Annotated in this window: 48 protein-coding genes and 1 tRNA gene (2 of these 49 running past the window's edge); 40 read left to right on the forward strand and 9 right to left on the reverse strand. The window is 48.0% G+C overall.

Annotation, left to right across the window (positions count from 1 at the left end):
- Window positions 1–521: the 3' end of an FAD-binding and (Fe-S)-binding domain-containing protein gene (locus tag ACYVFD_RS13060; RefSeq protein ID WP_461090540.1), read on the forward strand. The gene continues 2,458 nt to the left of window position 1, outside the view; 521 of the gene's 2,979 nt are visible here — the last part of the coding sequence; its start codon lies off the left edge, out of view; its stop codon occupies window positions 519–521.
- A 122-nt stretch (window positions 522–643) separates the two neighbouring features.
- Here ACYVFD_RS13060 and ACYVFD_RS13065 read toward each other — a convergent pair whose 3' ends face one another.
- Window positions 644–2,020: an APC family permease gene (locus ACYVFD_RS13065; protein WP_461090541.1), complete on the reverse strand. Its 1,377-nt coding sequence runs from the start codon at window positions 2,018–2,020 to the stop codon at window positions 644–646.
- A gap of 227 nt (window positions 2,021–2,247) precedes the next feature.
- On the reverse strand, window positions 2,248–5,268 hold the full coding sequence (locus ACYVFD_RS13070) for a TonB-dependent receptor (protein ID WP_461090543.1): 3,021 nt from the start codon (window positions 5,266–5,268) through the stop codon (window positions 2,248–2,250).
- 211 nt (window positions 5,269–5,479) lie between these two features.
- Here ACYVFD_RS13070 and ACYVFD_RS13075 point away from each other — a divergent pair, with 211 nt between their 5' ends.
- Window positions 5,480–6,847 (forward strand): Gfo/Idh/MocA family protein, encoded by a 1,368-nt coding sequence (locus tag ACYVFD_RS13075; RefSeq protein ID WP_461090544.1) that lies wholly within the window; start codon window positions 5,480–5,482, stop codon window positions 6,845–6,847.
- Window positions 6,848–6,851: 4 nt separating this feature from the next.
- Here ACYVFD_RS13075 and ACYVFD_RS13080 read toward each other — a convergent pair whose 3' ends face one another.
- From ACYVFD_RS13080 to ACYVFD_RS13090, 3 genes are read right to left on the reverse strand one after another with little or no spacing between them, the layout of a single operon-like run.
- A complete protein-coding gene (locus tag ACYVFD_RS13080) occupies window positions 6,852–7,922 on the reverse strand; it encodes an FAD:protein FMN transferase (RefSeq protein WP_461090545.1) in 1,071 nt (356 codons plus the stop codon).
- 29 nt (window positions 7,923–7,951) lie between these two features.
- Entirely contained in the window at window positions 7,952–9,031 is a 1,080-nt protein-coding gene (gene aroC / locus ACYVFD_RS13085; protein ID WP_461090546.1) for a chorismate synthase, read from the reverse strand.
- Window positions 9,032–9,071: 40 nt separating this feature from the next.
- Window positions 9,072–10,475, reverse strand: coding sequence for a BatD family protein (locus ACYVFD_RS13090; protein WP_461090547.1), 1,404 nt, complete (start codon window positions 10,473–10,475; stop codon window positions 9,072–9,074).
- Between the two features lie 184 nt (window positions 10,476–10,659).
- Between ACYVFD_RS13090 and ACYVFD_RS13095 the strand changes: the two genes are divergently transcribed.
- The gene (locus ACYVFD_RS13095) at window positions 10,660–10,872 is read left to right on the forward strand and encodes a hypothetical protein (RefSeq protein ID WP_461090548.1); all 213 of its coding nucleotides are present in this window, start codon (window positions 10,660–10,662) and stop codon (window positions 10,870–10,872) included.
- A gap of 75 nt (window positions 10,873–10,947) precedes the next feature.
- Here the strand turns inward: ACYVFD_RS13095 and ACYVFD_RS13100 are convergent, their stop codons facing one another.
- Complete coding sequence (locus tag ACYVFD_RS13100; protein WP_461090549.1) at window positions 10,948–12,342, reverse strand: MBL fold metallo-hydrolase RNA specificity domain-containing protein; 1,395 nt, start codon at window positions 12,340–12,342, stop codon at window positions 10,948–10,950.
- Window positions 12,343–12,436: 94 nt separating this feature from the next.
- Between ACYVFD_RS13100 and pbpC the strand changes: the two genes are divergently transcribed.
- From pbpC to ACYVFD_RS13165, 13 genes are all read left to right on the forward strand, one after another.
- Complete coding sequence (pbpC, locus tag ACYVFD_RS13105; RefSeq protein WP_461090550.1) at window positions 12,437–14,866, forward strand: penicillin-binding protein 1C; 2,430 nt, start codon at window positions 12,437–12,439, stop codon at window positions 14,864–14,866.
- 67 nt (window positions 14,867–14,933) lie between these two features.
- Window positions 14,934–15,371 carry a nuclear transport factor 2 family protein gene (locus ACYVFD_RS13110; RefSeq protein ID WP_461090551.1) on the forward strand — a complete coding sequence of 146 codons (438 nt, stop codon included), beginning with the start codon at window positions 14,934–14,936 and terminating at the stop codon, window positions 15,369–15,371.
- 99 nt (window positions 15,372–15,470) lie between these two features.
- Window positions 15,471–20,957 (forward strand): alpha-2-macroglobulin family protein, encoded by a 5,487-nt coding sequence (locus ACYVFD_RS13115; RefSeq protein ID WP_461090552.1) that lies wholly within the window; start codon window positions 15,471–15,473, stop codon window positions 20,955–20,957.
- A 171-nt stretch (window positions 20,958–21,128) separates the two neighbouring features.
- Complete coding sequence (locus ACYVFD_RS13120) at window positions 21,129–22,265, forward strand: NAD(P)/FAD-dependent oxidoreductase (RefSeq protein WP_461090554.1); 1,137 nt, start codon at window positions 21,129–21,131, stop codon at window positions 22,263–22,265.
- Between the two features lie 186 nt (window positions 22,266–22,451).
- Window positions 22,452–23,171: a methyltransferase domain-containing protein gene (locus ACYVFD_RS13125; RefSeq protein WP_461090555.1), complete on the forward strand. Its 720-nt coding sequence runs from the start codon at window positions 22,452–22,454 to the stop codon at window positions 23,169–23,171.
- Window positions 23,162–24,214 (forward strand): type III polyketide synthase, encoded by a 1,053-nt coding sequence (locus ACYVFD_RS13130; RefSeq protein WP_461090556.1) that lies wholly within the window; start codon window positions 23,162–23,164, stop codon window positions 24,212–24,214. Before ACYVFD_RS13125 ends, ACYVFD_RS13130 begins: the two co-directional genes overlap by 10 nt.
- Window positions 24,208–25,002: an SDR family oxidoreductase gene (locus ACYVFD_RS13135; protein ID WP_461090557.1), complete on the forward strand. Its 795-nt coding sequence runs from the start codon at window positions 24,208–24,210 to the stop codon at window positions 25,000–25,002. The genes ACYVFD_RS13130 and ACYVFD_RS13135 overlap by 7 nt, the downstream gene beginning before the upstream one ends.
- Complete coding sequence (locus tag ACYVFD_RS13140) at window positions 24,999–25,457, forward strand: 3-hydroxyacyl-ACP dehydratase FabZ family protein (RefSeq protein WP_461090558.1); 459 nt, start codon at window positions 24,999–25,001, stop codon at window positions 25,455–25,457. Before ACYVFD_RS13135 ends, ACYVFD_RS13140 begins: the two co-directional genes overlap by 4 nt.
- A complete protein-coding gene (locus ACYVFD_RS13145; protein WP_461090559.1) occupies window positions 25,450–26,724 on the forward strand; it encodes a beta-ketoacyl-[acyl-carrier-protein] synthase family protein in 1,275 nt (424 codons plus the stop codon). The genes ACYVFD_RS13140 and ACYVFD_RS13145 overlap by 8 nt, the downstream gene beginning before the upstream one ends.
- 107 nt (window positions 26,725–26,831) lie before the next feature.
- Window positions 26,832–27,089 carry an acyl carrier protein gene (locus ACYVFD_RS13150; protein ID WP_461090560.1) on the forward strand — a complete coding sequence of 86 codons (258 nt, stop codon included), beginning with the start codon at window positions 26,832–26,834 and terminating at the stop codon, window positions 27,087–27,089.
- Window positions 27,086–27,706, forward strand: a complete 621-nt coding sequence (locus tag ACYVFD_RS13155) for a 4'-phosphopantetheinyl transferase family protein (RefSeq protein WP_461090561.1) — start codon at window positions 27,086–27,088, stop codon at window positions 27,704–27,706. The genes ACYVFD_RS13150 and ACYVFD_RS13155 overlap by 4 nt, the downstream gene beginning before the upstream one ends.
- 29 nt (window positions 27,707–27,735) lie before the next feature.
- The gene (locus ACYVFD_RS13160) at window positions 27,736–28,251 is read left to right on the forward strand and encodes a gamma carbonic anhydrase family protein (protein WP_461090562.1); all 516 of its coding nucleotides are present in this window, start codon (window positions 27,736–27,738) and stop codon (window positions 28,249–28,251) included.
- Between the two features lie 29 nt (window positions 28,252–28,280).
- Entirely contained in the window at window positions 28,281–28,904 is a 624-nt protein-coding gene (locus tag ACYVFD_RS13165) for a HupE/UreJ family protein (RefSeq protein ID WP_461090563.1), read from the forward strand.
- Between the two features lie 6 nt (window positions 28,905–28,910).
- Here the strand turns inward: ACYVFD_RS13165 and ACYVFD_RS13170 are convergent, their stop codons facing one another.
- Together ACYVFD_RS13170 and ACYVFD_RS13175 are read right to left on the reverse strand one after the other, a co-directional pair.
- The gene (locus ACYVFD_RS13170) at window positions 28,911–29,783 is read right to left on the reverse strand and encodes a hypothetical protein (protein WP_461090564.1); all 873 of its coding nucleotides are present in this window, start codon (window positions 29,781–29,783) and stop codon (window positions 28,911–28,913) included.
- Window positions 29,783–31,192 (reverse strand): MBOAT family O-acyltransferase, encoded by a 1,410-nt coding sequence (locus ACYVFD_RS13175; RefSeq protein ID WP_461090565.1) that lies wholly within the window; start codon window positions 31,190–31,192, stop codon window positions 29,783–29,785. Before ACYVFD_RS13175 ends, ACYVFD_RS13170 begins: the two co-directional genes overlap by 1 nt.
- A gap of 221 nt (window positions 31,193–31,413) precedes the next feature.
- Between ACYVFD_RS13175 and ACYVFD_RS13180 the strand changes: the two genes are divergently transcribed.
- The 4 genes from ACYVFD_RS13180 (at window position 31,414) to ACYVFD_RS13195 (ending at window position 37,134) form a co-directional block, all read left to right on the forward strand.
- A complete protein-coding gene (locus tag ACYVFD_RS13180; protein ID WP_461090566.1) occupies window positions 31,414–33,804 on the forward strand; it encodes a M1 family metallopeptidase in 2,391 nt (796 codons plus the stop codon).
- 25 nt (window positions 33,805–33,829) lie between these two features.
- Window positions 33,830–36,232, forward strand: coding sequence for a M1 family metallopeptidase (locus tag ACYVFD_RS13185; protein ID WP_461090567.1), 2,403 nt, complete (start codon window positions 33,830–33,832; stop codon window positions 36,230–36,232).
- Between the two features lie 103 nt (window positions 36,233–36,335).
- A tRNA-Pro gene (locus tag ACYVFD_RS13190) sits at window positions 36,336–36,409 on the forward strand.
- A gap of 101 nt (window positions 36,410–36,510) precedes the next feature.
- Window positions 36,511–37,134, forward strand: coding sequence for a rhodanese-like domain-containing protein (locus ACYVFD_RS13195; RefSeq protein ID WP_461090568.1), 624 nt, complete (start codon window positions 36,511–36,513; stop codon window positions 37,132–37,134).
- A 28-nt stretch (window positions 37,135–37,162) separates the two neighbouring features.
- On the opposite strand, the gene ACYVFD_RS13200 is transcribed toward ACYVFD_RS13195, so the two are convergent.
- Window positions 37,163–37,633 (reverse strand): cupin domain-containing protein, encoded by a 471-nt coding sequence (locus ACYVFD_RS13200; RefSeq protein WP_461090570.1) that lies wholly within the window; start codon window positions 37,631–37,633, stop codon window positions 37,163–37,165.
- A 262-nt stretch (window positions 37,634–37,895) separates the two neighbouring features.
- On the opposite strand from ACYVFD_RS13200, the gene ACYVFD_RS13205 reads away from it, so the two are divergent.
- The 20 genes from ACYVFD_RS13205 to ACYVFD_RS13300 form a co-directional block, all read left to right on the forward strand.
- Window positions 37,896–38,345, forward strand: a complete 450-nt coding sequence (locus ACYVFD_RS13205) for a hypothetical protein (RefSeq protein WP_461090572.1) — start codon at window positions 37,896–37,898, stop codon at window positions 38,343–38,345.
- A 543-nt stretch (window positions 38,346–38,888) separates the two neighbouring features.
- Window positions 38,889–39,725 carry a MotA/TolQ/ExbB proton channel family protein gene (locus tag ACYVFD_RS13210; protein ID WP_461090573.1) on the forward strand — a complete coding sequence of 279 codons (837 nt, stop codon included), beginning with the start codon at window positions 38,889–38,891 and terminating at the stop codon, window positions 39,723–39,725.
- A 72-nt stretch (window positions 39,726–39,797) separates the two neighbouring features.
- On the forward strand, window positions 39,798–40,427 hold the full coding sequence (locus ACYVFD_RS13215) for a biopolymer transporter ExbD (RefSeq protein WP_461090575.1): 630 nt from the start codon (window positions 39,798–39,800) through the stop codon (window positions 40,425–40,427).
- Window positions 40,428–40,482: 55 nt separating this feature from the next.
- Complete coding sequence (locus ACYVFD_RS13220) at window positions 40,483–41,019, forward strand: ExbD/TolR family protein (RefSeq protein ID WP_461090577.1); 537 nt, start codon at window positions 40,483–40,485, stop codon at window positions 41,017–41,019.
- Window positions 41,020–41,023: 4 nt separating this feature from the next.
- Window positions 41,024–41,848, forward strand: coding sequence for an energy transducer TonB (locus tag ACYVFD_RS13225; RefSeq protein WP_461090579.1), 825 nt, complete (start codon window positions 41,024–41,026; stop codon window positions 41,846–41,848).
- A 6-nt stretch (window positions 41,849–41,854) separates the two neighbouring features.
- On the forward strand, window positions 41,855–42,076 hold the full coding sequence (locus ACYVFD_RS13230) for a hypothetical protein (RefSeq protein WP_461090581.1): 222 nt from the start codon (window positions 41,855–41,857) through the stop codon (window positions 42,074–42,076).
- Window positions 42,069–42,998: a PstS family phosphate ABC transporter substrate-binding protein gene (locus ACYVFD_RS13235; RefSeq protein WP_461090583.1), complete on the forward strand. Its 930-nt coding sequence runs from the start codon at window positions 42,069–42,071 to the stop codon at window positions 42,996–42,998. Before ACYVFD_RS13230 ends, ACYVFD_RS13235 begins: the two co-directional genes overlap by 8 nt.
- 86 nt (window positions 42,999–43,084) lie before the next feature.
- Window positions 43,085–44,857 (forward strand): tetratricopeptide repeat protein, encoded by a 1,773-nt coding sequence (locus ACYVFD_RS13240; protein WP_461090585.1) that lies wholly within the window; start codon window positions 43,085–43,087, stop codon window positions 44,855–44,857.
- A gap of 171 nt (window positions 44,858–45,028) precedes the next feature.
- Complete coding sequence (locus tag ACYVFD_RS13245; RefSeq protein WP_461090587.1) at window positions 45,029–45,610, forward strand: adenylate kinase; 582 nt, start codon at window positions 45,029–45,031, stop codon at window positions 45,608–45,610.
- Window positions 45,611–45,618: 8 nt separating this feature from the next.
- Entirely contained in the window at window positions 45,619–46,626 is a 1,008-nt protein-coding gene (gene obgE, locus ACYVFD_RS13250) for a GTPase ObgE (protein ID WP_461090589.1), read from the forward strand.
- 50 nt (window positions 46,627–46,676) lie between these two features.
- On the forward strand, window positions 46,677–49,655 hold the full coding sequence (locus ACYVFD_RS13255; RefSeq protein WP_461090591.1) for a T9SS type A sorting domain-containing protein: 2,979 nt from the start codon (window positions 46,677–46,679) through the stop codon (window positions 49,653–49,655).
- Between the two features lie 178 nt (window positions 49,656–49,833).
- Window positions 49,834–52,032, forward strand: coding sequence for a T9SS type A sorting domain-containing protein (locus tag ACYVFD_RS13260; RefSeq protein ID WP_461090593.1), 2,199 nt, complete (start codon window positions 49,834–49,836; stop codon window positions 52,030–52,032).
- Between the two features lie 208 nt (window positions 52,033–52,240).
- The gene (locus tag ACYVFD_RS13265; protein ID WP_461090595.1) at window positions 52,241–52,612 is read left to right on the forward strand and encodes an NADH-quinone oxidoreductase subunit A; all 372 of its coding nucleotides are present in this window, start codon (window positions 52,241–52,243) and stop codon (window positions 52,610–52,612) included.
- A gap of 79 nt (window positions 52,613–52,691) precedes the next feature.
- The gene (locus ACYVFD_RS13270; RefSeq protein WP_020596472.1) at window positions 52,692–53,237 is read left to right on the forward strand and encodes an NADH-quinone oxidoreductase subunit B; all 546 of its coding nucleotides are present in this window, start codon (window positions 52,692–52,694) and stop codon (window positions 53,235–53,237) included.
- A 91-nt stretch (window positions 53,238–53,328) separates the two neighbouring features.
- Window positions 53,329–53,829, forward strand: coding sequence for an NADH-quinone oxidoreductase subunit C (locus ACYVFD_RS13275; protein ID WP_461090597.1), 501 nt, complete (start codon window positions 53,329–53,331; stop codon window positions 53,827–53,829).
- A 98-nt stretch (window positions 53,830–53,927) separates the two neighbouring features.
- Window positions 53,928–55,160, forward strand: coding sequence for an NADH dehydrogenase (quinone) subunit D (gene nuoD, locus ACYVFD_RS13280; protein WP_461090599.1), 1,233 nt, complete (start codon window positions 53,928–53,930; stop codon window positions 55,158–55,160).
- Window positions 55,161–55,177: 17 nt separating this feature from the next.
- A complete protein-coding gene (locus ACYVFD_RS13285; RefSeq protein WP_461090601.1) occupies window positions 55,178–55,618 on the forward strand; it encodes a DUF29 domain-containing protein in 441 nt (146 codons plus the stop codon).
- A gap of 3 nt (window positions 55,619–55,621) precedes the next feature.
- Entirely contained in the window at window positions 55,622–56,125 is a 504-nt protein-coding gene (nuoE, locus tag ACYVFD_RS13290) for an NADH-quinone oxidoreductase subunit NuoE (RefSeq protein WP_461090603.1), read from the forward strand.
- A gap of 7 nt (window positions 56,126–56,132) precedes the next feature.
- The gene (gene nuoF, locus ACYVFD_RS13295; protein WP_461090605.1) at window positions 56,133–57,473 is read left to right on the forward strand and encodes an NADH-quinone oxidoreductase subunit NuoF; all 1,341 of its coding nucleotides are present in this window, start codon (window positions 56,133–56,135) and stop codon (window positions 57,471–57,473) included.
- A 24-nt stretch (window positions 57,474–57,497) separates the two neighbouring features.
- Window positions 57,498–57,671, forward strand: partial view of a hypothetical protein gene (locus ACYVFD_RS13300; RefSeq protein ID WP_461090607.1) — the 5' portion only. Its footprint extends 1,350 nt past the window's final position; 174 of the gene's 1,524 nt are visible here — the first part of the coding sequence; the start codon lies at window positions 57,498–57,500; its stop codon lies beyond the right edge, outside the window.

Here is a 57,671-nt window from a genome sequence, read left to right on the forward strand (position 1 = left end):
CACCCGAAACGCCACTGGTGGGTCTGGAGCCGTCAGCGATTTTGACATTCCGTGATGAGTATCCTGAATTGGTCGATGAATCGCTAGTAGCCGATGCGAAAAAACTAGCCGAGAATACATTAACCTTTGAAGAATTTATTGCCCGAGAAATGGAAGCGGGTCGTATTAAGGCTGATCAGTTTACGGACGAAACCCGAGTAATCAAACTACATGGTCACTGTCAGCAGAAAGCCGTATCATCGCTGGTACCGGGTAAAAAAGCGTTGTCCTTACCCAAAAATTACTCGGTTCAACTGATTCCGTCCGGCTGCTGCGGCATGGCAGGTTCCTTTGGGTATGAAGCCGAACACTATGATGTATCGATGAAAGTGGGCGAACTGGTCCTTTTCCCGACCGTCCGTCAGCAACCTGAGGAGGTTATTATTGCCGCGCCTGGTACATCGTGTCGACATCAAATCAAAGATGGTACGTCCCGGAAAGCCAAACACCCTGCTGAGATTTTACTGGAAGCCTTGCGGTAGGAAGTAGCCATATTTGGCCAAGTATCGTCATTGCTCGTCCGCGATTGTATCGCGGACGGACTGAGGTTCGCATCTTAGACGCAATGCTCGGGCATCCGCGATATAATCGCGGACGAGCACACTTATGCTTTCTCAAATGGCCATTGCTTTCTGACTCCTGCTGTAATCAGAAAGGCTATAATTCCAAGACCAATGACCGTCAGGCCGGAAAGCATGAATGTCAGGCCAGTTGAAAAGAAAATAAATAGCCAGACGCCAATAGCCAATAAAACCGGCAGTGGATACAAAGGCATCCGAAAGGGAAAAGCTTCCGGTTTCCGGCGACGATGCAAGAGAATAAGCCCAATCGCCTGGCCAACAAACTGAATAACGATCCGCATGGCCAAAATCGCGGTGATCACATCGCCAAGTCGAAACAATAGACTGAACAAAAAGCCCAGGCCACCCAGGAAAAGCAGCGAAACATAGGGGAATTGGCGCGTGGGATGCAATCGGGCGAAAATCCGAAAGAACTGTCCATCGGCAGCCGCTGCATACGGAACCCGCGAGTAACCTAACAACACAGCAAACAATGATGAAAAAGCCACCATCAGCACCAGAACGGTTGCCAGCTGGGCCGCTCGGCCGCCATAGAGTGTTTCAATAAATGTGCTGACAATAAAGCTACTTTCCTGCGCCGTTTGCCAGGGTACTACACTCACCACACTGACATTCATCAGCAGATAGAGCACAGCAATACCGGCAATCGATATAAACATGCTGGTGGGTATATTCCGGGTGGGATTTTTTATCTCACTGCCCAGGTGGCATACATTGTAATAGCCCAGATAACAATAAATCGTCTTGACGGACGCATGACCCAATCCGGCCGCCAGCAGGCCACTACTCCCCGAACTCATCGCCTGTAGCGTATCAGACAGCGGAATGCGAATGTTGCTCAATCCACCAATGATAATAGCCCCTAGCGTAAGCAGCACAGCTCCCCACATCACCAGACCGATCTTACCGATTGAATCAATCTTTCGATAGAGGAGCGCAATGATAACCAGGACAACCGCACCCGAAACCGCCTTTTGCTGCCATACTTCCAACGGCATCAGGTAGGAGGTATATTGAGCAAAGCCAATGGCTCCCGAAGCCACTACGAGCGGGGCCTGAATAAGTGTTTGCCAAACGTAGAGGAATGAAAGAAGCCTTCCCCAGCGCTGCTCACCGTACGAAATTTTCAGAAAATTATAACTACCCCCTGCCTGCGGAAAAGCGGCCCCCAGCTCACTCCAGACGAAAGCATCAATTAACGACACGACTGCCCCCAACACCCAGGCCCATAGAAACTGACCGCCCCCCATGGTTTTGATAATAAGCGGCAGCACGACAAATGGCCCAATACCGACCATGTCGATCATATTCAACGCAGTGCCTTGTAGCAGTGTCAGGCGACGGGGTAAGGCGGTTGGGGCTGAATCAGAAGCGTGCGGAGTAGATGTATCGTTGCTCAATCGTGTAATGGGTAGCCAGATTAAGTTAAGAAGAGGTGCTAGTCCAAAAAGGCAGGAAACGCCTTAAAAGTTCGCCAGAATTCGCTGTAGCTATAACAACACAAATCCCTGCACTACAATTGAGCACAGGGATTTGTGTTATCTGGACCAAGCTACAGCTTGGCTCGTTACTCTATCAGACTTAACCAGCAGGTCAGCGTATGACCCGGCGCCCGAATGAAACTATTCTATCTGTTCATCAACTCATCGAATGTAAGGCTGATGTAGTACATAGAACCTACACTTGGGTTACCCCACGATTGCGTATAGAGCTTGCCAGTCAGGTTTGTGCCACCCACTTTCAGAATCGACTTGATGCTTGGGATTTTCTTGCTGATCTGTGCATCAAGCGTGCTGTAAGCTGGAATGATGGTCTGCTGACGACCGGTAGCTTCCGTGTTGGCAAAGCTCGACTCCCACAGGAACGACTCCTGAGCCCGGAAGACAACGTTGAACCCAATGCCCGTACCGGCCAAGTTCCGATTACCGAACGAGAGGTTATACCGGTATTTAGGCGTATTGAAGAAGGTTACGAAACCAGTCGGAATCTGATCTTTATCGACCAGATAGTTCGAGCTCACGTTACCACCGATCATATAATTGCCCGGCAGCAGATAATCAACGCCAATTGCCCAACCGGCATTTTTCACCGTTGTTGTTGAATTGACCGGATAGGAGTACACATTGCGTGTGGAGCTACTAACCAATTGCAGCGTCGAAACCGGATCGGTCAGCGTAACCGGCGATTTACCCTGAACGACCACCTGACTACCCAGGAAATTCAGGAAGCGGTTGTAATAATAATAAGCGTCGATAAAGAGCTTATTACCGATCAACCCTTTATAGCCGACTTCATAGGTCTCAACCCGTTCAGGATCGTAACCCGGATCGGTGGCGGTTTTCAGCAGACCAAGTGCCTGTGGCAATGCAGAAGCCCCATTTTGCTGTAAGAGAGCCCCGAAAGCCTGAACTGACTGAAGCGTGTAAACCGGGCTTCCGCTGAAATTGTAACGCTGTTTGAAAAGAGGCAAACCGCCAATCAGCCGGGCACTTGGCGTATTCAGGTCAATATACTGGTCCTGGGTAGTCGGGATACGGAAACCACGCTGAAACGACGCCCGGAAATTATGCACCTTGCTTACTGTCAATACCGCCGACAGACGAGGGCTTACCTGCGCTTTAAAGTTCTGGTTTTTATCGTACCGCAACGAGCCTGTCAGTTTCAATACATCGGCTATTGTCTTCGAAGCCTGTGCATACGCGCCGTATTCGTCGATGTTAAATTCTTTGCCGTTTTCGTCACGAGCAAACAGTGTACCTTCAGAATTCAGCGCATACCGCCGGAAGTTTGCCCCAACAATCAGCTCGACAAGTTTGGGGTCAATGGCCTTATTGAAGTTGTACATAAATTCGGCATGGTAGAGGTTGGTTTTATCCAGGAACCGAGCCCCAACGCCAGTCGCATCACCAGGAATCGGTTTGCCAGCCACTGCATTCATGGCCTGTTCAAAGCCCGCCGAACCCGGCAGCAGACGCCCCTTGTCGGCCGCATCTCTTGAATTGGTTAACAGTGTCCCCTGCTGGCTAGCTGCATATGCCTGAGCAGCCGACAATGCCGCTGACTGTGTTTGCCCAGAACCCAAAGCGGTTAAATAGGCTCCAGCATAACCAAGCAGCGCATTTTGAGCGTAAGCGCCGAAGAAGGTTGGGAACCAGGTTGACGCGCTACCACTCCAGGCTTCGTTAATGCCCTGACCCAGAATCGAGGTCGCATAGGCATCGCCCGAGCGCTCCTGAGTTGTATAAGCCCGTACGAAGAAATTAGAGCCACGCAGTTCGAGTTTATACTGGCCTAGTTTGAAGCCTTTAATGTAATACCGGTCGGCGCCTGTATATACCGTAGTACCCGTTCCCCAGTTTGCCTGGAAAATAGCCTCTACATTGTCGTTCAGCCGATAATGCAAAGCACCGTTCAGCTTCAGGTTGGTAGCATCGTATTTGACCAGATCACTTTCCAGATAACCTGTCCGTGAGATGTTCAAATTTGGAATCAGGATGTTAAAAATCTGCTGTGGTGAGAGTCCGGTTAGCTGGGGCAGGGTTTTATTGCCAGCCTGTGCCAGTTGGGTCGTTGCAATCAGCCCTAATACTTGCGAAGTACCATTAGCGCCTGTTCCCGGCTGGCCGTTGCCAAACAGGCTCGAATACATATTGGCACTGGCATCGCCATAAATATTGACGCCATCATAACCGGGGTTATTAGCCCGTGTACCATTATCGAGCGTATAGCCGTTCGAATAACTTTGATCACGATAGTCAGTCGCCTGCCAGTCTTTAGCCGCCAGATACGACACGCCTACTTTAAAGGCAAATTTGTTATTGAACGCTTTGGCGTAGCGGAAGGCTGCATCGTAGAACGGTGTCGTCGCTGTTGAGCGGTTGCTGGCATTCATCACACCACCCTTTACATACGCACTCAGGCCCTGGTATTGAAATGGACTTTTCGAGTTCATCAGCAGCAAGCCATTGATCGCGTTAGGGCCGTACAAAGCCGAAGCTGCGCCAGGCAGTAATTCAACACTTTCCAGATCCAGTTCGGAGACGCCCGCAATGTTGCCTACCGAAAAGTTAAGCCCTGGAGCCTGGTTATCCATTCCATCCAGGAGTTGTACCACCCGCGTGTTCCCATTGGAACCAAACCCGCGTACGTTAACCGATTTAAACGTCAAACTCTGCGTACTCATGTCTACGCCTTTGATATTTTGAAGCGCATCATAGAAGGTAGCACTGGGCGTCGACTGAAAGGTCCGAATATCTAATCGCTCTACCGATACAGGTGATTTGAGTACGCTTTCTTCGACCCGAGAAGCCGATACGACCACTTCCTGCCCGAGCATGACCTGCTCCTTGAGCTGAACATTCAGATCTGTTCGATTACCATTAATGGTAAATTCCTGCGTTTGGAAACCAACCCCCGTCACAGCGATGACAAACGGCGTTGGTGTGTTTGTTGTGAGTGAAAAATTGCCATTCTGATCAGTAATCGTTCCGATTACTTTTCCCTTTACAGCAATGTTGATACCCGCCAGAGCACTCTTCTGGGCATCATCGGTCACTTTTCCAGCAATACGTGTTTGAGCTAACGCAGTGAAGCTTAACAGGCTAAATAGGCTTGAAAAGAGAACCGAATAAGTAATTATTCTTCTCATATGTGTACAATAAAAGGTGGATGAAATTAACCTCTAATCCTTTGACGCTAAACTAAGCGATAAGTCTGCTTTTAGTACAAAATTTTCCTCAAATTGATAAATAATTTTTGTCATATGCCCACAATTCGGCTCTATTTTACCCACCTAATAGTAAATCTTGCGTATAGCTGTCTTTTTTAATCCGACTTTCTCAACCGAAATTTCTGTACACATGGCAAATGAATCCAATCAGGATCGCCGGGAGTTTTTAAAAGCTTCGGGCCTGCTTACAGGAGGAGCTATACTGGGTAGCCTTCCCTTCAGTGCAAAAGCAAGTGGGCACCCAGGGTACCACTTCTCTGCAAACGATACCATCAAAGTAGCCCTTATTGGATGTGGTGGTCGGGGCACCGGGGCAGCTCAGCAGGCGCTGAGTACCAAGCAAAATGTGCAGATCGTAGCCATGGCCGATGCATTCCGCGACCGTCTGGACGAATCCTACCAGAACATCACCAACTTCCTGACGGCTAAAAATATTAAATCGCCCGACGGTTCCCCGAAATTGAATGTTCCCGAAGATCATAAATTTGTCGGCTTTGATGCTTACAAGCAGGCAATGGCCTTAGCTGATGTAGTCATTCTGGCGACTCCACCGGGCTTCCGCCCCAGTCATTTTGAGGAAGCAGTTCGGCAAAGCAAACAAATCTTCATGGAGAAACCGGTAGCCACTGATGCGCCGGGTGTACGGAAGGTACTGGCTGCTGCCGAAGAAGCCAAAAAGAAAAAGCTAAACGTGGTAGTTGGCTTACAACGCCACTACCAGCCCAGTTACCGCGAAATGATCAAGCGCATTCATGACGGAGCACTAGGCGATATTATTGGTGGGCAGGTGTACTGGGTAAGTGGTGGCGTCTGGCATAAACCCCGCAAGCCAAATCAGAGCGAAATGGATTACCAGATGCGCAACTGGTATTACTTCAACTGGCTCTGTGGCGATCATATCAATGAGCAGCACATTCACAACATCGACGTAGCCAACTGGGTAAAAAAGGGTTACCCGGTTTCCTGCCAGGGTACGGGTGGTCGTCAGGTGCGGAATGGCAAGGACGACGGTGAGATTTTCGATCACCACATCATCGACTTTACCTATGCCGACGGAACGACCATCAACAGTCAATGCCGCCACTATGAAGGCACCTATAGCCGGGTCGATGAGCTGTTCCTGGGCACAAAAGGTAAGATTGAAGGCATGGAGAAAAAAACCAGCAGTTTGGTTGGTTATAATGGACAGCCCATCTATACCTACAATGCCAAAACGGATATAAGCCCGTACCAGATCGAGCACGACGAACTCTTCGATGCTATTGCCAAAGGCCAATACAAGTTTGCTGATGCCGAAAATGGAGCGAAAAGTACCATGACCGCTATTATGGGCCGTATGGCGTCGTACTCGGGCAAAACCATCAAATGGGACGAAGCCCTCAACTCGCAGATCGACCTGTTCCCAACGACACTGGCCTGGGATGCTATGCCCAAAAGCCTGCCCGATAAAGACGGTTATTACCAGATCGCAGTACCCGGCAAAACAATAGCCGTTTAATATATTAGCGTTTTCTTAACCTGTCAAATTCCAGTTGCTGGAACCCGGCCGATTGCCACATGTGCAGTCGGCCATTTTTATTTTCCAGCATGAGCAACTCTACATCTGGAAAACGCTTTAGTAACGTTTGGCACTTCCGTAGCCCGGCAACACTAAAGACTTTGGTCAACGCATCGGCCTGATAACCCATTGGTGCCAGTACCGTTGTACGAACAAAATGGCGCAATCCAAGTCCGGATTTTGGGTTCATAATGTGTGAATACCGACGACCGTTGTGTTCCAAAAATCGGTATGTATCCCCTGATGTTGTAATGGCTGCGTTGCGCAATAGAATCGTCGTTGTATCGGGATCATTCGCATTGCCTGAACCAATACTTACCCGCCACCCTGCCGATTCAGGAGGAGCCTCACCCACCAGTATATCCCCACCGATGTCAATCAGTACAGTCCGAATCCCGTATTGCTGGAACACCTGCCGGGCTTCGTCAATGGCAAACCCTTGTCCAATACCACCTATATCCAGCCGCATCCCTGTCCTTCTCAATTGAACGGACTGCGTGGCACTATCCAGTTCCATAAATCGGTAACCAACAGCGCGTCGGGCCCGACGGCGTTCCTTAGCAGTTGGAAATTCATTCCGTCGAACTGCTCTCCGCCACAGCAACGATAACGGCCCGACAGTAGGGTCGAAACGACCGTTCGATAGCCGGGCAATCGTCTGGGATTTTTGTAACACATGAAATAGATCTGCTGATACAGGCACCCACTTCCCCGACCCCGCCGTTGCCGATAATCGGTTGATTTCGGAGCCATCAAGGTAATCGCTCATTACCTGGTTGAGCGAATCCATCCGTGCCGATACGGCAGCGTTCGCCTGTTTAGCAATTACACTATCGGGCGCGTAAAAAATGAGGTTGAACTGAGTACCCATCAGTCCACGATGAAAACTAAAACGGGTTTGTGCCGATGCTCCACTAGTCAACAATAGGCCCATTAACCCGAAAAAAAGCCGTTTGTGAATCCACAAACGGCCTAAAATTCGTTTTGCATCAGGCAAACCAGGCATTAAAATCATTAAACAAATCAGTTGTCTCGTCTTTATTTTTATACCTGAGAAGCTTTATTACGCAGGTACATATCTACCAGTACGAGCGCGGCCATAGCTTCAACAATAGGAACAGCACGAGGCACTACGCAGGGATCATGGCGGCCTTTGCCCGAAACGGTCACCGATTGCCCGTGCACATCGACACTTTCCTGATCCTGCATGATGGTAGCGACTGGCTTAAACGCTGTTCGGAAATAAATATCCTCTCCATTGCTGATGCCCCCCTGAATACCGCCGGAATAATTGGTACGGGTACGAACGTTACCGCTAGCATCCATGTAAAATTCGTCGTTGTGCTCTGATCCGTACCGCTCAACCCCTGCAAAGCCACTTCCGTATTCAAAGCCTTTCACAGCGTTGATACTCAGCATGGCTTTGCCCAGTTCAGCATGAAGTTTGTCGAAAACGGGCTCGCCCCAGCCAGCCGGAACGCCTGTGACCACACAATCGACAATTCCCCCAATCGAATCGCCTTGCTTGCGGGTTTCATCAATGTATTGAAACATTTGCTCTGCCGTTTCGGGGTCGGGACAACGAACGGCATTTTCTTCGGCCAGATCCAGATTAAGTTCCTGATAGGCTTTCTGGAGTTTCAACGTCCCCACCTGCGATACATACGCCTTCACCTGAACGCCCTGCTGAGCTAGTAACAACTTGGCAACGGCGCCAGCGGCCACACGGGCAGCCGTTTCGCGGGCCGACGAGCGCCCGCCCCCCCGATAATCGCGGGAGCCGTATTTGGTTTGGTACGTATAGTCGGCATGAGAAGGGCGAAACTGATCGGCAATATGGCCATAGTCCTTACTACGCTGATCGGTATTGCGGATGAGCAACGCAATGGGCGTTCCCTGTGTTTTTCCGTCAAAAATGCCTGATAATACCTCAAATTCATCAGCTTCGCGTCGTTGCGTTGTAATTCGGGACTGACCCGGTTTTCGCCGATCCAGCTCATGTTGAATAAAATCCGTATCGAAGGATAAACCGGCCGGACAACCATCAATCACGACACCAATACCGGGCCCGTGTGATTCACCAAATGTAGAAATTCGAAATAAGCTTCCGTATGTGCTGCTCATGCGTGTTGGGTAATCGATACTGAACCAGAAACGTCATTTGTTACGATCGGCCAGTATGCTGTTTTTTAAAAAAGACGAAAACCATTCCTAATAACATAATGACAATCAGGACGTTGGCAATGGCTCGAATCAATACCGAAATGCTGATTGGCTGACGAGTACTATCCATAGCCGTAATGCCAGCATATAATGAACGATCGGTTGATACAGCCTGAGCCGTTTCACTGCTTACGTTTGCACCCTCTGCCAGGATTGCTGGTTGATTACCATCCTGAGCACTTTTGCTACCTACCTGTAGTCGTACTTTCGGACGAAGGGTGTCATAACGAGCGGTTTTCGGGTCGAAATAAATCCATTGAAAGTGATTTGCCAACGAAATCTGTCCATTTTGCTGAGGTACGATAAAATAAGAGAACGTTTTATGCCCTGTAATCTGATTACCAAAATGGCTAATGGCGTGCTTTTCTTCGGGTGGAAATATGTCTAATTCGCTGGTTTGGCTGATGAGCGTAGGCGCGGGGATTGTAGCAATATTACCCTCGCCGGTAATCGTAAACACGTACCGAACACTCTGCCCAGTACGGATTCCCTGACGCTCTAATTCTTCTTCCAGTCGGAACGACCCAACCGACACCCGGCCACGCAATAAATGCGGTGGTAAGGCTTTGACCTTTATTGTCAATGGCTTACTGGTAAATAGAACCCGCTCGACCTGAGCCGAGGGAGGGCCAATGACCGGTCGCGTACGGGTCAACTGAATGGCAACGGACGGTATCTGCACCGACTGATTCGACAAGGGAAAAAAGATAGACTGGTAGAGCTGAATTTCTCGGTATTTCTTTCCTTTGATCAGCACCGGAATGGGTTTCAGCTCGCTTATTGGCTGGCTTTCTTCCCATGAATTGGCAGGACGAATTTTTTTCGTGATCGTCTGCAATTGTTTATCAAGCCCTTTGAAATCGAGCACATACGGGTAGTTGTCAGCTACGAAGAACGATAATGTCAGCGCCAGACCTTCGCCCGTATAGACGGTAGCCTTTGAGGTCCGAACATCCAGAAAAGCGGCATCACTTGAGGTGGTTGTGATAGAAGTAAGACTTGTGCTTAGCGGAGCCGATGATTTTTCAGATGGCTGTACCACTAAAACCGTGCCGACTGAATGGACCGTTTCTCCGTTAATCTCAATACTAAACGGCGGCACCCGAAACCGACCAGGCGCCAGCGCCTTATATGTTTGCGTAATGATTTGATTTGTAATGGTTTTCCCATTAACTTCACTTGGCGACATACTTGTGGTGACGCCCGTTTTGACAAATCCCGGAATGTCGGGAAACGGGACCGTTATCCGATTTTCGCTGTTGGGAATTATAATAGAAATCGTAAAAGGCCGCTCGATAGGAAAACCAGAAGCGCTTAATTCAACAGAAGCAACATTATCAGGCACTTGGCTATAAACAGCCAGTATGTTAAGAAAAAATAATACAAAAAATTTGCGGAATATTGCAAGTAACATTGTTATTTTGAAACAACATTTTTTCACTGTAAGCCGTTACGAAGAAAAGAACGAACCTGACCACCACTTTCGTTCTTTTCTTCAATAAGCTTCCTAACCAAAAAACTGATACCCTATGCTCTCTATGCTCGAATATATCAAAACCATCCTTCAGAAGGTGAGTTTTGATAAATCTATCTTTGAAAAAGAATTGGCCAAAGCCATAAAATTGCTCATTCCAAAGGAAGTTAAGCAACTCAGACGCTGGTGTTATGTTCAATTCGGCAAAGTGTATCGAGCGGTATTAAATCGTTGTTTTGCGCGGGCAACCCGCGTACGGTTTACCTGACGACAGCAACTGTATAAAAAAACTCCCCCGACCTCAACAATCGGGGGAGTTTTTTTATGGGTACCCGGTATATCGTTAGACCGTTACTTTTTGCTTCATCTCCGGTATTTCAATGTGTTTGAAACCGGCTTCCTCTAAATGTTCTTTCCAAACAAGTTGCTTATCGTATTCGCCGTGAACCAAAAATATGGTTTTCACTTTAGCAGGGTCCTGGCAACTCAAAAACTGAAGCATCTCTTTATAATCGCCATGTGCTGAAAATGAATCCATAATGGCTACACGGGCCACAACCGGATATCGTTCACCAAAAATAGTCACCTCTTTATCCCCTCGCTTTAGCGCTCCACCCAAACTACTGGGCGAGGCATACCCTACCAGCAAAATGGTTGTATTGGGTTTGGTAATATTATTCTTGATATGGTGTTTAACTCGCCCCGCTTCAGCCATACCCGATGGTGAGATAATAATGCATGGCTCTTTGCTATCGTTAATGGCTTTCGAGTCCATCACGTCGGTGATATAATGCAGGTTCGGGAAGTCGAACGCATCACCATCTTTATTAATGTACGCCAGAATGTCGGGGTTGAAGTCTTCCTCATGATCCTGCATCACCCGTGTTGCCTGTACCGCCATTGGGCTATCGATATAAACGGGCAGCTTTGGCAATCGTCCTTCGCTGGCAAGCTGGTCAAGCGCATAAATCAGCTCCTGTGTACGGTCGACCGCGAAGGCTGGTATGATGAGCTTTCCCCGGTTCTGCACACACGTTTGTTGAACAATAGCCAGCAAATGCGCTTTCATATCCGGTTCTGCTTCATGCAGTCGATCCCCATAAGTCGACTCACAAATGATATAGTCAGCTTGCGGAAAGGGCGCAGGTGACCGTAAGATTTTATCGTCGGGGCGACCAATATCACCACTGAAGAACAGATGTTTTTCAGCACCATTTTCTTTAATGGTTAGGCTAACCGATGCGCTACCCAACAAGTGTCCGGCATCGGTCAATAAACCAGTCACTTCGTCGCAGATTACGAACGGGCTATTGTAATGGACAGGTCGCATAAGTTCAAGTGCTTTTTGCACATCGTCCTCATCGTAGAGTGATTCCAGTTCAGGTTCTCCACGCTTTTTCCGTCGTTCGTTGACCCGCTCCAGATCACGTACCTGTATTCGGGCGCTATCCATGAGCATAATATTGCACAGGTCAATCGTAGACGACGTAGTGTAAATGGGCCCGCTAAATCCCTGACGTACCAGCCGGGGAATCAATCCTGTATGGTCGATATGGGCGTGTGATAGCACCATATAGTCGACCAGCTTCGGGTCAAAGCCAAATTCCTGATTCAGCTCATCGGTATTGATGCCCTGAAACAGACCGCAGTCAAGTAAGATTTGTTTGCCACTAGCTGTAGTGAGAAGGTGTTTACTGCCGGTGACGGTCCGGGCCGCACCGAAAAATTGAATGGTCATGATTTAGGTATATTCGCAGTGAGTTGTAGGTTTACGGTACATCGTAAACTCTTCCTAAGACGTACAAATAAACAGAGAGTTTCAGGCAATTGTCATGGTATTGGGCCAAAAGAGTAAAATCATAGCACAGAGACTATGGCAATCGCATTTGGTTAAAACCATTGTAGCCCTGGTATTGATTTTTTTTACTCTTGATTTTTTATTCCCTATCTCCTCCAATGTCCCTTATTCGACTATCGTTACGGCTCAGGATGGGACCATCTTACATGCTTTTCTGAGTCGCGATGATAAATGGCGTATGTATGCCGAACTGGACGAAATTACGCCCACCCTTCGCGATGCCATTCTGTTCAAGGAAGACAAATATTTCAGATACCATCCGGGATTTAATCCAATTGCGCTGGTCCGAGCTGCGTTCCGCAATATCCTGAGGGACCGCCGTACATCGGGGGCATCGACCATCACGATGCAGACCGTCCGGCTACTCGAACCCCGCGAACGGACCTATGGAGCTAAGTTAATCGAGTTATTCCGGGCATTACAGTTAGAACTTCATTATTCAAAAGATGAGATTCTACAGCTCTATCTGAACCTGATTCCGTATGGCAGCAACATTGAAGGATTGAAATCGGCTTCGCTACTGTATTTCGCCAAACCACCTGCTCTACTGAGTTTAGCCGAAATCACCACACTAACCATTATCCCGAACCGGCCATCCAGTCTTCGTCTGGGCGTTCGAAACTCGCTCGTCAGGCAGGAGCGAAATCGGTGGCTCAGCCGCTTCCAGAACGCCGGGCTTTTTGACGAAACCACTATTCGGGATGCTCAGAATGAACCCCTGCAGGTTTATCGACATGAGGCCCCTCAGCAAGCTCCTCACCTATCGCGCCGACTTCGGGCTGAGTATCCGAATACACCGATTATTCATTCGACGCTGAATCCAGCCACCCAAACCACCGTTGAGCGGCTGGTGCAGCAGTACGCCAACCGCATTCGAAACTATAATATCCACAATTCGGCCGTACTGGTTGTGGATAACTATACTAGGGAAGTCGTCGCGTATGTAGGATCGTCAGACTTTATGAATAGATTCGACGGTGGGCAGGTTGATGGTGTACGGGCCGTACGATCACCGGGAAGCGCATTAAAACCGTTGCTATACGGACTAGCCTTCGATGCGGGTATTATTACGCCTAAAACCAAACTGGCCGATGTACCTACCAATTTTGGCGGCTACCAACCCGACAACTTCGACCGTCGGTTCAACGGCCCTGTCACGGCGGAGTTTGCCTTAGCCAATTCTCTGAATATTCCGGCGGTGGCACTTTTGAAAGAAGTGGGCACACCAACACTTGTAGCGACCCTCCAGAAAGCTGGCTTTTCGGCCATTAAAAAGCAGAAAAATGAATTGGGGCTTTCCATGATCCTTGGTGGTTGTGGAGTTACCCTCGAAGAAATGACCCGATTGTATACAGGATTGGCAAATGGGGGAAAATGGGAACCGTTGCGGTTTACCTCTTTCACCTCACCCCCGACCCCTCTCCTGAAATCAGGAGAGGGGAGAAAGGTACGCAATCTCCCCCCCCCCTCTCCTCTTTTTAAGGAGAGGGGGCCGGGGGGTGAGGTTAATCTCCTCTCGCCCGAAGCTACCTATCTGGTAACGCATACGCTCACGCAAATCACTCGGCCCGATCTGCCCAATAATTTTGACAATAGCTATCATCTGCCCCGAATCGCCTGGAAAACCGGAACATCGTATGGTCGACGGGATGCCTGGAGCATTGGGTATAATCAACGTTATACGGTCGGTGTCTGGGTGGGTAATTTCTCGGGAATGGGCGTGGCCGAACTCAGTGGAGCCAACACCGCTACACCCTTGTTATTTCAACTGTTCAACGTGCTCGATTATAACTCTCCAGCGGGTTGGTTTCAGGCCCCCAAGGGCGAAACTCGCTTATCCATGCGACTCATTTGTCCTGAAACGGGCGACATTCCAGGTGAGTTTTGCCAGAATCCTGTAACCGACTATTGCATTATGGGCGTATCGCGGTATCGACGTTGCCAGCATCGGAAAGCCGTTCTTACCAACCTGACGGGCACACTTTCTTACTGCACCCACTGTCTGCCTGATAGTGGATTTATCCGAAAATCGTATCCAAATCTAACACCAGAGGTGGTGGCATTTTATCAAAGTCGGCATATTCCCATCGAGTCAGTACCTCCGCACAATCCGGCCTGCGAGCGTGTATTTGGCAATACCGATCAGGCAGCCCCCCAAATTACCAGCCTGAATGCGGGAAGTGAGTATTTCATCAATCCGGCACAGCCCGCCGAAATGGAGTTAAGCTGCCAAGCCGCCAACGACGTACAAACGGTATTCTGGTATTTGAACAACAAACTGTACCAGCGAGCCCGACCAACTGAGGCAATTTTCTTCAAACCGCGACCTGGAGCGTTGAAAATTTCCTGCGCTGATGATAAAGGCAGAAGCAGTGATATTCGCATACTGATAAAATATGAGTAGCCATTTACGTCGTTCGCTTTTATAGCTTAGCAACAAGATTTTACCCTTACATCGAACCCGTTTATCTATGAAATGCATCCTTACAGTGTTCGCTAGTTTCTGTCTACTTACCCATTCCTTCGCCCAACAAGCTACTGACCCAACCCAGGACCCAGCCACCGCCAGTAATGCTTTTTTCAAAGCCATGCTGGATGAAGATGGGACCACACTTGGCAAGTTGCTCACCAGCGACTGCGTGCTCATCTCATTCGATGGGAGTAGTGTCGACGGGAGCCAGCTTGTACAGGCAGTGGGCGGGGGCTATGTCGTCGTCGAAACGGGCGCCGTTTCGAATGCAGCGACGCGCCAGTATAACAGTGATGCGGCTGTCGTTACCGGAAGCTGGAAAACCAAAGGGGCTGTACAGGGAAATGGCTTCGATGCAACCGTTATCTTCTCTGTAATGTGCGTAAAACAGGGAAGCGGCTGGAAAATATCCAACATTCAGTTTACGCCAACCCGCTAGTACCGCTTACTAAGTCGCCGACTGAAAATCAACCCACTCCGCAATTTTGGAGTGGGTTTTTTCGTCTATATTCGGCCATTCATTCCTACCCTTATACACATGCGACTATTCCTCCGTACGCTACTGTCGGCTATCATTTTATCGGTATTTCTGGTTCAATGTTCGCGGTTGTCATTCAATGAAGTAGCGGTTGTTGGGCGTAACTTCGATGATGAAATTCAGCAGACCCAGAACCTGACGTTTACATTCAATAAAAACGTTGGCCCAACCAATCAATTCGATGAGTGGGACTCAACCCAGTATGTTCGGTTCATTCCGGCCGTTCGGGGGAAATTCAAATGGGTAGCTCCTAATGAACTGATTTTCTCCCCAGCCGTCGCCTTCGATCCGGCAACCGACTACCGCGCCGAACTGACCGACGATTTGCTTAAGCGTTCAGAAGCCAAAGCTCTGAAGGTATCTGGCGAAGACATTGTCTTTCATACGCCTTACCTGCAACTTACCAGCACCGAAAACTGGTGGACCAAGTCCCGCGAAACCGGACAGCCTCTTGCCAAAACTCGGCTAAACTTCAATTACCCCGTTTCGTCGGCAGAGGTGACGGGTAAAGTTTCAGCAACCTCGGAAGGGAAAGCTCTTACCATTCAGAGTACGCCCAGCGAAGGGCAAAACGCCGTTGCCCTTAACCTGACCAATGCACCAGACGAGAAAAATGAGCAGCCACTGACGATAAAAATTGATAAGGGTCTGAAAGTACCTAATACGGCTTACGTCAGTAAAGAACCGATTGAGGAAACCAGCACCTTACCCTCGCGTTTTAAAGTCGATGTGGCCGATGTGCTGACTTCTTTTGAGAACAATCGGGGTGTAGTGCGGGTCGTTACCACCCAGGAATTGCAACCGGGCAATCTGAGTCAGTATTACACCATTCAACCTCAGGTCGAAACCACCGCTGAACTGACTGAGAATGGCTTCATCATCCGGGGAGATTTCAACGAAACGGATACCTACGTACTCACACTTACCGATCAGATTCGAGGTGTTTTAGGTACGAAGCTGGCCGAACCCGTGACAAAGGATCTATTTTTTGGAAAAATGCCAGCCAGCATTCAGTTCGCCAATAAAAAAGCGCTTTATCTATCGTCGAAAGGGTCGCGGAATGTGGGATTGAACATCGTAAACGTGCCGAAAGTACAGGTCAAGGTTTCGAAAGTTTACGAAAACAACCTACTTAACTATTTCCGAAACAATCGCTATGAAGAATACAAGGAGAAACCGAACGGAGAATGGGGACCGTCGGGCGCCTTCAACTACAGCGACGATGAGCAGGGTGATTTAAGTGATGTCCTCGTCAATAAAACCATTGAAACAGCCGACCTGCCCAAGGTGCGGGGAGCCTCAGCATTGAATCTATCACTGCCAGATCAGAACAACACATTTCGGGGAGTTTATCTGGTATCGGTCAATTCAAAAGACGAAGCATATTTGCAGGCCAGTCAGTTGGTTTCTGTTTCCGACATTGGCTTAGTAGCGCATCAGACCAAAAACGAGATTCTGATCTGGGCCAATTCCATTCGTACAGCCGAGCCCATACAGGGGGTTGACGTCACGCTGGTGAGTAGCAATAATCAATCAGTTTATACCCTAAAAACCGACGGCAGTGGCTTTATCAAGTTCGATAAAATCACCGAAAAAGCGCCGGGTTTTAAGATTGCACTCATTACAGCCCGTACGACGGATGATTTTAACTTCCTGTTTTTGCCCGATACCGAAGTCGAAACCTCCCGCTTCGATGTGGAAGGCAAATACGATAACGAATCGGGTTTCGATGCGTTCGTATATGGCGACCGTGATATTTACCGACCTGGCGAAACGATTCATTTCAATACGGTTATCCGGTCTCAAAGCTGGCAAAGTGTGGGCGAAATTCCGGTCCTGGTTCGGGTATTAGCCCCCAACGGTCGCGAACTGAGTGCGTTCCGAAAAACTACGAATGCGCAGGGAGCCGTTACGACCGATGTGCCACTCAATCCGGCCGCTGTTACGGGCACCTATACGATTGAGGTGCTCAACGCCAACAATGTGCTGCTTACCTCGCAGCCAGTGAATGTCGAAGAATTTATTCCCGACCGGATCAAGGTAGATGTGTTGACTGATAAGTCCAGCTACAAATCCGGACAAACGATTACACTTTCGGCAACGGCCATGAACCTGTTTGGCCCACCAGCTTCCGACCGGGCTTACGAAATGGAATTGCAGCTCAAACGAAAAGCATTTGCTCCTAAAGATTACAGTGATTATGATTTTAGCATTCCGTCGGGAGAAGAAGTGGCTACTGCCAATGGCAAACCTGATCCATTCCCCAAAGAGCTTCGTCAGGGACGCACCAATGCCAACGGGCAGGCTACGGAGAAATTCCCCATTTCAGCCATGTATCAGGATATTGGCCTACTGGAAGCTAAACTATTTGTGACGGTTTTTGACGAGAATGGGCGGCCTGTAAATCGGCTTCGTCGGCTGGACGTTCTGACGCAGGATACGTTTTACGGTGTCCGCTTACCGGACAGCTATATAGCGACCAATGCTCCTGTAGCCGCCGAACTTGTAGCTCTTGATCCGACAGGAACGCTTAGAGCATCGGCATCAGCCAATGTAGAAGTAGTTCGCTATGATTACCAGACGGTGATCGAAAAAGAAGGCGAAGGCGATCAGGCCCGAATCAAATACAGCACCAAACGACGGGAAAAATCAGTTTACACCAACACGCTTCTGTTTAAAGGTGGCAAAGCCGGTTTCCGATACGTACCAACTGTTTCAGGTGAGTATGAAATCCGGGTACGGCGGCCGGGTGGGACCAACTATGCCGCAACGGGCTTTTATGCATATGGCTACGGAAGCACGTCGGCATCGTCGTTTGAAGTCAGTCAGGAAGGGCAGGTGCTCATGACGCTCGATAAGCCGATCTACCAAACTGGTGACAAAGCAAAAGTCATTTTCAAAGCCCCATTCGATGGTAAACTCCTGGTGACGGTTGAACGCAACAACGTTCTGGAGCAACAATGGCTCACAACAAACAACAAGTCGGTCGAGTGGAGCTTTTCGGTAGGGAGCCAGCACTTGCCGAACGTGTACATAACAGCCACGCTGATCCGGGCTATGGACAACACCAACCTCCCATTGACAGTTGCCCACGGATTTGCTCCGGTACTGGTTCAGGATAAGGATACACAACTGCCGGTCACGATTACGGCAGCTACCCAATCGCGCTCGAAAACGAAGCAAACTATCAAGATTAAAACCGCCCGGAATGCCCAGGTGACCGTAGCAGTTGTGGATGAGGGGATTCTTCAGATAAAAAACTTCAAAACGCCTGATCCACACGGCTTTTTCTATCAAAAACGCGCCCTAGAAGTCAGCAGCCACGATTTATATGCCCTGCTCTACCCGGAACTCTCGCTCAAATCGTCGTCCAGCGTTGGTGGGGATGGCTATGATCTGGAAAAACGAGTGAACCCACTGAGCAACGGTCGGGTTCGGCTGGTAGCCTTATGGAGCGGCATTCTGGACACTGGCTTCGATGGCGAAGCAGAATTTTCCGTTGATATTCCTCAGTTTTCGGGCGATCTGCGCATTATGGCCGTTGCCTATAAAGACAACGCATTCGGCTCGGCCAACACCAACATGAAAGTAGCTGACCCCATTGTGATCAGCACAGGCGTTCCCCGTTTTCTAGCCCCCGGCGACAATCTGGAATTACCGGTTAATTTAAGCAACACGACAAAAAACCCGGCGACCATTACAGCGCGTTTAAGCCTGACAGGCCCGCTAACTGTTGATAGCATCAGTACCCAGAAATTGACCATTCCAGCCGGTCGTGAAGGACGGACAACCTTCCGAATCTCAGCCAAACAGGTTATTGGTACAGGCAGCATTACGATTACGGCTACTGGCCTGGGCGAAACCTTTACCGAAAAAACTGACATCACCGTTCGGCCAGCCGCATCCTTGCAGAAAACCACACTCTCGGGTGCAGTAGCCAGTGGCAAATCGCAATCGTTGCAATTGGCGGGCAATTTCCTGCCGGGTACAGCTAAAGCCAGCATAACGCTAAGTCGGTCGCCGGTAGCGCAGTATGGCCGGGAATTGTCGTATCTGCTGGGTTATCCGCACGGTTGTATCGAACAAACGATTTCGAAAGCATTTCCACAATTGTACTTTGCCGACCTGGCCAAACAACTCTCATCGAATGTGTATTTCGTGCGGGCGGGTGAGAGCGATCTGAATCCGGCCAACAACGTCCGGCAAGCCATTCAGAAGGTCGAAAGTCAGCAGGTGCCGGGGGGAGGTTTCACGATGTGGCCCGGAACGCCTTCAATACAGGGACGCTCAACGGTCGATAGCTGGGCCTCTGCCTACGCCGTTCATTTTCTGGCCGAAGCGCAGGAAGCGGGTTACGAAGTGCGTCCATCGGTACTGAGTTCGGCGATGGATTACCTCACTACCCTGACCAATGCTCCGGCAATTGAGGATGTCGTTGTGTATGACGAAGCCGGTGGGCGAACAACTCGTAAATTAGCTAGCCGCACCAGTATTTATGCGTTATATGCCCTGGCGGTGGCGGGTAAGCCGAATCGTTCGGCCATGAATTATTACAAACAAAATGCAGGCTTATTGACGACCGATAGCCGTTATCTGCTTGCATCGACGTTCTTCCACGTCGGAGATACTCGCAGTTTTTCGGTGCTCCTGCCCAAACGGTTTACAGACAACACCATAGGCCGTCAAACGGGCGATAGTTATGCATCGCCTATCCGAAACCTCGCCCTGACGCTGGATGCACTGGTTGAAACCGATCGGAACAACCTACAGATTCCGACCTTAGCCCGGCAACTTTCGGGGGCTTTAAAACAAACCATGTATCTGAACACGCAGGAAGCGGCTTTTGCCTTCCTGTCACTCGGCAAACTGGCTCGTCAAACGGCCAACAGCACGGCTACAGCGACCGTAACATCCGCAGGAAAATCGCTGGGGACAATGAATGATGCGCTGTTGAATCTCAAGCGTGTACCTACCAACGCACCTTTGCAGATCAATGCCAGCGGTTCGGGCAATGTGTATTACTTCGCGCAAAGTGAGGGAATACCAACCAGCGGAAAAGTCCCGGAAGAAGACAATGGGTTACGCGTTCGCCGGGAATACCTCAGCCGCGATGGTCAAGCTATGGGCGAAATCCGGCAAAATGATCTGGTGGTTATCAAAATCACCCTGACCAGTACCAACGGCCTGTCGATCGATAATGTGGTGGTAACGGATCTGCTTCCGGCGGGTCTTGAAGTCGAAAATCCGCGCCTGACCGAGCCCCGCGATATGGACTGGATTCAGAAACCTTCCGTTCCCGACTATTTCGATCTCCGCGACGACCGCATCAATTTCTACACATCGGCTACGGGCAGCGAGCAAACGTTTTATTACCTGGCCCGTGCCGTATCGAAAGGCCGTTTTGTAGTCGGTCCCGTCTCTGCTGACGCCATGTACAACAGCGAATACCGCAGCTATAATGGTGCTGGAACATTGACGGTGAGATGATTTATCTCAGTAATGGCCGACCGTCCTAAGCTCAGCGTAGTGCTAACAACTAAAATTCCCACATGAGTCTCCCCTCTCCTGAAATCAGGAGAGGGGCTGGGGGTGAGGTAAACAGCCCAACAAACATCTTCCCTAAGCAACTAGTTAACCCGTCAACCAACCACCTCGCCCATGCTACCCGATGCCGACATAGTGATTATTGGTGGTGGCCTGGCGGGATTAACAGCTGGTATTCATCTTGCCCGGCATAATCTGCGGGTGGTTCTGTTTGAGAAACAGGCATACCCGCATCATAAGGTCTGTGGTGAATACGTATCTAATGAAGTGTTGCCGTATCTTCAGCAATTGGGGGTTTGGGTAGATACGTTAAATCCCGCCCAAATCCAGCATTTCTCGCTCAGTACCGTTTCGGGTGCTACGATTGAAAGTGATTTGCCACTAGGAGGATTTTCTGTAAGCCGGTACGCGCTGGATAATTATCTAGCGCAAAAGGCAGTTCTGTCGGGGGTAACGATAATCCAGGACGAAGTAAAGCGCGTTTTCTTCGAAGAAACTACCAACGCATTTACCATCGAAACTGCATCCGACACAACCTTCCGGTCCACAATAGCCATTGGCGCTTATGGGAAGCGGTCATTGCTGGATAAACAATTGAACAGGCCCTTTATCCGAAAAGAATCGCCCTGGCTGGGGGTGAAAGCCCATTACAAAGCCGACTTTACGGAAGGCCTGGTATCGTTGCATAACTTTCATGGGGGCTACTGTGGGCTGTGTCAGGTAGAAAATGGTATCGTTAATGCCTGTTATCTGGCTACCTACGAGAGTTTTAAAGCGTACAAAAATATCGATGCGTTCCAACGGCAGGTCCTTTCACAGAATCCACACTTAGCCCACTTCTTTTTAAATGCCGAACTATTATTTGACAAGCCGCTGGTTATCAGCCAAATTTCGTTTGCGCCCAAACAGCCAGTCGAAAATCACGTACTGATGTGTGGCGATACCGCCGGACTAATTCATCCTTTGTGCGGTAACGGCATGGCTATGGCTATTCACAGTGCCAAGTTAGTATCAGAAAGGCTCATAACGTATTTTGATGGAAAACGTAAAGACAGACTTGCCCTGGAAAAGAGCTATGCACTTGCCTGGAGAAATGAATTTACCGGTCGATTAACCGCCGGACGGCTTTTGCAATCCGTTTTACAACATCCATTGGCTACGTCAGTTATGCTTAAAGGCCTTCAACTGACACCCAGCGTTTTGCCACTGATTATCAAACAAACCCACGGTAGATTAATGGATAGTGTATAATGGACAATGGATAATGCTACTGCGGTGCCGCTGTGGTGTCGGTTTCTTAAAACCGACACATTGAGGTTTCTCAAAACCTCTTCAAGCTTCTTTAACGAGGTTTTAAGAAACCTCATTCCGTCAGATATAAGCATATGACATCACGAAATTCATTTTACATTTTTCATTGGCCATTATTCATTACAAATGCCCTTAGACACCTCACAACGTACGACTCAGGAAGAAGCGCTGGATGATTTCGAACTGGCGGGCAGTGATTTACGCGACGCATTAGACAAAATTGCGGTAATTAATCGGTGGCTGGGGGGCAACAAAATTACCATCGATGGCATTCAATCACTAATTCGGGACGCTCCCCGAACTACTCCGATTACCATTATTGACATTGGTTGTGGCAATGGCGATATGTGCCGGGCCATTGCTGATTTTGCCAGACGACATAACCTGACGGTCAACATCTTAGGTATTGATGCAAATCCTGACACGATTACCCACGCCCAACTCTGTTCCGATAAGTACCCAACTATTTCGTATGCCGTTCAGAATGTATTCGAGGAAAGTTTTGCGTCGCTACAGTATGACATTGCCGTATGTACCCTGACGTTGCATCATTTTTCGGATACTGACATTCTCTCACTAATGACGTTATTGGCAAACAAAGCCCGACTGGGTATCGTTATTAATGATTTGCACCGCAGTGCACTAGCCTATCGACTATTCCAATTGATTTGCTTCATTTTCCGGCTCAATGATCTGTCGCGGGAGGATGGACTCATCTCCATTTTGAGGGGTTTCAAAAAAAGAGATTTAGAACGATATTCCAGGCAACTTCATCTGGCCAATTCTCGTATTCGCTGGAAATGGGCTTTTCGCTATCAATGGATTATTAAAAACCTATGTCAGTAAAAATTACGTCAGTAGCAAAAGCATTACCATCGAATTGGCGGGATACAACCGATATTTTACCCTTTCTGGACCAATGGCTGGCGGGTCAGGATTCGCGTTTCCAGCGAAAAGTCAAAAAGATTTTTGAAAATGCGGCTGTCGATCGGCGCTACTCGATCATGGGACCTACAGAGGTGTTTACCAAAACATCCTTTGAAGAGAAAAACGCGCTTTATGCTCAGGAATCCATTAAACTGGGCGAAACGGCTCTGACAAACGCCCTGGCCAAAACGGATTGGTCAATTACCGATATTGATTTTCTGATAACGGTCAGTTGCACAGGCATTATGATCCCTTCGCTCGATGCGTACTTGATCAACCGTATGCAGATGCGTCAGGATATTGTGCGGCTCCCCGTCACCGAAATGGGCTGCGTGGCTGGCATTTCGGGCATTATTTACGCGAAGAACTTTTTGAAAGCCAATCCGGGCAAACGAGCGGCTTTGCTGGCCGTTGAATCCCCAACGTCTACCTTTCAGCTGGACGATTATTCGATGGCCAACATCGTTAGCGCAGCTATTTTTGGCGATGGCGCGGCCTGTGTACTGCTTTCTTCGAACGATAACGATACGGGTCCAGAAATTCTGGCCGAAGAGATGTACCATTTTTACGACGCTACGCATCTGATGGGCTTCGACCTAACCAATACGGGTCTACAGATGGTTCTCGACAAGTCGGTGACGGAAACCATTGCCGCTCACTTTTCGGATATTATTTTTCCTTTTCTTGCAAAAAACAACCTGACAATCGAGCAAATCTCACACCTGATTTTCCATCCGGGAGGGCGCAAAATTGTGGAGGTTGTGCAGGAGCTTTTTGGTAAACTGGGCAAGAACATTGATGACACCAAAGAAGTCCTGCGCCTATACGGGAACATGTCTAGTGCCACCGTACTGTATGTGCTGGAGCGATTTATGGAGCGCCAGCCCGAAAACGGTTCGTACGGATTGATGCTCAGTTTTGGTCCGGGTTTTTCAGCGCAACGGGTTCTACTGCAATGGTAAAGGAATTTGATGGGTTGAATTATTGGGCTGTTATTCTGGGCGGCAGTTCGGGACTTGGGCTTGCTACGGCCCATAAACTGGCACAGCACGGCATGAATCTTTGCATTGTGCATCGTACCCGAAAAGCCGATCAGGCCGGAGCTGAAGCCGAGTTTAGCCAGATACAGGCCAATGGTATTCTAGTCAGGCAGTATAATCTGGATGCTACAAATGCCGAAAAGCGGAGTATGATTATTGCTGAATTAATCGAACAAGGGTATCAGGGAAAGGTCAGAGCCTTAATCCATAGCATTGCCAAAGGAAATCTGAAACCAATGCAGGCAGAAGGTCAGCCGGTACTTCAGCACGACGACTTTCAACTGACCATTGATGCTATGGCCATTAGTCTGTACGACTGGACAAACGCCTTACTATCAGCTAACCTGTTTGCAGCCGATGCGCGCGTGATTAGTTTTACAAGTGAGGGCAGCAACAGGGCCTGGAAAAACTACGCGGCTGTTTCAGCGGCCAAAGCAGCGTTGGAAGCCATTTCCCGAAGTATTGCCCTGGAATTGGCACCTTCGGGCATCCGGGCCAACTGTATTATGGCAGGTGTTACGGATACAGCCTCGTTGCGGATGATTCCTGGCTCTGATACGCTACTCAGCCATAGTCAGCAACGAAATCCGTTTGCCCGAACAACTCAGGCAACCGACATCGCTAATGTAGCGTATCTATTGTGTAAAGATGAAGCCGCCTGGATCAACGGAGCCGTCATTCCGGTGACGGGTGGTGAACACCTTCAATGATCAACAACTTGCAGCAGTTCGACCAGATTATCGCCCGATTACCGTACAGCAAACCTTTTTTGTTTGTCGACAAACTGCATTCTGTTGACGAAAATGGCGCGGAAGGCAGCTACACCTTCCCCGAAGATTCAACGTTTTACAAAGGTCATTTTGCCGATAAACCCGTTACGCCCGGTGTCATTCTGACCGAAGTAATGGCGCAGATCGGCGTCGTTTGCCTGGGCATATTTTTAGTAAACGATGCACTTAGTAATGATGTAGAAATTGCCCTCACCTCCACACAAATCGACTTTTTTCGTCCCGTTTTTCCAACCGAAACCGTTACGGTCAGATCTACAAAAGACTATTTCCGATTTCATAAGTTAAAGTGTAAGGTCGAAATGCTGAACAGTAAGGGTGAGTTGGTTTGCCGCGGAACTATTGCCGGAATGATGAAATCCAAAAGTCATGCGTAATCGAGTCGTTATCACAGGCTTGGGCGTTGTAGCCCCGAATGGTATAGGTGTTCCTGACTTTCGGGAAGCTATCAAGGCTGGGCGTAGTGGCATCGCGTTTCATCAGGACTTGGCCGATCTGAAATTTTCCTGTCAGATTGGTGGCGTTCCGCCGGTAACCGAAGCGCAAAAACACCAGTATTTTAGCGAACTGCAGCTTCATCAACTAAACAGTAGTGGCATTATTTATGGCGTTATTGCGGGTATGGAAGCCTGGCAAAACGCGGGTCTTCCAGTAGCAGAAGACGAACCAGATTGGGACAGTGGCATTGTATTCGGTACGGGCATTTTAGGGATTGATAAAATTCGGGAAGCCATCTACAAAGTCGATCAGGGGCAGGTCAGGCGGTTGGGCAGTACGGCCGTTGTACAAACCATGACCAGCGGAGTAAGCGCTTACCTGGCTGGCATGTTGGGCTGCGGCAATCAGATCAGTGCCAACTCATCGGCCTGTGCCACGGGTACCGAAGCACTCCTGATTGCGTACGAGCGTATTGCATCAGGTCAGGCGAAACGAACGCTGGCGGGAAGTTGTAACGATCATGGGCCATACATCTGGGGTGGGTTCGATGCCATGCGGGTACTCCCTTATCAGTATAACCAGACTCCTGAAAATGGCTCCCGTCCAATGAGTGCAACCGCCAGTGGCTTCGTACCGGCTAGTGGGGCAGGCGCTTTGGTGCTGGAATCGTTGGATAGTGCGCTGGACCGAAACGCTACTATCTATGCTGAGGTGCTGGGCGGCCATATCAATTCGGGTGGACAGCGCGGTGGTGGTACCATGACAGCCCCTAACCCTGTGGCCGTAAGTCGGTGCATTCAGAAAGCGCTGGAACAGGCTCAGCTTCCACCCTCGGCTGTCGATGTCATCGATGGACATTTAACGGCTACCACTAAAGACCCGGCCGAAGTAATTGCCTGGTGTGACGCGCTTGGACGACATGGTGATGATTTTCCGTATATTAATTCGTTGAAATCAATGGTGGGGCATTGCCTGAGTGCGGCTGGTAGTATTGAGTGTGTGGCTTCAGTGTTAGAGTTACATCATGGCTTTATCTACCCTTCCATCAACTGCCAAAACCCTCATCCAGACATTGCAACACGTATTGCCCCCGACAAAATACCCCAGCAACTTATTCACAAGGACATTCAGGTAATTGCGAAGGCTAATTTTGGCTTTGGCGATGTGAATGCCTGTGCCATTTTGAAAAAATTCAATCACGAATAGAACACAGATTATTATGATTTTTATGATCTATAAAGATCTGTGTACATCATAACCGAAGCGTCGGCCCGGCATCATAACAATCCGTGTTCTATTAACCTTTATCAATCATGGAAACCAAAGACGAACTGATTGCTACCCTCAAAAAAATTGTAAAGCCCTACGTTCAGGACGAACAGGCATTCGCCAATCTGACAGAGGATACTGATTTCATTAAAGACCTGAAAATAAATTCAGCAAACCTGGTTGATATTGCGCTGGATGTGGAAGAAGCCTACGACATCGAGATCGATAATGAGTCGATGGAGCGGATGTTGACGGTTGGCGCGTCCATTGACATTATCATGCAGAAGCTGGAAGCCAAATGATTGGCAACGACATTGTTGATCTGACCCAGGCTCGAAAGGAAAGCAACTGGCGACGTAAAGGCTTTCTGGAAAAAATCTTCACAGCCGATGAGCAACACCTTATCAACACCTCAGCCGATCCCGAGCACATGGTCTGGCTACTCTGGAGTATGAAAGAGAGCGCCTATAAAGCTAGCTTCCGCCAAACCCGATTACGGCGTTTTGCACCGCGAAAAATAAGCTGTCAACTCCTATTCGCAACGGATACAACAGCCACTGGTAGAGTTTTTTACGAAAACGTTTACCAAACTAAAACCATCATTACTCCGAATTACATTTCCAGTTTAGCCTTCCTTCAGAATAATCTCCCCCATCATCAGACTGTTATCCAGCTCAAAAACGCTGATTATTCCCATCAGTCCGCACAGATTCGACAAAAACTACTCGTACACACAGCCAGGGCGTTTGCCACTACTGAGTCGGATGTTCATTTTAGACAAAGTGCTGATGGCATCCCGGACCTTCTTGTCGACCAGCCATCAAACGAACCGATCGTTATTCCTGTCAGCATTAGCCATCATGGGTATTACGGAGCCTATGTAATCGGCTGGCCTAACTGCTCAACGCTATCGTATTGACCGGAACCGATAGCGCTTATCTTTGCGGCATGGCACTGATCAAATCTGTTCGGGGTAATCATCCCCAATTCGGCGAAAACTGCTGGTTTGCCGATAATGCGACCATCGTCGGCGACGTAGTTATGGGACAAGACTGCACAGTCTGGTTCAACGCAGTCGTTCGAGGGGATGTCAACTCCATTACCATTGGCGACCGGACCAACATTCAGGATGGGGCCGTTATTCACTGCACCTACCAACGCTTCAAAACAACCATCGGCAACTATGTTTCTATTGCCCATAACGCCATCGTACACGGCTGTACGCTCGAAGACAATGTACTAATTGGCATGGGCGCTATTGTAATGGATGGTGCTGTGGTTGGCCAGGGCAGCATTGTGGCAGCCGGTGCTATCGTTACGCAGAACACAATCATTCCGCCCGGATCAATTTACGCTGGCAATCCGGCCCGTTTTCTGAAAGCCGTTTCGCCCGAGCAGGCCGAAATCTTCAAACGGACCGCCAACAACTACGTCATGTACGCCGAATGGTTTAAAGAGCAATAGTTAATTGGTTGACTGGTTAACCAAACATCATGGAAGATTTTCTGATCTACCTCCGCTTAGGCTTCGATCACATTACCGATCCGAGTGGCTACGACCATATTCTGTTCGTTATTGCACTGTGTGCTGTTTATAAGGTTCAGCAATGGCGTCAGGTATTGATTCTGATTACCGCCTTTACGATTGGTCATTCCATCACACTGGCGCTGGCCACGTTACAGCTTATTCATTACAAAACGGAGTTGATTGAACTGCTGATCCCGATTACCATACTGATCACGGCCATCACTAATTTCTTCTTCCATGAATCAAGATCAGGAAGACATGCGCCCAATCAGTCATCAAAGCAGCTTGGGCGTTATCTGCTAGCTTTATCGTTCGGGCTTATTCATGGTATGGGTTTTTCCAACTACCTACGCAGCTTGCTGGGCCGGGAAGCAGACATCGTTCAGCCGTTACTCGCTTTCAATATTGGCCTTGAACTAGGGCAACTAGTTATTGTAAGTCTGGTATTAGCAATAGCCTATTTCCTGCTTGACATCGTCAAAAGCCGTCGGCTACGCTGGGTGCTGATTGTTTCAGGTATAGTAGCCGGGATGGCTTTATCGCTCATTATCAACAATGAGTATTTGCATGAATTTATTCAGAGCAACTGAGAAACTTTATCTGACCTCTGTCAATCGGACCGACGACTGACTCAACTGGTTATATAGGTAACGGGTGTAGCGGGCACACTCAGCCTGGGGTAAATGTACTCCGTCAGTAGTTTGATAAAAATCCGCCGGAAACTGAATGTATTGGTATGTGGCCTCTGGAAACGTCAGTCTTACCAATTGCCGAATCTGACTCGACAATGTGGAGTTTCTTATGCGTGGATCGGTAGGCATCTCAAAAAATATCACCTGCGTACCTAACTCTCGCAAGTTACGAATAGCCGCTGCTGCGATGTCGATCTTTGCCTGCATCTCATTCTCCGATGGAATTCGTTGCATATCAATCAAGCGTGCCTGAATCAATTTGGAGACAAAAGATGTATCAACTGACTCAGTTCCTTCAATCAGTGGCTTTGATGATCCCCAATCGCGAAGCAGAGCTTTTATGACGCCAATAGGCTGATATTTTAACATCGTAAAGGGCATGTACTCCCGCACTTTATCCCAGTTCGGCTTCGTTAAGGCAGCAAAAAAAGCAGTGTCCTGAAGCCGGTCCATGCTATTGGTTTCAATCAGTAACAAACGCGGCCGATGTTTGGCCCGAACAATTAATCCAAGACCATCGACCGACGCCAGTCCTTCCAGCGACAAATTATAATAGTGACCGGGCAGGCTATCAAACAATAGCCGGTTACTCATCGATGAGCCAATGACAATCGTATCGGCCAGCTTGCCATTTTCGTAGAGAAACTCCTCAGCTTTAACAATATTATTCTGTTGGACGGTTAGGCCTGTTCGGTGAATCTGATCTTTGAAGGCATAGATAAAGAGGCTGTAAACCAGCAGGAATAGTAGCGTTGTCAATATCGCCTTCCGAGCCATTAGAATTGAAAATAAATAAATACCCCAGATGACCCTGCATTGGTAATCACTAAAAAAAGCATCAGTCCGTAGCCCACAAATTCCCAGGTAGATGGCTTATACTGAGTCACTGGCTTCCTGATGAGGTATTGAAAATGATAGCCAATCACCGGCAGCGAATAAATAGCGATCAGGCCCAGTACGCGCATATCATTTGGCTTGTGAAGATTACTCACCAGCGCCCGACAATACGCAAGTACGTGATTGAAATCCGGCAACTTAAAGAGTAACCATAGCAGCGTTACATAGCCGAACACAATACCACCACGAATCAGTTGGCTAAAACGAGTGGGCTGTGTGGGAAATTGGCCATCAATGAATCGCTCTACAGCCAGCGCCAGCCCATGCGCAAAACCCCAAACGGCATAGCTCCAGGCTGCCCCATGCCAAAGACCACCCAGTACCATCGTCAGCATCAGATTCAGGTAGGTTCGAAGTGTCCCATGCCGATTCCCACCTAAGGGAATGTATAGGTATTCGCGCAGAAAACTCGATAATGAAATGTGCCATCGTCGCCAGAAATCAGAGAACGAACTGGCCACATACGGAAAGTTGAAGTTAATGGGGAAATCGTAACCAAATAGGCCAGCCAATCCCAGAGCAATAAGTGAATACCCGGCAAAATCAGCAAAGATTTGCATCGAATACCCAAACAGCAAACCCAGTAATGTCAGGGAAGAATATCCTTCAAAAAAAGGATATACCATCAACGCTGTGTAATCTTTTAAGTTATCGGCAACTACTGTCTTTAAAAAATAACCCACGACTAATGCCCGAAAGCAGTCATCCCACTTAATGTCGTCGAGGAACTTAGGGCTGATCTGAGGTAAAAAAAAGTGAGCTTTAACAATTGGGCCGGAGACAAGCTGCGGGAAAAAAGCCTTGAAGAAAAAGACATTTTGTGCATGCTGCAACCAATTCCGCACAATCATCGACCGAAATTTGGGTACATCTCGGTATCGGTAGGTATCAACAACCAGACTAATTCCCTGAAAGGTAAAGAATGAGATCCCTACGGGCAGTGGTAAGGCTACCAACGTTTCGGCCAATGAACTATCCAGAGGAAGAAATGTCCGGCTCAGCAATGGTCCATACTTAAAAAAGCATAGAATACTCAGGTTGGCGACCACACCCCAGATGGCATAAAATCGACGCCAATCAGGGCGCCCGTAAATGACCAGATAACTGGATACAATATTGATACTGACCGACAGCAGCAGTAACCAAAGCAAATCGGCCTGATTAACGGAATAGAATACCAGACTGGCAAGGATCAAAATAGGTACCTGCCATCGATTCAACAATGGCAAATAGTATAGAATAAAGGTTAAAAGTACCAGTACAAAAAAGTTAAAGCTGGTAAAAAGCATCTTATGAGGAAGTAGGAACGGAGTGGTTGCTGCAATTTTATATCTTCTGAAGATACGAAACAAACATAGTTGATCAAGTACGAGGCTTTGATGTACCGCGCCTAACTATATTCATCTGGATTAAAAAGTAAAGCCAACCTGGCTCTGTATATTTTTGTTATGGTCCAGTTGTTACTTTTTTCTTAATTTTACCACTCCTATCAACAACTAAAAATTAACGGATGCAAAAGATAATTTTGCTGATTGCGGGTTTAGCAATTTCAGCCGGTTCTGCCTTGGCGCAACCTACCGCCCCGAGCACCCAGCACGCCAATACTCGTTTTGAGCAACTAGGCCCCATATTGCCCACTCCCAATACGTTTCGGACAGCTTCCGGTGCTCCTGGAAAAGACTACTTTCAGAACCGCGCCGATTATGACATCAAAGCAACCCTCGATGATGCTACGCAGAAAATAACCGGCTCTGAAACGATCACGTATCACAACAACTCCAGCGACGCTCTGCCCTACCTCTGGCTCCAGCTCGATCAAAATCTGTTTCGCCCCGAAGCCATTGGGAATTCATCCCGTACCAGCAGTATCAATGCCGACCGGGGTATGTCGTTCCAGCAGCTGAATCAGGGCGGGGATTTATCAACGAAAGATTACGGTCATAAAATCACATCGGTACGAGATGCAACCGGCAAACCACTACGGTACACCATCAACCAGACTATGATGCGGATCGATTTACCTCAACCCGTTGGGCCTGGCAAATCGGTGAGCTTTTCCATCGACTGGAATTTTAAGATTGTTGATGTAAAAGCCGTTGGTGCCCGTTCGGGGTATGAGTTTTTTCCGGCCGATGGCAATTACATTTACGAAATAGCCCAGTGGTTTCCGCGTCTCTGCGCTTATAACGATGTGACTGGCTGGCAGAACAAGCAATTTCTGGGGACGGGCGAATTCACGCTGATCTTCGGAAACTATAAAGTAGCCCTGACCGTACCAAACGACCACATCGTAGGCGCCACCGGTGAACTTCAAAATCCAACACAGGTTTTAACGGCCACCCAGCAAAAACGCTGGAATGAAGCTAAAGGTAAAGGCGATAAACCAGGCGAAAATCCAGTCGTGATCGTTACGCAGGCCGAAGCGCAGGCGGCAGAAAAAGGCAAACCTACTGGTACTAAAACCTGGGTTTACAAAGCTGATAATGTTCGGGATTTCTCGTTTGCCAGTAGCCGTAAATTCATCTGGGACGCCTTGCAACCGAATGTAGAAGGCAAACGCGTGTGGGCTATGTCGCTCTATCCGAAAGAAGCTAATCCACTCTGGGGGCAATACTCAACCCGACTTGTTGCCCATACCTTACGTTCATACTCGCGTCGGACCATTGCGTATCCGTACCCAGTTGCGTATTCCGTTCATGGGCCGGTGGGTGGTATGGAATACCCGATGATCAGTTTCAACGGCGCCCGGCCGCTCGAAGATGGTACTTACTCTGAAGGCACGAAAAACTTCCTGATTTCAGTCGTTATCCACGAAGTCGGTCACAATTTCTTCCCCATGATCGTCAATTCCGACGAACGGCAGTGGTCATGGATGGACGAAGGCTTAAATACGTTTCTGGAAGGACTGGCCTGCCTTGAATGGGATGCCAATTTCCCCGCTCATGGCATCGACCCGCAGTACATTGTTCCCTACATGCAACTCGACTCGACTCAGCAGGTTTCTATTATGAGCAGTTCGGATAATGTCCCCCGCAATACCTTCGGCCCGAATGCCTATACTAAACCGGGTACTGGTCTGAATATCCTGCGCGAAACGATCATGGGGCGCGAACTATTCGACTACGCCTTCAAGGAATACGCTCGTCGCTGGGCGTTCAAAAGCCCCGAACCGGCTGACTTTTTCCGCACCATGGAAGATGCTTCGGGAGTCGACCTGGATTGGTTCTGGAAGGGATGGTTCTATAGCGTACAACCTGTCGATCAATCCCTGGTAAAGGTGGATTGGTTTCAGGCAGGCTCTCAAAATCCAGAGATTAGCAAAGCCGAAGCCCGTACCGAAGCCCAGCGAAAACTGAACACGATCAGCAAACAGCGCGATGCCCTGAGCAAAGATCAGACCGTTGTATCGCAGGACAGTACCATGCGCGACTTCTATAACCGATATGACCCGTATGCAGTAACTGACCAGGATCGGAAAAAATATCAGGACTATCTGGCTACGCTGACTGCCGAAGAACGCTTACTGGCCGAAGCAGGTACGAATTTTTACACCCTATCGCTTCAAAATAAAGGCGGTCTTCCTATGCCCGTTATTGTGCGGATGGAGTTTGAAGACGGCACCGATTCAATAGCGCGTTTCCCAGCCGAAATCTGGCGTTTCAACGACGTATCGGTTAAAAAAGTCATTGCTACCAATAAAAAGGTGAAGCAATGGACACTCGATCCATTCTACGAAATTGCCGATATTAATACAGAAGACAACTCGTTTCCGCGAGTGGCTAAGCCTACCCGTTTCCAGTTGTTTAAGCAACGGCAGGGACCAGGAGGTGTTGCAGGGCCGAATCCAATGCAACAACAACGTCAAACATCCCCCGCCCGACAAGGCAGTGGTCGAAATTAATCATCTCTATTAACCTAAGCATACTATGAAAAAAGTAATGGTAGCAGTCGGGCTCACCCTTTGGTCGGCCACGCTGTTTGCCCAGGCTCCGGCCCCATCAACACAAAACGCCAATAATCGTTTTGAGCAACTTGGGCCCATGTTGCCTACGCCCAACACCTTTCGTACGGCCGCTGGTGCACCCGGAAAAGACTACTTCCAAAACCGGGCCGATTACGACATCAAAGTCGAGCTTGACGATGCCAATCAGAAAATTATTGGCTCGGAAACCGTTACGTACCACAACAATTCGACGGATGAACTTCCATTCATATGGCTGCAGCTCGATCAAAACTTGTTTGCCAAAGGCTCAACGGGTAGCATTACCCGCACCGGTGGTGTGAACGAAAGCGGTATGAGTTTCGCCCAGTTGCAAAACCTGACTTCGGTTCGCGAGCGAAGCCAGCAACAGGCGACCGATAAGTATGGCTACAAAATCACAGCCGTAAAAGATGCCAAAACGGGTACAGCTCTCAAATACACGATCAATCAGACGATGATGCGGATTGATCTACCTACGGCTCTGAAACCCGGCGGCAGCTACTCGTTCAACGTCGACTGGAACTACTTCGTTACCGAATACTACGGTCGGAGCGGTATGGAGTTTTTCCCGAAAGATGGCAACTATAACTACTTCATCGCTCACTGGTTTCCCCGTCTGTGTTCCTATAGCGATGTGACCGGCTGGCAAAACAAGCAGTTTCTGGGTCAGGGCGAGTTTACGCTCATCTTCGGGAACTATAAAGTAGCCATTACGGCTCCCAGTGATCATGTTATTGGTGCCACGGGCGAATGCCAGAATTACAAGCAGGTTTTGAGCGCTACCCAGCAGAAACGGCTGGCGCAGGCGGCTACCTCAAAAACACCAGTTGTGATCGTGACGCAGGCCGAAGCCGAAGCCGCTGAAAAAGCAAAACCAGGCGATACAAAAACAAAAAAGACCTGGGTATTTGCGGCTCAGAACGTTCGTGACTTTGCCTTCACCAGCAGCCGCAAATTCATTTGGGACGCCATGCAGACCGATGTATACGGCGATGGGCACAAAATCTGGAGCATGTCGTTCTACTCCAAAGAAGGCAATCCGCTGTGGGGCCAATATTCTACTCGTGTAGTGGAACATACACTGCGGTCGTACGGCAACCGGACCATCAAATACCCATATCCAGTAGCCATTTCCTGCCACGCTACAGCGGGTGGTGGTATGGAGTATCCGATGATTTCCTTTAATGGTGGTCGCCCAGAGGCAGATGGCACTTATTCGGCACAAACCAAAGCAGGAATGATCGGCGTCATCATCCACGAAGTCGGTCACAACTTCTTCCCCATGATCGTCAACTCCGACGAGCGGCAATGGACCTGGATGGACGAAGGATTGAACACCTTCTGTCAGTATCTGGCCGAAAAAGAATGGGACTACGATTTCCCAAGCCGTCGGGGAGAGCCTCAATACATTACCGACTACATGAAATCCGATAAATCAGTACTGTCGCCAATTATGACCTCGTCGGATAACGTAATCAGCCTGGGGCCGAATGCGTATGCCAAACCTGCCACAGCCCTGAACATCCTGCGCGAAACGGTCATGGGCCGCGAACTGTTCGATTATGCGTTCAAGGAATATGCTCGTCGTTGGGCGTTCAAAACTCCTGAGCCAGCCGATTTCTTCCGCACGCTGGAAGATGCTTCGGGTGTCGATCTGGACTGGTTCTGGAAAGGTTGGTTTTATGGCGTCGAGCCCGTTGATCAGGATCTGGTCGAAGTGGATTGGTTTCAGGTTGACTCGGGCGATCCGGTAGCAACTAAAGCAGCCGCTAAAGAAGAGGCTATGCGTCGGGCAGGCACCATCAGCAAACAACGGGATGCCGCAACCAAAGCCGAAACGGTTGTAATGAAGGATTCTACGATGAAAGATTTCTACAACAACTATGACCCTTATGCTGTAACTGACAGCGATAAGAAGAAATACCAGGATTACCTGGCTACCCTTAGCGAATCGGAACGGTCAGCGCTCGAGAAAAGCGCTGGGACAAACTATTATACGTTGTCATTGAAGAACAAAGGCGGGGTACCCATGCCGGTCATTATCCGGATGCAGTTTGAAGATGGGACCGATTCGGTAGCGCGTTTCCCGGCCGAAATCTGGCGATTCAATGATGTATCAGTCAAAAAGGTAATTGCCACGAATAAAAAAGTGACGCAGTGGACGCTGGACCCTTTCCAGGAAATAGCAGATATCGATACCGAGAATAACTCATTCCCACGCGTATCGCAACCAACCCGTTTCCAGTTGTTTAAGCAACGGGGCTTTGGACCACAAGGGCCTAACCCGATGCAACAGCAGAAGCAGACCACTCCACCACCAGCAAGGCAAGGTACTGGCAGAAATTAACGACAAATGGATAATGATTGATGGATAATGACTAAAGTTGTCAGTAGAATTAACACTTTATTCATTGTACATTAATCATTATCCATTACTTTTGCGCTCCAATCGGGATGTAGCGCAGTCCGGTAGCGTGCTTGCATGGGGTGCAAGAGGTCGTGGGTTCGAATCCCGCCTTCCCGACTAAACGAAAAAGCCATTTATGTTTATCATAGGTGGCTTTTTCGTTTTTAAGCTTTAAAAGTTTAACACATCAATAGCATAAATCAAGACCAATTGCCCATATGAAACATATCGATAAGGGTAAGCATTATGGTTCTACAGGCAAAGTGAAGGTAGCATTGGCTTGGCTATCGATCAGGAATGTATCCTATTGCCTTTTGATCCTGTTTGGTAGTTATGCGCAGATCTTTGGCCAGTCCACGTCGCCTAAACAGAAGCAGGAATATGTCTGTTTACCCTGCGGCTCAGACTGTGATCACGAAGTTTTCTACCAAGCAGGCACCTGTCCTCACTGCGGGATGCGTCTGGTGTTAAAGAAAAACGTCGTATTCCAGAATATCTCTCCCATTGAAGTGTGTAAGACTGTTACTGAACGACCTGGCGTAATCCTGCTAGATGTGCGCACCCCTCAGGAGTTTGAAGGACAGGCAGCTGAAAAGTTTGGCCGGTTAAAGAACGCAATAAACATTCCGATTCAGCAATTGGAGAACCGCCTGGCGGAACTCGAATCGGTTAAGCATAAGGAAATTATCGTGTATTGCTCACATAGCCACCGAAGTCCACGAGCCAGTCATATACTCACAGAGCATGGGTTTACCAACGTTAAAAACATGACCGGTGGCATGTCCACCTGGGCCGAATCGGTCGGTAATTTGCCAATGGGTAATGCATTATTGATTAAGTAACCCGATGGTTTATAGCCGAAACTAAAACTTAGGCAAACTGCACACCATACCCTCCCGATAAACGAGCAAGTAAGTGAGCTAGCATCTCCGTCGGCGGGGGGCCTTGAGGAGCCTGTAAAACCGTAGGCACTTCCGGAATGGGTTGACTGAACTCGACAAAGTAATTAGCGAAATCACCGGGTGTCAATAGCGTTACGATTCGGGCATGCTCAGATAGAATGCTAAACTGGTGCTCGATGTTACGGGGAGCAAAAATAGCTTGTCCAGGCTGGCCAATCAGGGACTGTTCTCCTATATCGAATCGAACGCTACCTTCAAGCAAATAAAAGGTCTCATCCTCTCGAGTGTGTGTATGACGAGGAGGTTCACTCCCCTTTGGCAATGTAATGTCTAGGAGAGCGAAGCTTCCGCCAGTCTGTTCGGGCGAGATCAGGACACGTAAAAAACCGCCATTATAAGCACGGAGCGAGTTTGACTGAGTGACTGCTATTTGTTCCATTGTATTGTGTTTACAGTTGTTATGTGTTACAGTCGTAACGGAACAAAATTGTCACTCGAAGCTATTTCAACCAGTTGAGAATCCTCTAAAACGGAATATTTCCGTTTCTAATTGAGGAATTATTAACATGAGCTGGCTAATACGCATCGCTTGAAAAAGCCACATAGACTGGCATTGTCCTTAGTAAAAAGAGTTAGACTTAGCGATGCATAGCCAACGTGAGACAACCCAAAAGTTATATTTGCTGGAAATCTAGTCGATCATGAAACGTTGCCTGTACATCCTCATCTTTCTCTCGTTAGCCAGTACTGGTTATTCCCAAAAAGCAGACATCCCTAAGGGTGCCAATCGAATTGAATTCACCAGTACTTTGTCTGACTCAGCACTGGTCGATATGATTGCCTTCCGCCTTGAGTCAACTGGGTTCTTCATTGAGCAGCTGGACAAAAACAAAGGCTTTGCTTTGACCGAATACAAAAACATGGGCAATGAGATTTCAATACGTGTTTTTGTTCGGGTTGATGGCAATAAAGCGGTATTTAATGGCCAGGGGAATGCCGATATGCTCGGTTATCAATACCGAAATGCGCCCTTAATTTACAAGGGGTCTACGGGTGGGCTTGAAAAAAGCGGGTTTATGGCGTTGGATGGCGTTGTTAAGAAGTTAGCCAAAACGGTTGGCGCTTCGGACCTTGCCTACTTAGTACCTTAGCTGCCTGCGCACATTCACCAATAAAGCATCAATTATTCATTCGTATTAAACTGATTGGTCCGACAGGCTGTTCATAGCTTGTTCTTTCTGTCCATTAAAAAAAATTTTGCTGTCTTTATGGAATTGCTGTTATCGACGCATCTATCCTTAAAAAGGTGCAGAACACAGTCATTTCAACTGATATGGACAAGCTTAACAATTTTTTCATAATCTACGATCCTCCATAATGATCAGGCTCAACTAGCTTATTGAGAGAGAGTTTTGGAGGCAAAAGTCCAGGTTTAGGATTTATCCGCTGTATTAACCCCTGATTAACAGGATCATCAAGTCAAATATATCCAAGTATTTATTGGTGGATTACAATAAAAGTGAAACATTTGACCAAAAGCGTTGTGTGGTTTTTAACAGAAAACACCTATTTTTGTGGAGGTTCGACGGTATTTCTGCTAAATTTTTAGCTGATCAAACCGAAAGAGTCTAAATTTTTCACTTTTTTTACCGGGTAAACCAACTTTTAAATTTTAACCCTACAGTCCAGTTCAAATGAAAACACAAACTCCCTCTCCAGCACCCGCTAAAGCACCAGCCCCAAAAAAGAAGTCATCGGGCGGTCTGAACCCTGCGTTCGTCCTTCCGGTTCTGCTGATCATCGGTATCCTGACGTATATGTTCGTCTTCGGTGATGGCAGTCACTTCCAGGAAGGCGACAATACCAAAGAACCCCTACCTGGCGACTACTTCGGTACCGTGTATAAGGGAGGATTTATTGTACCTATTCTGTTCACTTGCTTCCTGACCGTATTGGTGTTCTCGATTGAGCGCTTCATCACAATCGGACGTGCGAATGGTTCAGGTTCAATTGATGATTTCGTTCGGAAAATTAAAGGCCAGCTTGACCGGAATGAAGTGGCTGCCGCTATTCAGGAGTGTGATCGTCAAAAAGGTTCTATCGGTAATGTGGTGAAAACGGCCCTGCTGAAGTACCAGCAATTAGCTACCGATACGGAGCTGAACAAAGAACAAAAGTTAGTTGCTCTGCAAAAAGAAGTTGAAGAAGCTACGACGCTGGAACTGCCAATGCTGGAAAAGAACCTGACGATCATTGCTACGCTGGCTTCGGTTTCTACGCTGATCGCCCTGCTCGGAACGGTACTTGGGATGATTCGGGCCTTCGCTGCCATGGGTGCAACGGGCCAGCCTGACACAGCCGCTCTTTCGACGGGTATCTCTGAAGCTCTGGTAAACACGGCTCTGGGTATCGGTACGGCTGCTATCGCTACGATCATGTATAGCTACTTCACCAGCCGTATCGACGTGTTGACCTACAACATCGACGAAATCGGTCTGAGCATCCAGCAGAACTTTGCAGCTCACTACTAAGTCGTACCAGTGTAGTTGATGTAATTAACCCATCTGCATGGACAAACCAAGCAGGTAGAAACAGAACAACTCATGCCAGCAGTTAAAGTAAAACGTGCCAGTTCGGCGGTCGATATGACCGCCATGTGCGACGTGGCATTCCTGTTGCTGACGTTCTTCATTCTGACGGCCCAATTCCGGGCGCAGGATGCCGCAGCAATCGAAACACCATCGTCAATCTCTGGCATTAAAGTCCCCGATAAGGACATTATGACCATTGGTCTTGGCAGAGACGGTAAAGTCTACTTTGGCATCGATAACCAGCAGCACCGCATTGCTATGCTGGATAACATTGCCCAGGCAAAAGGCATTACCTTTTCACCAAAAGAGCAGAAAGAGTTCGCCTTAATGTCGAACTTCGGTATGCCAATCGCTCAGTTAAAGCAGTTCCTTAGCCTGTCGCATGAGCAGCAGGGAAAAGTCAAACAGCCTGGTATTCCTACAGATTCGACAGGAGCTGGTGCTGCCAATGAACTAAAAGACTGGGTGTTTAACGCTCGTAAGGCTAACAACGATCTTCGAATCGCGTTGAAAGGCGATAACCTCGCTAAATTCCCCGAATTCAAGAACGTACTAGCTACGCTGCAAGCACAGAACATCAACAAATTCAACCTGATCACTGGTACGGAAGCACCACCGGCGGGTTGGAAGGCAGATGACTAACGTGCAGTGATTGCAACCGAATTGATTTTTCCTCACGCGAATCTGTTAAGAAAACATGGCAGAAATTAACACTGGCGGTGGTGGTGGTAAACATGATGGTGGTAAGGTACGCTCCAAGAAAGCATCAACCCGCGTCGATATGACGCCCATGGTGGACCTGGGGTTCCTACTGATTACCTTCTTCATTTTGGCTACCACCCTGAGCAAACCATCTTCGATGACGCTCAACGTGCCAGATAAAACAAAAACAGAAGAGACGGAGCCTATTAAGGCCTCCAACGTTATGACGATCTTCCTGGGTAAAGACAATAAGGCGCATTACATCTTTGGTAAGGCGGCTAATGAAGACCCAGAAGTAAAGACCGTCGGCTACGGCTACGAATTCCGGCAGGCAATTCAGGAGAATGCCCGCAAAGTTCCAGCCGATAAGTTTGTTGTGGTGGTGAAGCCAACCAAAGAATCAACCTACAAAAATATGGTTGATGTACTGGACGAAATGGCCATTACTAAAACCAAACGATACGCACTTGTGGATCAGTTAACCCCTGATGAGAAAAAACTTCTCAAGGATAAGGCTAAAATAGACGCATAACACCATGGCAGAAATAGACCCAAAGGCAACACTTGATGATATCGTGTTTGCCCACCGGAACAAATCGTATGGTGCTTACGATCTTCGGAAAACGTACCCTAAAACTGTAACCCGTGCCCTCGTTATTGGTGGTTTCCTGTTTACACTGGGTGTACTTTCTCCATCGATTATCAGTGCCTTGACGCCGGAGAAAAAAGAGGAGGCAATGGTAGAGGTGGACCTGATGAAGCTCCCACCACCACCAATTGACCCCAATGAGCCGCCACCGCCACCGCCACCGCCGGTTGAACTACCGAAGGTGAACACGGTGAAGTTCCTTCCACCGGAAGTAAAGCCGGATGAAGAAGTACCTGAAGAAACGCCACCACCAGCCGTTGAAGAGCTGAAAGAAGCAGTAGCAGCTGAAAAAACGCAGGAAGGTGACCCCAATGCCGAAGAGGTTATTGCTGCTCCTGAAGCGACGGCTGCTCCAACGAAGGTAGAGGTTGCTGTAGAAGCTGCTCCGAAAGAAGAAGAAATCTTTACGGTGGTAGAACAGCAGCCTGAATTCCCAGGAGGTATGGCCGCACTCGGTCAGTACCTGGGCAAAACGCTCCGGTATCCTGCTGCTGCGCAGCGGGCCAACATATCGGGTCGGGTATTCGTAAGCTTCGTTGTGAATACGGATGGTAGTATTCAGGACGTACAAGTTCTGAAAGGCCTTGGTTTCGGTACGGATGAAGAAGCTCAGCGCGTAGTAAAAACCATGCCGAAGTGGCGTCCTGGTAAGCAATCAGGTCGGCCGGTACGGGTGAAATACAACCTGCCGATCAACTTCACGCTGGAGTAAGCTTTTATGCGTAGACAAAATAGAGGTGCAGCCCAGTTAACGCTGTACATAGCAGCGTTGGCTTCGCTGGCGTATTTGGGAGGAGGCATCGCACTGATAGCCTCCTCTCAGTCTTTTGGCATGTTACCAGAGCCTGGCTTGCTTCGGTATAGTATGGGTGCCCTGCTAATCATTTATGGAGCCTTTCGGGCCTATCGGGCCTACCAACGTTTTCAGAATAATGACTAATCGATTTTGGGTGCTTATTGGGCTGCTATTGAGCCTGCTGGGATGTAGTACGAATAAACAGTTGGACAACCCATCGAGGGGTGAAATTGTCATTGCTGCCGACGAATCGTTCCAGCCATTGGTTATGCAGTTGACCTCTGCTTATTCAGGAATCTATCCTGACGCCCATTTTAAAGTGGTATACAAGCCTGAGCAGGAAGCCATCAATATGATGCTTAAAGACAGTGCCCGACTTGTGTTTACAACACGGGTATTAAAGCCCAATGAACAGGCTGTACTTAAGCAACGGAAGATCAAAGGAACAACCGAAAAAATTGCAACGGATGGCGTCGCCCTGATCATTAATAAGGCGAACACCGACAGCCTGATCACCATGAATGAACTTCAGGGTGTTTTCGGTGGACAGATTAAGCAATGGTCTCAATTAAAAGGTGGGAATCAGACAGCGCCAATAACTTTAGTCTTTGATAACAATAATTCCAGTAATTTGGAGTTTGTATTAAACACTTTTAATGTCAAAGACGTTAAGAATCTACGAATTTTCACTACCCACTCAAATCGTGAAGTGATTGATTTTGTTCGTAAAAATCCATCGGCATTGGGCTTTATTGGTGTGAACTGGATTAGTGACAGCGACGAACCCCTCTCCGTTGAGTTAGCGCGTGATTTACGGGTAATGGGTGTATCGTCTAAACCCAACCCAACGGGCCGGGACGATTACTTTCAGCCGTTTCAGGAGGATTTAGGTATGCAACGGTATCCACTACGGCGACCTGTGTATATTTTAAGCCGGGAGACTCATCCTGGCTTGGGGGGAGGATTGATAAATTATATCACTCGTGATGCTGGATCACTAATCATTCGTAAATTGGGACTTTGGCCCAAAATGCCATATGATCGAATCATTAACTTAACAAAGTGATTTAGTTTTTTTGGTTTAACAGCAATTTTTTAGTTTTGCTATTTGTTTTATAAGCGCAAACCTTTTTCATTTCCAATTTGAAATCCATGATGAACAACCAAAAGCAGTCGCTATTGACCATCCTGTTCGTTGGGGCTACCGTAACGACTCCTTTAGTGGCGCAGGATCTCCAATCAGCGTTGAAAGACATAGAGGCTGATCGATATACAAAAGCCGAGAAAACGCTAACTCAATTGGCCAGCAGTTCGCCAAATGCTGAAAATCAGTTTTATTTAGGCTATTACTATCTTCGGAGCGGTCAAGCCGATAAGGCTAAAGCAGCTTTCGAAAAAGGCGCAGCGGCTGATGCCAAAAATCAGTTAAACAATATTGGCTTAGCTGGTGTGGCTCTCTCTAAGGGAGATGGCCCAGCCGCTAAAACCCTGATCGATAATGCTGTTGCAGCAACCAAAAGCAAAGATCAGAATGTGTTGATTCGCGGTGGCGAAATGTATACCCTTTTCGAAGATCCAAAGAAAAATAACCCTGCTGAAGCTCTCCGTTTGCTGACGCTTGCCGATGAAAAGGACAAGAAGAATGAAAATGCTGAGATCGAAATGCTACTGGGTGATGCTTACTTCCTGAAAAACGATGGCGGTAATGCGATCACCAAGTATGAAAATGCAATGACCATTACGCCGAACCTGGCCGAAGCAAACTATAAAATTGGTCGGTTATACCTTCGTGGTAAAAACTACACTAAGGCTCAGGATTATTTCAAGTTGGCGATTCAAAACGATCCAGAGTTCGCGCCAACGTATCTGGCTTATGCCGACGCGTTAGCTAACTCGCGGGCTTATAAAAGTGCAGCTCAAAACTATGAACTTTACGTTCAGAAGAGTGGCACCACCGACCCTGAAAAATTACTGGACGTAGCTCGTTACAGATTCCTGGCCGAAGACTATCCAGGCGCTATTGCTTACCTGGACCAACAAAAAGGCAAAATCAACAACCCGATCATCGACCGGATGTATGGTTGGGCCTATACCGCACTGGGCAAAAATCAGGAAGCAATTCAATCGTTGAATAAGTTTATTACGGCTGCCCCTCAGAAAGTGATGGTGGACGATTATAAGTTTTTAGGCCGGGCAAATCTTCAATTGAATACGCCCGAAGGAGATTCCTTAGGTATTGCTAATCTTGAAAAAGCAGCACCAATGGATACTACTGAAAACTTGTATCGTGAAATCGCAAAGGCTTTCTACGATAACAAGAAATACGATAAAGCTGCTTCATACTATACCAAGACAATCCAGACGGACAAAAAACCACAAAACAATGATTATCTGTGGTTAGGATTGGCTAGCTACCAATATGCCCCACGTGTAGGTCGTGATAGCACCGCTGCTCCAATGGATACAGCACAGATTCGTCAGGTAAAACAGATGTATTATCTGAAAGCTGATTCAGCCTTTACAACGATGGCGCAAAAGATTGAAGCGGATGGTAAAAAATATCCTTTGGCTTATTATTATCGCGCTGGAGCTAATTATTATGCTTATGCGAACGACAAATTAAAAGGAGCAGAATTAGCTACTCCTCTTTATGAGAAATTTATTGAGCAGGCAACTACTCCAGATGCAACCGATAAAACGGATTATAAGCGGTATCTGATTACATCGTATAAATCTTTGGCTGGCTTTAGCTTACTGAAAAAGGATGATGCCAAAGCAAAAGAGTACTTCAATAAAGTGCTTGAGCTCGATCCGAACGACGAAAGCGTGAAGAAAGCGATGGAAGAACCAAAACCTGCTCCGGCAGCCCCAACGAAGCCCGCTCCTAAAGCGGCTCCTGTGAAGAAGAAAGTAGCCGGTAAATAAGCTGATTTTAGACAATAGAATAAAAAAGCGTAGGTTTGAAACCTGCGCTTTTTTATTTTGATACTAGAAAAGCATGACTATCAAGGAATATCACTATTATTTTTCCGGGGCAATTGTAACTTTGCGGGCGCAATTTTTTTGTCTAAAAACGACACCCCTTTAAAGAGCCGTATGCTTAATCTTGTACTGTTTGGCCCGCCGGGAGCAGGGAAAGGTACCCAAAGCGAAAAGTTAATTCAAAAATACAACCTGGTTCACCTCTCAACAGGCGATTTGCTTCGATCACAGATTGCGGCAGGTACAGAACTCGGTTTACGAGCCAAACAATTAATGGACAACGGCTTATTGGTGCCCGATGAAGTCGTAATTGGTATGATTGAAAGTAAACTACAGGAAAATCAATCGGCTCCTGGGTTTATTTTCGACGGATTTCCCCGTACCGTGAATCAGGCCATTGCCCTTGATCAACTGCTCGATCAGCACCAAACCCGCATTACGGTCATGGTAGCCCTGGTTGTCGACAGTGAAGAGTTGACACGACGGCTATTGTTACGCGGCCAAACGTCCGGTCGCCCCGACGATCAGAACGAAGAGCTGATTCGTCGGCGTGTCAAAGAGTACAATGACAAAACAGCTCCAGTAGCTGACTATTATAATCAACAGGAAAAATACGTAGCCATCGACGGCATTGGTAGTATTGAGGATATTTTCCAGACTATCTGCCAAAAAATTGAAGAGTCGGTAGTGCGGTAGAGAGATTTATGGCTTCGTCAAATTTTATTGATTACGTAAAAATAAATTGTCGGTCAGGTGCTGGCGGAGCTGGATCAGTCCATTTCCGTCGGGAAAAGCACACCCCTAAGGGCGGGCCTGATGGTGGTGATGGCGGTCGTGGTGGGCATATTATTTTACGTGGCAATGCACAGCTCTGGACACTCCTGCACCTGAAATACCGGAAACACGTCAAAGCAGGTAATGGCGTAGCTGGGGAAGGTGGTCGACGAAGTGGTGCCCAGGGCGAAGATGTCATTCTGGAAGTGCCACTTGGTACCATTGCCAGGCATCCTGATTCTGGTGAAAAACTAGCGGAGATTACAGAAGACCAGCAGGAAATTATTCTGTTCCCAGGTGGTCGCGGTGGTCTGGGCAATGATCACTATAAATCGTCGACTCAACAGGCTCCTTACTATGCCCAACCGGGTGAACCCGGCGTAGACGAATGGGTTATTCTGGAGCTTAAGTTATTGGCTGATGTAGGGTTAGTTGGCTTTCCAAATGCCGGGAAATCAACGTTACTATCGGTTCTATCAGCAGCCCGGCCCGAAATAGCCGATTACCCATTTACAACCCTTGTCCCTAATTTGGGGGTCGTTGCCTATAGAGATTTCAAGTCGTTTGTAATGGCCGATATTCCGGGCATAATAGAAGGCGCATCGCAGGGTAAAGGTCTGGGGCTTCGCTTTTTACGTCATATCGAACGAAATTCGGTGTTGCTATTTCTTATTCCGGCAACCTCTGACGATATTAGAAAGGAATATAATACACTGCTCAATGAGCTACGCGAGTTTAATCCAGAACTAATGGATAAAACCCGTTTACTGGCCATTACCAAGATTGATTTGGTCGATGCTGACACGTTAGCAGGCATCAAGGAGCATTTACCTAAGAAAATACCTGTTGCATTTATTTCATCGGTTAGCCAACGTGGGCTGGACGAGTTAAAAGATATTATCTGGCAAAATCTGACGACCGTTGATCCATCCTCTTAGACTTATACAAGTCGATGCATAAGCCTTGACTGGTCGTGTTTTCAATGATTATGAACCATATTTTCAGAACGCTCAGTACGACATTCTGTTTATTACTTTCTTTTCTGGCAACCGCACAGATTCAGGTTTCATTCCCTATTACCCGGGCGGTTTTTCAACGTAACCTTTCCAACGAAGCTACTTTCCGAATCACGGGGTATTATACCTCAATGGTTACTCGTATTGAAGCTCGTGTACAAGCCCGCGATGGTCAGGGAACTTCAACCGACTGGGCCACCATTCAGAATAACCCAACTGGTGGCGTATTTGCAGGCGACCTGAAAGGAAAAGGTGGCTGGTATAATCTTGAGGTTCGTGGCATGAACAACGACCAGCAGGTCGGTAATGTAACGACCGTTGAACGAGTTGGCGTTGGCGAGGTATTTGTTATTGCGGGTCAATCGAATGCACAGGGTGTCCATCAAAGTGCCCCAAACCCCCAAAACGACCGGGTCAACTGCGTGAATTACCAATATCCCGGCGATGGTTTTCCGAACGACCCTCCTACGCCAGTATTCACCTTACTAGATAATAATACGGCTGGATTTTCAATCGCTCCCAGAGGGATGGGAAGCTGGTGCTGGGGACAGTTAGGCGATCTTCTGGTAAAACGCCTGAATGTTCCTGTCATGTTCTTTAATGGAGCGTTTACAGGAACGGCCGTTCGAAACTGGCGCGAAAGTGCTCCCGAGGGCGGTATCGCTTACAGCGTTTATAGTGGAGGCCCCTATGGTAACCGGCAACCGTATATTAATCTAAAGCTATCGCTTCAGTTCTATGCCAATATGCTTGGCGTACGTGCCGTACTATGGCATCAGGGAGAGGCTGATAACCTGATCAACACGAGTGCAGCTTCTTATGCCAGTGACTTGCAGTTTGTCATTAATCAGGCTCGCCAGGACTTTGGTCAGAATATGTCGTGGATGGTAGCCCGGGCTAGCTACGGCGATTTCATCGGTGGCGTTGATTCGCAAATAATAGCGGGTCAGAACCAGGTTATTAGTACAGTATCGAACGTATTTGCCGGACCTAATACTGATGGCATTCAGGTACCTCGCACGCGCCCCCCTTTAAACGACCCAGATGGTGTACACTTTGATTATAACGGGCTTGTCGAAGTGGCCGATGCATGGAATGGGAGTTTAACGGATGCATTTTTCCAGGGATCCACTCCAATAAGTCCTGCTTTAGCACCAACTGTTAGTGTAGAGTGTGCCAGCAATAATAATTTAAAATTGACCGTCAATGGAGGTTATTCAACCGTGCAGTGGGAGTCGGGCGAATCAGGCAGTTCGATTACAAAAGGCGCTGGCACGTACCGGGCTAAGGTAAAAGATGCGAAAGGCAACACGTTTTATTCAGGTCAAATTCGGGTTTCAGATGCCCCAGTTGCTTTGGTAGTCGACAATCGTCCGCCTTCAGTATGTATCGGTAGCAGCCTTGCTCTGACCACCAATTACGATAATGTAACCTGGATCAATCAGCAAAATAACAGCACGGTAAGTACATCAAGAGGTTTCTCCACAAACTCAGCGGGTATTTATTACGTCCGTTACAAGGATGTTAGTGGTTGCGAATTTTCCTCAAACGCACTGAACGTAACGGTTAATCCATTGCCCGCTACACCCACCATTACCAACGATAAGCCAACAACCTTCTGTCAGGGCGATAACACAGCTCTCCGTGCCAGCAGTGACAATGTTCAATATAACTGGAGCGATGGTCAGAACAATAAAGTGGTTAATGTTGAGGCTTCGGGCTCCTATTTTCTGACCGTTACCGATCAGAATGGTTGTACATCGGCTCAATCGAATACCATTGTTGTAACAGCCAACCCCGTTCCTGCAAAGCCAGTCATTTCGGCCAATGGGCCCACTCTTTTCTGCGCTGATCGCAACGTCACCTTAACGGCTCCTCAGAATGTAGCTTACCAGTGGACTAGCGGTCAAACTACTCAAAGTATTACATTGAATCAATCGGGCACCTTCTCGGTGCGCACCCGCAATGAATTTGGCTGTACATCTGTACAATCGGACGAAGTGATCATTAAGGTTAATCCATTACCACAAACGCCCACTGTTTCGGCAGCAGGGATAACAACTTTTTGCGAAGGCAACCGGGTTACATTAAACGCAACCAGCGCTGTAGGTGTAGTCTGGTCTAGTGGACAAACTGATAAATCAATCCAGGTAACCTCTTCAGGCAATTATGCCGTGCAGGCTCGGGATGAAAACAATTGCCTATCTCCCTATTCATCGGTCATCCCGGTAAAAGTAAATCCTCTTCCCGCAACACCAACAATCCTCGCCAGCCCGTCGGCTACCATCTGTGAGGGCGATAAAGTGACGCTACGGGTAGATGGCCAGTATACCGTTTTCTGGAATACCGGCGATTCGACGCAAAATATTACCCGGACCACAGCGGGAACGTACTCGGCTAAAGTTCGGGATGTAAATGGATGTGTATCGGCTCAGGCAGGCTCAACAACTGTTGAGTTAAGGCCGCTACCGCCAGCTCCAACGCTCAATCAGGTCGGCACATACACATTACAAGCCATCAGTTCAACAAATGGGACTGTATTCCGCTGGCGCCACAACAATGATTCATTAGCGGTGCAAACGTCTACCATTAAAGCAAGTGAATCCGGAACCTATACGGCCCGTGCATCGATCGTTTATTCAGGAACACTGACCTGCTTCTCTCAGCCTTCAACTCCGCTGACATTTACGATCGACCCGAATGATAAGGGATTGAGCATTTATTCCAACCCTAATCCAGATAAAGTTTTAACAATAGAGACTCGGGAAAACCTGACCAACGCTACGCTGACTGTATACACCTTAACTGGTCAGGTAGTGCTGAAGACTGCTGTACCAGCTTTTGATGATCGAAAACAACTTACCTTAACAGCTATGCCGTCGGGTCTTTATATTCTGCGTGTGCAGTCGCCGGGTTTCGACGTAGCCAAGCGAATAATCCTCGGATTGTAATATTAATTTGGTTTTAACCGTTTAATCATAGCTACCAGCCTTAATTTTGCACTTTATTGGGAAACCGCGCTGATTCGGCAGGGATACCTGTCTTGATTAAGAGCGGTCTGATTTTTGCATATCTTTTTGTTACTGATCCATTTATACAGTAACGGTGTCCAAGTTATTGAAAGACAAAATGAGCAATCGTTATTTATTAGTGCATGTATTAGTGTGTTGCCTGACAGGGATGAGTACCTGGGCATTGGCTCAAAGTACTACCCCCATCATCAAAATTACCTATCCGGTAACCCGGGCCATTTTTCAGCGTGCGAATGACAATACCTGTACTTTTTATCTTTCGGGAAGTATCTACCAACCTGTCGACAGCGTTCAGGCCCGTGTTCAGGAGGAAGCGGCTGGGCAAGGATTAAGCACAAACTGGGTGACCATTCAGAAAAATCCACAGGGTGGCATTTTTCAGGGCTCTTTGAAGGCAAAAGGTGGCTGGTACCGGCTGGAAGTTCAGGCATTTGCCGGTGGGAGCGTAGTAGGTAGTGATGTCGTTCGGAAAATAGGTGTCGGCGAAGTATTCATTATCACGGGCCAATCCAATGCACAGGGATTCATTACAAGGGCTGGTTTAAACTATGGTGCAACGGCGGCCAACGATGATCGGGTAAATTGCTTAGCCTACGACAATATTGCCAAGAACTCATTAGCCGATCCTCCAGCTCCTGCCTTCCAGCAACTCACAGCAACAGCAATTATCGGTCCCCGTGGTCAGAGTGCCTGGTGCTGGGGATACCTAGGCGATCTGCTGGTTAAGCAATACAACGTGCCGGTATTGTTCATTAATACTGCCTGGGAAGCTACAACCATTCAGAACTGGACTGAAAGTGCGGATGGCAAAATCACTAAACAAATATTTGCTCTTGGTACACCCGACGAAAACTTTCCAGTCGGTATGCCTTATGGCAATCTGTTGGTTTCCTTACGGTATTATAGTTCGCTGTTAGGTCTGCGGGCAGTATTATGGCAGCAAGGTGAGTTTGATAATTTCCCATTGCATACGCCCCGAAAAGAGTACGCGAATTTAATGCAATATCTAGTCAACAAAACCCGCGCTGATATACAGAATTATCCAGCCTGGGTTCTGGCCCGATCATCGTATAGCAACAATTCGGTAAGTCAGGATGTGATTCAGGCTCAGAATGATGTGATCAACACCTACGCGAACAACGTATTTGCTGGCCCATTTACCGATAACATCCAAATTCCCCGCTTTGACGATGTTCACTTTGGCAACCGAACCACCAATAATCCAGGAGACAAAGGATTGATTGATCTGGGGCAAGCCTGGTACGAAAGTTTGAATACAGCCTTTTTTGCCAGTTCACTGCCGCTTCCTCCGTTGCCACAACCAACGATTAACATTAGCTGCGGGGCTTCGGGAAATTCATTAACGCTCGCACTACCTAACGCTTATAAATCGTATAGCTGGAATACCGGTCAGGCGACCCAGAGTATTACAGTTAGCCAGCCAGGTACGTATCAGGCTATTATAAAAGATGGAGGTGGCCGTACCTATTTATCGCCGATTCTGGAAGTACAAAATCCGCTTCAGCCACCTACGCCCACTATTTCACTGGCCAGTCAGCCAGGAAAAGCAGCCGATAGCCAGCAGCAAATTTGCGCTGATTCGTCCATAGCACTCATTGCCAATACCAGTGCCAATAGTACAGGAATATGGAGTGTTAGTACTACGACATCCATTGGCAGAACCATTACGCTAAATAAAGCTGGAACGTACACATTACAGGCGCAGAGCGTTTATGGCTGTAAATCGAGCCAGACGGCCAGCATCAATCTGACCGTTCGCCCTAAAGTGCCAGTACCAAGTATTGAACAGATCGGGCCCTATAGCTTACAAGCTGTACTGCCAACATCAACCGGCGGCCAGCCTGACCTGTTCGACTGGCGACGTAATAATACAGAAGTACTTCCTAAAAATGATGCAGTGATCAAAGTAGTTGTATCGGCTAACTACTCGGCCCGGACAAAAACTACTTTCACACTAGCAAACGGCACCAGTCTGACCTGCTACTCAACGTTTAGCACGCCTAAACCATTTACATTTGATCGGTCAACCGGCGGCTTGGTTATTTATCCCAATCCGTCTTCCGATGGGAAAGTGGCTATTGAAACTCTGGAGGATCTGAAAAATGCCGATATCGATGTATTCACGCTGACAGGCCAAAAGCTTTTTTCGAGTCAGGTTCCTTTGCTGGACCAACGCCAGGTAATTGATCTGTCAGGGCTAGCTCAGGGCGTGTATTTGATCCGCGTTCATTCCGCCGGTTTTGATTTATCCAAACGCGTCATCATCAATCGATAAACCGAATCAGCGACCATTTTACCAAAAGCCTTTTCTGTCCGAAAGGGCTTTTGGTTTTTTATCCAATGGATCAAATCAATCGGAATTGATTAAACAAGTCGTGTATCGTATATTTGATGTATATTTGACGCAAAGGCAACGGTGAGCTTATTCTCGTGAGTTTATTCGTTTTATCGCTACCTTTGCCCGTTCTTCGCAACCTAAGTCTATGAATGCAACCTATGTTCCGGCCGATTATCTGCCGGTGCTGATTCAGCTCGGTTTAGCACTGGGATTTATCGTAACGACGATGCTCGTCACCCACGCAATCGGCCCTAAACGCCACAGTCAGAAAAAAGACGATCCATTTGAGTGTGGGATTCCTGTTCAGGGCGATGCACGTACCCCCATTTCTATCAAGTACTTCCTGATTGCCATCCTTTTCGTTTTGTTCGATGTAGAAGTCATTTTTCTATATCCCTGGGCTGTTAACTTTAAAGGCCTGGGTGTAAGCGGTTTTATAGAGATGGTACTGTTCATGGGGCTGCTTCTGGCGGGTTTCTACTACATCATCCGCAAGGGTGTTCTGAAGTGGGAATAGCACTAACAAATGAATTTTAGAGCATATTTATTTGTTGTTATAGTAACTAACTACAACCGCAACGGCGGATCGTGTTTTCATGGCAACTGACATTAAGCTGGCTGAGGCTCCTGCAAGTTATGACGGACCAGGTTTTTCAGCTACTTCATTTGATAAAATCATCGGATTGGCACGAGCCAATTCGCTTTGGCCTTTACCGTTTGCAACCTCATGCTGTGGTATTGAGTTCATGTCGACGATGGCATCTCATTATGATTTAGGTCGTTTTGGGGCAGAGCGTCCTAGTTTCTCTCCACGCCAGGCCGATATGCTGCTGGTAGCGGGTACCATTGCCAAAAAGATGGCTCCCGTTGTGAAACAGGTTTATCTTCAAATGGCCGAACCGCGCTGGGTGATTGCCATCGGCGCCTGCGCATCGAGTGGCGGTATTTTTGATACCTACAGCGTATTGCAGGGAATCGACCGCATCATTCCGGTTGATGTGTATGTACCCGGTTGCCCTCCACGTCCCGAGCAGATTCTGGAAGGCGTACTGCAGGTTCAGGAGCTAGCCAAGAACGAATCGCTCCGTCGGCGAAATACCGAAGAATATCAGAAATTGCTGAATTCATATAGCATTCAATAAGTAACAGAATGAGTGAATAACTGAGTAGGTAACGTTCAAGAAGCCTTCTCCCTTATTCACTCATTCGTTTTCACTCATTCACTCTTTGCCAATGCTGACCAACGAGGAAGTTGCGCAGACCATCATCAACCAATTTGGCGAAGCCGTTACCGACTTCGATGATCCGTATAACCTGCTGACGTGTTCAACCAGCCGCGAGCAGATTATTTCGCTTGTCACATTCCTAAAATCGCACCAGACCTACCAGTTCGGCTTTCTGACCGATATTACGGCTGTTCATTATCCAGACTCAGCTGGAAAAGAGTTTTGCGTCGTCTATCACCTGCATAGTCTGATCAACAATTTCCGGTTACGAATCAAGGTGTATCTTACGGCCGACGATGTTCATATTCCAACGTTAACGGGCCTTTTTGCCAGTGCAAACTGGATGGAACGGGAAACGTTTGACCTGTTCGGAATCATTTTCGACGGACACCCTGATTTACGGCGGATTCTGAATATGGAAGAGATGGATTATTTCCCCATGCGTAAAGAATATCCGCTCGAAGACGGTACCCGGCAAGATAAAATAGATGCATTGTTTGGACGATAATCAATGAGTAATTGAGTGATTGAGTGATTGAGCGGGCTGGCCCTCCAGCGAATTTCTCTTCACCCAGTCACTCAATCGCTCAATCACTCAATAAACAAATGGTTTCTGAAGAACTCGATATAGCTAATAAAAACTTACCCGCCGAACAAGGTCCAGTTCAGTATGTCAATGAACTGACAACATTGAATCTGGGGCCTACTCACCCCGCTACGCACGGTATTTTCCAGAACATTCTGCAAATGGATGGGGAGAAAATCGTGTCGGGGGAACAGACCATCGGCTATATCCACCGTGCCTTTGAAAAGATTGCCGAACGGCGCCCCTTTTATCAGATCACGACCCTTACCGACCGGATGAACTACTGTTCGTCGCCTATTAACAACATGGGCTGGCACATGACAGTCGAGAAGTTATTAGGCATTGAAATTCCAAAGCGAGCTCAGTATATCCGGGTCATTATGATGGAGTTGGCCCGTCTAGCTGACCACCTCATCTGCAACGGGATTCTGGGTGTTGATACGGGTGCTTTTACCGGCTTCCTGTACATTTATCAGGAACGGGAGAATATCTATGAAATCTACGAAGAGGTCTGCGGTGCCCGATTAACGACCAATATGGGACGTATTGGCGGCATGGAACGTGACCTCTCTCCCACGGCTATTCGTAAGATCAAAGAACTGATTCCCCGCTTCCGTAAAGTTCTGACCGAGTTCGAAAACCTCTTCAACCGCAACCGGATTTTCATGGATCGGGTCATTGGTGTTGGCGGCATTTCGGCAGAGCGGGCGTTGAGCTACGGATTTACCGGGCCAAATTTACGGGCTGCCGGTGTCGATTACGATGTGCGGGTCATGAATCCATACTCGTCGTATGAGGATTTTGAATTCGATATTCCGATCGGCCAAAGTGGTGATACGTATGACCGCTTTATGGTTCGGAATGCCGAGATGTGGCAAAGCTTACGGATCATTGAACAGGCTATCAACAACCTGCCCGAAGGTTCGTATTACGCCGATGCTCCACAGTATTATCTGCCTCCGAAACAGGAAGTGTATAAGAACATGGAAGCTCTAATCTATCACTTTAAAATTGTGATGGGTGAGATCGACGCTCCGGCTGGCGAAGTATACCATGCTGTGGAAGGAGGTAATGGTGAGTTAGGTTTCTATCTGATCAGCGATGGTGGTCGCGCTCCCTACCGCCTACACTTCCGTCGGCCTTGCTTTATCTACTACCAGGCTTACCCGGAAATGTGCAAAGGACTGACCCTGTCCGATGCCATCGTGATTATGAGTAGCATGAACGTAATTGCCGGTGAGTTAGACGCGTAGTCTAAATACAATTGGTTATGAAAGTCGATTGGGAAGAATTAGTAACCACATCGCATCTCGATACGGTGGGCTTAATTCGCCAACTGATCGACGAGCATGAGTACGAAGAGGCCAAAGAAGGTCTCAATGAATTATACGAAGCTATGGGAAGGGCCGAACGGCATGCACTCAATAGCCAATTACGCCGATTGATGGTCCATATTCTTAAGTGGAAGTATCAACCTAATAAGCGTAGCACAAGTTGGGTTCGGAGTATCGTAAATGCGCGACTGGAGATTAGAGAATTACAGGATTATATGCCTTCACTTAATCAGCAGTATATTGAAAGTGTTTGGCAGCATAATATCAACGCTGCTATCGAAGGAGCTAAAGCTGAAATGAATCTTTCGCGCAAGGATAAATTTGAACCCGTCGAATTAACCTGGGACGAAGTCTTTGAGGATGAATACCTGCTGTAAATAATGACAACAGAAACAAACCATTCTGCTATACAATTTACGCCCGACCGTCTGGAACGGGCTAAAGAAATTATTGCCCGATACCCGGAAGGCAAACAGAAATCTGCTTTACTTCCTTTGCTGCATGTATTACAGGAGCAGGAAGGTTGGACCAGTATAGAAGGTATGGACTATGTAGCCCGTATGCTCGACATCCAACCGATTGAGGTGTATGAAGTAGCTACGTTCTATACCATGTTTCACCTGAATCCGGTCGGCAAGCACGTCATAGAATACTGCCGGACAGGGCCTTGCTGCCTGATGGGTGGAGAAGAAGTGTACGCTCATCTCAAGACCCGGTTAGGCATTGATGCGGGGCAAACCACCGTCGATGGCCGATTCACGTTGAAAGAAGTCGAGTGTCTGGCTGCTTGTGGCATGGGCCCCGTTTTCCAGATTCGGGAAAAATACTACATGAACCTCACCAATGAGCGTGTAGACGAAATCATTGACGAACTGTCGAAATAATCCACTCATGGCAACTAAAATATTAACCGAGCATATTAACGTCCCTGGCATCGAGACGTTCGACGTATATCGGAAACAGGGCGGGTACACGGCTGTTGAAAAGGCCATCAAGACCATGACACCCGATGCCATTGTTGAAGAAGTAAAAAAAGCCGGTGTCCGTGGCCGGGGTGGTGCAGGCTTCCCGATGGGTATGAAGTGGAGCTTTCTGGCTAAGCCCGAAGGTGTTCCCCGCTATCTGGTCTGCAATGCCGACGAATCGGAGCCGGGTACATTCAAGGACCACTACCTGATGAAGAATATCCCTCACCTGCTCATTGAGGGAATGATAATTTCATCATTTGCACTGGGTGCCAATAAGTCATTCATCTACGTGCGGGGTGAGTTGATGTATGTCATACACATCCTCGAAAAAGCTATCGCCGAAGCGAAAGCGAAAGGATTTCTGGGTAAAAATATTCTGGGTAGCGGCTACGATCTTGAACTGGTCGTTCAGCCCGGTGGCGGAGCGTACATCTGTGGCGAAGAAACAGCCCTGCTCGAATCGTTGGAAGGTAAGCGTGGTAACCCACGTAATAAACCACCATTCCCAGCCGTAAAGGGATTATATCAATGCCCCACCGTGGTTAACAACGTGGAGTCGATTGCCACTACTTCCTGGATCGTCAACAACGGCGGTGATGCGTATGCAGCCATTGGCATCGGTCGCAGTACGGGCACTAAGCTGATTTCGGCATCGGGGCATATCAATAAACCAGGCGTTTACGAAATTGAGCTTGGCGTACCAGTTGAGGATTTCATCTTTGCCGATGAATGGTGTGGCGGTATTCGGACCGGGCATAAATTTAAAGCACTGGTAGCGGGTGGTTCTTCAGTACCCATTTTACCCGCTAATCTGGCCTTAACACTGGCCAACGGCGAAAAACGTTTAATGTCCTACGAGTCCCTGTCCGATGGTGGATTTGCCACGGGCACCATGCTTGGATCGGGTGGTTTTATTGTATTCGACGAAACATCCTGTATTGTTCGGAATACGTGGAATTTCTCCCGCTTCTACCACCACGAGTCCTGCGGTCAGTGTAGCCCCTGTCGGGAAGGAACCGGCTGGATGGAAAAAGTGCTCCACCGAATTGAGTACGGTCATGGTCATCAGCAGGATATTGACTTGTTAGTTGATGTTTCTAAAAAGATTGAAGGGAATACCATTTGCCCACTCGGTGATGCCGCAGCCTGGCCAGTAGCCAGCGCTATTCGACATTTCCGGGATGAGTTTCAGTGGCACATCGATCACCCCTCCGAAGCAACGCAGCCAGGAGCTGTGTATCGGGGTGAGATGGCTCTGATCTAAATTTATTCACTCGAAATTGTCATTATGCCGTTTTTTCTAGTCAGCGTATATAACCTTCTGAAAGCCCAGACCTGGTTACTTACGCTGATTTTCTGTCTGGCCTGTACGATTGTTATCTTCTTTGTGAAGGTGAAATTCGCTACGAGCTACTTGCCTGATATTTCGGGTTCAGAACGGAGTACAACCTACGGCATCCAG

It is taken from the genome of Spirosoma gilvum (assembly GCF_054776815.1).

Coding starts and splice junctions, on each gene's coding strand:
- ACYVFD_RS13215 (WP_461090575.1), top strand. CDS start 39,798: ATGCCAGCAGTTAAAGTAAAACGTGCCAGTTCGGCGGTCGATATGACC.
- ACYVFD_RS13240 (WP_461090585.1), top strand. CDS start 43,085: ATGATGAACAACCAAAAGCAGTCGCTATTGACCATCCTGTTCGTTGGG.
- ACYVFD_RS13270 (WP_020596472.1), top strand. CDS start 52,692: ATGGCAACTGACATTAAGCTGGCTGAGGCTCCTGCAAGTTATGACGGA.
- ACYVFD_RS13220 (WP_461090577.1), top strand. CDS start 40,483: ATGGCAGAAATTAACACTGGCGGTGGTGGTGGTAAACATGATGGTGGT.
- ACYVFD_RS13165 (WP_461090563.1), top strand. CDS start 28,281: ATGGAAGATTTTCTGATCTACCTCCGCTTAGGCTTCGATCACATTACC.
- ACYVFD_RS13080 (WP_461090545.1), bottom strand. CDS start 7,922: ATGATTTTAATGCCTGGTTTGCCTGATGCAAAACGAATTTTAGGCCGT.
- ACYVFD_RS13185 (WP_461090567.1), top strand. CDS start 33,830: ATGAAAAAAGTAATGGTAGCAGTCGGGCTCACCCTTTGGTCGGCCACG.
- ACYVFD_RS13130 (WP_461090556.1), top strand. CDS start 23,162: ATGTCAGTAAAAATTACGTCAGTAGCAAAAGCATTACCATCGAATTGG.
- ACYVFD_RS13075 (WP_461090544.1), top strand. CDS start 5,480: ATGGCAAATGAATCCAATCAGGATCGCCGGGAGTTTTTAAAAGCTTCG.
- ACYVFD_RS13110 (WP_461090551.1), top strand. CDS start 14,934: ATGAAATGCATCCTTACAGTGTTCGCTAGTTTCTGTCTACTTACCCAT.
- ACYVFD_RS13205 (WP_461090572.1), top strand. CDS start 37,896: ATGAAACGTTGCCTGTACATCCTCATCTTTCTCTCGTTAGCCAGTACT.
- nuoE (WP_461090603.1), top strand. CDS start 55,622: ATGACAACAGAAACAAACCATTCTGCTATACAATTTACGCCCGACCGT.
- ACYVFD_RS13095 (WP_461090548.1), top strand. CDS start 10,660: ATGCTCTCTATGCTCGAATATATCAAAACCATCCTTCAGAAGGTGAGT.
- ACYVFD_RS13245 (WP_461090587.1), top strand. CDS start 45,029: ATGCTTAATCTTGTACTGTTTGGCCCGCCGGGAGCAGGGAAAGGTACC.
- obgE (WP_461090589.1), top strand. CDS start 45,619: ATGGCTTCGTCAAATTTTATTGATTACGTAAAAATAAATTGTCGGTCA.
- ACYVFD_RS13265 (WP_461090595.1), top strand. CDS start 52,241: ATGAATGCAACCTATGTTCCGGCCGATTATCTGCCGGTGCTGATTCAG.
- ACYVFD_RS13100 (WP_461090549.1), bottom strand. CDS start 12,342: ATGACCATTCAATTTTTCGGTGCGGCCCGGACCGTCACCGGCAGTAAA.
- ACYVFD_RS13285 (WP_461090601.1), top strand. CDS start 55,178: ATGAAAGTCGATTGGGAAGAATTAGTAACCACATCGCATCTCGATACG.
- ACYVFD_RS13150 (WP_461090560.1), top strand. CDS start 26,832: ATGGAAACCAAAGACGAACTGATTGCTACCCTCAAAAAAATTGTAAAG.
- ACYVFD_RS13140 (WP_461090558.1), top strand. CDS start 24,999: ATGATCAACAACTTGCAGCAGTTCGACCAGATTATCGCCCGATTACCG.
- ACYVFD_RS13170 (WP_461090564.1), bottom strand. CDS start 29,783: ATGGCTCGGAAGGCGATATTGACAACGCTACTATTCCTGCTGGTTTAC.
- ACYVFD_RS13175 (WP_461090565.1), bottom strand. CDS start 31,192: ATGCTTTTTACCAGCTTTAACTTTTTTGTACTGGTACTTTTAACCTTT.
- ACYVFD_RS13115 (WP_461090552.1), top strand. CDS start 15,471: ATGCGACTATTCCTCCGTACGCTACTGTCGGCTATCATTTTATCGGTA.
- ACYVFD_RS13160 (WP_461090562.1), top strand. CDS start 27,736: ATGGCACTGATCAAATCTGTTCGGGGTAATCATCCCCAATTCGGCGAA.
- ACYVFD_RS13225 (WP_461090579.1), top strand. CDS start 41,024: ATGGCAGAAATAGACCCAAAGGCAACACTTGATGATATCGTGTTTGCC.
- ACYVFD_RS13210 (WP_461090573.1), top strand. CDS start 38,889: ATGAAAACACAAACTCCCTCTCCAGCACCCGCTAAAGCACCAGCCCCA.
- ACYVFD_RS13135 (WP_461090557.1), top strand. CDS start 24,208: ATGGTAAAGGAATTTGATGGGTTGAATTATTGGGCTGTTATTCTGGGC.
- nuoD (WP_461090599.1), top strand. CDS start 53,928: ATGGTTTCTGAAGAACTCGATATAGCTAATAAAAACTTACCCGCCGAA.
- ACYVFD_RS13125 (WP_461090555.1), top strand. CDS start 22,452: ATGCCCTTAGACACCTCACAACGTACGACTCAGGAAGAAGCGCTGGAT.
- ACYVFD_RS13195 (WP_461090568.1), top strand. CDS start 36,511: ATGAAACATATCGATAAGGGTAAGCATTATGGTTCTACAGGCAAAGTG.
- ACYVFD_RS13145 (WP_461090559.1), top strand. CDS start 25,450: ATGCGTAATCGAGTCGTTATCACAGGCTTGGGCGTTGTAGCCCCGAAT.
- ACYVFD_RS13120 (WP_461090554.1), top strand. CDS start 21,129: ATGCTACCCGATGCCGACATAGTGATTATTGGTGGTGGCCTGGCGGGA.
- ACYVFD_RS13255 (WP_461090591.1), top strand. CDS start 46,677: ATGAACCATATTTTCAGAACGCTCAGTACGACATTCTGTTTATTACTT.
- ACYVFD_RS13275 (WP_461090597.1), top strand. CDS start 53,329: ATGCTGACCAACGAGGAAGTTGCGCAGACCATCATCAACCAATTTGGC.
- nuoF (WP_461090605.1), top strand. CDS start 56,133: ATGGCAACTAAAATATTAACCGAGCATATTAACGTCCCTGGCATCGAG.
- ACYVFD_RS13070 (WP_461090543.1), bottom strand. CDS start 5,268: ATGAGAAGAATAATTACTTATTCGGTTCTCTTTTCAAGCCTATTTAGC.
- aroC (WP_461090546.1), bottom strand. CDS start 9,031: ATGAGCAGCACATACGGAAGCTTATTTCGAATTTCTACATTTGGTGAA.
- ACYVFD_RS13200 (WP_461090570.1), bottom strand. CDS start 37,633: ATGGAACAAATAGCAGTCACTCAGTCAAACTCGCTCCGTGCTTATAAT.
- ACYVFD_RS13155 (WP_461090561.1), top strand. CDS start 27,086: ATGATTGGCAACGACATTGTTGATCTGACCCAGGCTCGAAAGGAAAGC.
- ACYVFD_RS13260 (WP_461090593.1), top strand. CDS start 49,834: ATGAGCAATCGTTATTTATTAGTGCATGTATTAGTGTGTTGCCTGACA.
- pbpC (WP_461090550.1), top strand. CDS start 12,437: ATGGTATTGGGCCAAAAGAGTAAAATCATAGCACAGAGACTATGGCAA.
- ACYVFD_RS13230 (WP_461090581.1), top strand. CDS start 41,855: ATGCGTAGACAAAATAGAGGTGCAGCCCAGTTAACGCTGTACATAGCA.
- ACYVFD_RS13235 (WP_461090583.1), top strand. CDS start 42,069: ATGACTAATCGATTTTGGGTGCTTATTGGGCTGCTATTGAGCCTGCTG.
- ACYVFD_RS13180 (WP_461090566.1), top strand. CDS start 31,414: ATGCAAAAGATAATTTTGCTGATTGCGGGTTTAGCAATTTCAGCCGGT.